This window comes from Streptomyces sp. NPDC052020, assembly GCF_040680575.1.
GTDB lineage: Bacteria > Actinomycetota > Actinomycetes > Streptomycetales > Streptomycetaceae > Streptomyces.
This window is the reverse complement of the sequence record NZ_JBFAWY010000016.1, coordinates 110,820-166,710: the sequence shown is the minus strand read 5'-3', so window position 1 is coordinate 166,710 and position 55,891 is coordinate 110,820. Positions and strand designations below refer to the sequence as shown.

Genomic DNA, 55,891 nt, shown 5'->3' with positions numbered 1-55,891 from the left:
GAGGGCTGGGGGATGACGGCGGAGATCGACGCGCACGAGGTGTACCCGGCGATGATCGCGGCGGAGGAGGCCGTCGCCCTGGGCCGCCAGGTCGTCGGCGACCTCTACGGGCAGGCCGCCTGGTTCACCGCCGAGCACCCGATCATGGCGTCGGAGGACTTCTCCCGCGTCACCGCCGTCGTTCCCGGCGTCCAGCTCGGCCTGTCCGCCCGCCCGGCGGACGTGGACGAGGCGGCGGCGCCGTTCAACCACTCGCCGTACTCGGTCTTCGACGACGCCGCCCTGCCCCGGGGCGCGGCCGTGCTCGCGGAGATGGCGGCACGGCGGCTGGCGGCGGGCTGACCGGCCGGCGCGCCGCCTCGCGGCACGCGTGACGGGGCCGGTTATGCAGCGCTCCGGACCGGAGCGCTCCGCGGGCCCGCTCGTCCCCGAGGTTGCCGGCCGCTCGTTGGCGAAGGCGGCCGGCGGGCAGGAGGCCCGGGATTCGGCGGACGCCCGGATACGCCGCGCCGTCCGCGTCCGGTGCGTAACCCTCCCCGCCTGGAACGCGTTCCATAGATTCAGAGGGTATCGATCCGGTGCGAAGACTGATGAGAAGAACCGTTCTCGCCTGACAGAGGTCGGGTGAAGGGTGGTTCCGCGGCTGGAGCAGGACCGGGGACTTGGGGGGAAGGTCCACATGTACCTTGGCGGCACGAATCGCCGGCATCACGGCCGGGGTGACCGAACGCGACCGGCCCGGCTGCCAGGCGTCTTCCCGCTCGTCGGCGCCTTCCTTCTGGCCGCCTGTTCGGGGCAGGGTTCCGGCGGACCGGACGGCGGCGCACCCGGTCCGACGGCGCCGTCCCTGAGGAAGGTCGGCGCGGCGGTCGAGCGGGCCGGCATCCTGCACTGGTCGGGGTCGTGGCGGCTGTACCACCAGGATGTGCACGGCGGCCCCGCTGACGACCCGTCGACCGACGTGACCGCCGACCTGCGCGCCATGGGCAGAGGTGACGTGTTCGGCACCCTCACCGCCGACGGGCACGACGCTCAGGTCATGCTGGTCTCGGGCACCACCCTGTTCGTCAAGGCCGGCCGTGCGACGCTGCGGACCATGGGCGACGAGAGCGCCGAAGCCCACGCCGGTCGCTGGACGGAGATCCGCCGGCCGGACGGCACTTCGGAGGTGCTGGGGCTGGAGCCCAGCCGGCTCGCCCCCTCAGTCCTGGCACCACGCTCGCCACCTCGGCCGGCGGCACCGCCGGCACACCGTCGCCGGAACCGTCCTTTGCCACGAGGCGGTTCCCCCGCCCGCCCGGAGTTCCCGCCGACGCCGCGCCCGTCCCCGTGGCCGAGGACGAGACCACCGGCCCCGGCACCTACTGGCTCACGGCCCGGCAACCGCACCGACTGCTCGGATATTCGGGTCTCGGCGTCCGGCACGACAGCGCGGCCGACCCCTACGACACGATGCCGGACTCGACGGCGGCGAAGCTGTCGGTGCGCCCGGAGGGCGCACCGGCCGCCCGCGACGCCTACACGGCGATGCGGTCGGCGATCCGTTCCCTGCCCTCCACGGTGCCCGTCGAGTTCTCGGCCGGCGACAAGGTCTCGGAGAAGACCGGCGGCGCCGAGTGCGGGGTGCTGTGCCACACCGCCGTCGTGGACATCGCCCTGACGAACCGCATGGCGGAGGAGTCCGTCACCGCTCGGTACGAGATCGAGCTGAAGGCCCCGAATCCCGACGTCCACCATTTCTGGGACATGGACCTCGGCTCGTGCACCGTACGGTTGCCGGCCGCCCGGCCCGGCACCACGGTCCGCGGCGCCTGCACCGTGGCGGGGGCCGCGCTGCGGAAGGCGGTGGACGAGGCGACGGACGAGCACGGATTCGTGCATCTGCGTCTCAAGACCGAGGCGACCCGCACACGGTTCTACGTCACCGGACCCAGCCACTCCGAGGACCTGCTGAAGGAGCTCGACTCCCACACCGGCCATGTCCTCGGAACCGGCTGACACGACCGGCACAGTGCCGGGCCGACGGCACACCCCGTCCCGGACGGGATGTGCGCACAGAGATCGACACGTACGGCACGACCTCGGGGGAGGTACCCATGACATCCGCCGCGGACAGCGACGAACCGGTCGGTGAGCCGCCCGACGACGACCGGGCGAGGGTACGGCGGACACCGCCGGGCGGGCCGGAAACCGGCCCCCGCCCGTACGTACGGTTCATGACCGCGATCGGAGGCATCGGGATCGTGGCCGCGGCCGTCGCCGTGGCACTCGGAGCATCCACCGATCCGGTGCTCCCGCTGCCGGAGGAACTGCCGACCCTGCCGGGGCCGGCGGGCCTGCCGAGCGGGTTTCCGACCACGCCGCCCACCCTTCCGCCCGCCGAGCGCCCGACCGGTCCGCCGGCCGGCGGACCGGGCAGGTCGCCGACGGACCGTCCTCCCGGGGGTGGGCCGAGTTCCCCCACCGGATTTCCCGGTCTGCCCAGCATGCCCGCGTTCTCGCTTCCGCCACTGGGAGATGGCTCATGACCGCAGAAGCCGGTGTCGTCCCGCCGCCGCCCGCGCGTCCGCCCGCACCCCCGCGCGGTACGACGGGGGCGATCCTCATCGCCGCCGGCCTGTCGGTGGCGTACGGCCTCGGGCAGATCATGTTCTGGACGGCCCCCGATGTGCGCTCGCCGTCCGCCTGGCTGGTGCTGTATCTGCGGCCCGAGCCGGCGGCGTTCCAGGTGACACGGGTACTGCTGCTGACCGGCTGGGCTGTCGCCGCGCTGCTCGGCGGCCGGCTGCTCGCCCTGCGGCGGACGGCCCGCGTGGCCCCCGCGCGCACCGTCCGGGCCTGCCGGTGGGGCATCCTCGGCGCGCTGCTGTTGCCGTTCACCGCGATGCCGCTGGCCGTCTTCCTCGGCAACCCCGGGCGGCTGCTGCTCTGTCTGCTCCCCACGGGGGTCGCGCTGCTGCTCGTCCACCGGATCCAGCTGTTCCGGCGCCTGCCCGGGCCGCTGCTGCTGGCCGGCTTCGGCTGGGGCGCGCTGATCGGCGGCGGCTTCGGGCTCGTCATGATCACGTGGTTCCAGCGGTACGCGCCGGGCCATTTCCTGTCCTGGCAGGACTGGCAGCATCCCCAGGACAGTGCCCGCACCCTGTTCACCCTGCTGTGCCTGAACGGGGCCCTGGTGGCGGAGTGCGGCAAGGCCGCGGGGGTGGCCGTGCTGTTCCTGCTCTTCCGCCGCCACTTCGACGGAGTGGTCTCGGGGGTGGTGCTCGGTGCCGCCATCGGCCTCGGCTTCAACCTGACCGAGACCGTCCACTACCTGGGGTTGATCAATCCCGACCATCACCCCACTCAGTTCTGGGATCGCCAGGTCGTGGGACTGCCGGCCGCGCATGTGGCGTTCACGGCGCTCGCCGGGGCCGGGATCGGCGCGGCCCGGTGGCTGACCGGGCGGCGGGACCGGCTGCTGGCCGTCGGAGGCGGGCTGACCGCCGCGGTCGGCGGGCACTTCGAGACGGACTCGGTGCTCATCCAGCTCGACGCCCGCAGAGCGGACTGGTTCGCGGGCGACGAGACACTGAGCCTGCTGATGGGCGTTCCGCTGATGACCGCGATCACGTCGGGAGTCTTCGTCCTGCTGTACGTGCTTGTCCTGCGCCGCGGCCTGCGGGCGCAGGCGGCCGGGACGGAGGCCGCCCTGCGGGCGGAGGCGGCGGACGGCCACGGCGCCGTCACCGAGCCGGAAATCGGCCTGCTCCTCGACCCGCGCCGGCGTCTGCTGCTGGAACTGCGGGTGTGGCGCCGGGACGGCACAGCGGGCCTGCGGCACCTGCTCCGCTTCCAGCAGGCGCAACTCGACCTCGCGACCCAGCGCTGGCACCGCACCCGCCCGGGCGCGGACGCCCACATCCCGCCGGAACGGCACATCAGGCAGCGCGTGATGGAGTTGAAGGGAAAGCCGGTGACCATGACCAAGGGGACCGAGGAGGCATCATGACATCGGCTTCGCACATCGGCCGCAGCTTGTCCGCGCTTGTCTCGGCCGCAGTACTGCTGGTTCTCGCCTCCCCCTCCCCCGCCTCCGCCCAGTGCGCGGCGCCCACGTACCACGGCGGCATGCCGGTACGTGTCGGAGCCTGCCCGGAGACGGTCGCGGGCGGCGCCTCGCTGGCGGTGTGGGCGGTCGTCATCGGCGCCGCGGTCCTGTGGGTCTGGCGCGCGCTGCTGCGGTCGCGCCCGGAAGTGGAGGAGGATCTCGCCTTGATCGACGACGTGTTCCAGGAGGGCGAGCGCCGGCACGGGGGAGCGGACACGTGAGCCGCCGCCCCGCTACCCGCCTCCGGTGGCCGCGCGCCTTGCCGGCCCTGCTGCTGGCGCTGCTGGCCGCCGTCGCGGCGGCGCCGACCAGCGCGGCCGACGACGAACGCCCGCCCGGCTCGGCGCAGGGCACGGACCTCTCCCAGCGGTACCCCGGCAATCCCCTGCTGAGCCCGCCGCTGCTGCCGGTCGAGAAGCTGCGCCTGGCGCTCAGTGAGGTGATGCGCAAGGCCAAGGCAGACCCGGAGTCGGCCTGGGACCACCGGCGCAACGGGGCCGTCGAATACTTCAACCCCCTGCTGCTGACCGACCAGCAGATCGTGAAGCTCCTGGGAGAGACCAGCACCTTGTCCTTCAGCGGCGGACAGGCGTGGCTGGCGTCGACCGTCGACGTCGACCAGATGAAGGACTTCCTGAAGCCCGCGGTCGTCGAGGAGTTGGCGGAACACGACGTAGAGCGCCTGATCGCCGTCAGCGCGCTGAACAACCCGAAGCGGCTGCACTCCGAGCAGATGATCCAGAGGGTCCGGAAGCGGCTGCACATCGCCGACGCCGCCCGCGTCTACGGCGGCTCCGAGCGCCAGCAGTGCGGAGCCAGGTGCGCCGCACTGTACCCGCGGGACATGCCCACCGGCTTCGGGCGCCCCTACGGCCTCACCGTGTGGGAGACCGCCCAGTTGCCCAAGCACGTCGCGCGTGCGCGGAAGGAAGCGGCTCCCGCGGGCCCCAAGGCGCAGGACCGGGCCGAGAAGCGGGTGCGCGACCAGTTCAAGGAGCTGGAAAGGACCCGGAACGACGCGACGAGGAAGCATCTGCAACTGGACCTCGAACATGTGCGCACGGTGTCGAAGAACTGGGAGAAGCACGTCCTCGACCATCCCCTGTTCTCCGCCGCCGGGCCTGGCTGCCCGCTGCCGGGCGCCCGGGCGCGGCGTCCGCCCGCGTCCCGCGACGACGCGGACTCGCCGGCACTGGTCCTCGCGGCGGCGGCCGAGGCGGGCGGCCCGTGTGACGAGGACGGGGGCACGGCGGGCACCCCCGGTACCACGGGCAGCACCGGTCTGGGCGCCACCCTCACCACCCCCGGCCTGGACAACGGCGGTATCGACTTCTCCAGCATGGAGCTGCGCTACCTCGCCGACCCCGGCGACGGCAGCGGTCTCCAGTACTCGTTCAGTGCCGGACTGGACCCCTTGAGGGGCGACGTCCGTCAGTCCGCCGGTGTGTGGGCCGCCACCCAGAGCTCGGACGCCTTCTTCGTGTGGCTGGCTCTCCCCCCTTCCGATTTCTGGGTCAACCTCAACCCCGACGAGCCCGACCGCGTCGTCGACGACCGGCTGGGCCGCACGGACGCCGGACGTGTCCTGCTGAAGGCCGATCTGCGGCTGAAGAAGACCGTGGGCGAGCTCATCCACCCGCGCACGGCGCTGGGCAAACGGTTCTGGGACGGCGTTCAGGGCGCGTGCATGTCGTCCCGCACCTGGATCGTCCCCTCCCCCGCGTCGGTCTACCAGGACGGCGACAAGCTGTACATCCTGGACGCGCCGCTCGACGTCAAGATGGAGACGGACTACGTGGCGGGCCTCGGGGAAGCCGCCAGGACCCCCAGCTGCCCACGCCAGGACCAGGTCACCGAGGACCACAACGAGGACCTGTACCGCACCCTGGTCCTGCCCAGGCTCAAGGAGGCCGTCAACACCGCTCCCGAGTACGCCGACCTGCGCCGCGTCTATCTCGCCCGGGTCGCCGCCGAGTGGTACCGCGAGCTGAGCCGCTCGAAGGACACCACGTACCGCGGGCTCATCGACTCGGGTGACGTCACCGACTGGCGGATCAGGGACGGCTGGAAGCCGAGGGACACCTTCGACGAGTACGTCAGGTCGTACACGAAGGGCGAGTTCAAGGTCACCGACCGGACGACCACCGGCGGCACGACCTACGTCCGGAGCTACGTCTTCGGCGGCGTCGACTTCACCAGCGTTCCCGTCCGCAAGGTCTCCGGCGACAGCTTCGGCGCGGAGTTCGGCACCCTCCCCCGGGACGTGGGCCGCTCCCTGCGCGCTCCGATCGTCACCGGTGCCGACGGCACGGTGTGGCTCGGCGCCCCCACACCCCGGCAGGCGTCCGGGCTCGGGCCGCCGGAGGGACCCCTCTCGGCGGGCGCCTGGGTGGTCCGTCTGCTCCCGGTGCTGCTCGTCCCCCTGGCCGTGCTCCTGTGGCGCCGGCGGCGCCTGAACACCGCGCCCTCGGTGAGCCCTCTGCGGCGCGCGGCGGTCGGCAGGTCCCGGAGACGGTAGCCACCCGGTGGAGTCCCGTTCACTGATCGGACGCGCGGGGCCCTGTCGTCGCTGGTCAGCGGGCCGTCACTCGATGAGGCGGTTTCGGCTTCCCGTCCGAGTGAGATCGACGGCCCTCCCCCGCGGGGTCCGAGAGGCTGTGCACTGCACCGCCGGGACCGCCCGGCGCTCGATCCTCGAGAAGGAGCGTTCATGTCGCTTCGCCGTTCCCTCGCAGCCGCCATCAGCGCCGTCGTTCTGGGCCTCTGCCTGCCGGTCGCCACCGCTTCCGGTGCCGCGGCCGACCCCTGCGGGTTCTACGAGACCGGATCCGACGCCTTCTACAACCACTGCACGAGCGACGGCTCCCGCGTGGTCATCAAGGTGGAGGTCGGGGGCCCCAACTACGAGCGGTGCGTGGGGCCGGGTCGTACCTGGCTCGGTTCCGCCAGCAAGATCGACGGTGCGTTCTACGCCGGGCGTACCTGCTGACGACCGAGCGGGACCCTGCCCGCGGGAGCAAGGCGGTCCTGCGGCCCCATGGCGGACGGGCCCGCGAAGCCAAGCACCCGTGACAGGACCTGCCCGCAGGCCCCGGCCGGGACACCGTCGTGTCCGTACGTCGTCACGAGCACGTCGACGACCGGCGGTGGAGCCGGCCGGGGCCGCGGCCGTGCCTGGCGGGCTCAGCGGGGGAATCGGCCTCTGTGTCCGCTGCGCACAGGCAGGTTCTGACCTCGGATTCGATGTTGCGTTTCCGTGAGCGGCGGGCGGCCGAGGCGAATCTGGCCGCCCACGGGTATGTGGCGGAGGACGCCCGCGACGCTCCCGAACGGCCGGGGAAGGATCGCGTCTTCCTCGCACGTCGTCCGGAGGCCGGCCCGGCCTGAGGTCCGGTGCGGGGCCCTTGGCGGGCGACCGGGCCCCGGTCGTCGTCGGTGCCCGGCGCAGGGCCCGGTGCCGACCCGGCGCCCTCCCCCACCGGGAACCGGTGCGGAGCCACGAGCCGGCCGGGGACGGTCAGATGAGGCTCGGCGGGGCCCAGTCGGCATGCCGCAGGATGGTGCGGACGGTCGCGTGGGAGGGAGCCAACCGCAGGGCGGTGTTGCGCACCGCCACGGCCACGGGGTGACTGAGCTGCTGGCCCATGCGGCCGGCCTGGCGGGCGGCGCGGGCGACGTACTGGCTGCGTGGGCGGCGCTCCGTGTCGTAACGGGCCAGTGCCGCCCCGACGGTGCGTTCGGTGGCGAGTGCGCTGGCGAGGGTGACCGCGTCCTCCAGGGCCTGGCAGGCTCCCTGGCCGAGGTGCGGGGTCATGGCGTGTGCCGCGTCGCCGAGCAGGGCGATCCGGCCCGCGGCGAAGGCGGGCAAGGGTGTCACCAGTTCGTGGATGTCGTGGTGCAGAACGCTGTCGGGCCGGGTCGCGTCCAGCAGCGCGGGAATCGGGTCATGCCAGGCCGCGAAGCGGCGGCGCAGCACGGCGAGGGCGTTCTCATGCCGCACTCCGGGCGGCGCGTTGAGCACGGCGTGCCACTCCGCCCGGCCGTCGGTGAACGCGATGTGCCCGAACTCCGCTCCCTTGCCCCAGGTCAACTCGAAATCGGTGGCCAACTCGACCGGGTGCTCGGTGATGGCGCGCAGCACCGTCGACCCGCTGTAGACAGGGCCGGGATGACGGGGGAACAGCTGGGCGCGCAGGCGGCTGCCCACACCGTCGGCAGCCACGACCAGATCCGCTTCCAGAGCGCCGTCCTCGAGGGACACCCGCACCCGGCCGGGATCGGTGCGGAGTTCGGCGGTGGTCACCTCGGCCCCGGTGACCAGGCACCCGGGCGGCAGCGCCGCACGCAGGAGCCGGTGCAGCACGGCCCGGGGGATGCCGACGATCGGCGTGCCCAGCTCCCGCTCCAGCGCGGCCCCGTCCATCCGGGCCAGCCAGCCGCCGTCGGGGACGCGGGTGCCCCCGGTGTACTGGGGACGCGCGGCTGCGCGCACCTCCGCTCCGACGCCGAGGACGTCCAGGGCGCGGATGCCGTTGGCGTGCAGGGAGATTCCCGCGCCCGCATCGGCGAGGACCGGGGAACGCTCGACGACCGTCACCTCCCAGCCGATCCGGCACAGGCCGATCGCGGCGGCCAGCCCTCCGATGCCTCCGCCCACCACTACAGCGCTGTTGCTCATACCGGTCCCCCTCTGTCGCTCCACCGAGGCTTCTACAGATGTAGAAGGAGAGTACTCCGGGCCTCTACAGGTGTAGAAAGGGGGGATGCCCGCCGACCGACGCACCCTCCTCGCCGACGCAGCCATCGACGTCCTCTCCGAGACCGGGATGCGAGGACTCACCCATCGCGCGGTGGACCGGGCGGCGAATCTGCCGCCCGGCACCACCTCCGCCTACTACCGCACCCGACAGGCACTGCTCACCGCCCTGGTTCGGCGTCTGGTCGCACGCGACCAGGAAGAACTCCAGGCCGCCGGGGAGCGGACACCCGTGCCGCGGACCACCGGGGAACTGGTGGCCTGGATCGCCGCCTTCGTCGGCCAGCGGCTCACCGGGGAGGGGCGGCGACGCTCCCTCGCGCGCTACGCCTGCGCCATCGAGAGCGTGCACCACCCGGAACTGCGCGAGATCCTCGTGCCTCGGGAGAACGCCGCACGGCAAGCCGTGCGCGACTTCCTGGCCGCGCACGGCGTCGTGGACGCCGAGGAGCGGACGGTCACCTTGCTGACCTGTGTGGACGGCCTCGTCTTCGACCGTCTGGTCGCCGGTGGAAGGGTCTCGGAGCAGGAGATCCACGGGCTGGTGGCAGCGGCACTGCGGTGACACACCCGTACGGCTCCGCGTTCGGCAGGAACGATCAGGGCGGCGGGATCGCTTCCGCTGCCGGGCCACGCGGGTACAACTCTTGGGCGGCGACCTCGATTTCATCGCCTCGCCCCCGCGACCACGGCCCGCTGACCGAGACCACCCCGGGCCCAAGGTCAAGGTTGCGGCGCCGAGTCGGACGACCGTTTCTTGATCACAATTTGACTCGACCCCTCGTTTACTGTTTTCTGCGCATGCACGGTCCGCATGACCTGGGGGGTCAACCACATGAACCGCATCAGCCGCTCCGTCGCTTCCGCGCTCGTCGCGGGCGGCCTCGCTCTCGGACTCGGCGCCTGTTCCGACGTCGCCGACGAGGCCGCCAAGCAGGTCCAGGAAGAGGTGGACAAGGAAGTCGACAAGCAGATCAGCGAGGAGTACCAGGTCACGTACGAGGTGACCGGCGAGAAGGTGGACTCCATCGAGTACAACGCGGGTGGTGGCGATGCGAGCAACCCCAAGCTGGAGTCGGTGAAGAACCCCACGCTGCCGTGGAAGAAGACGGTGACGCTGCGCGGCATCGAGGCGCCTAGCGTCATGCCGCTGGCGGTGGACCTCGGTGACGCCGCCGGAAAGGTCTCCTGCAAGATCGTGTACAAGGACAAGACCCTCGTCGAGAAGTCCGGCACGGGTGCGGTCTCGGCCGCCGGCTGCGTCGCCGTCTCTCCGATCGTCGGCTGAGAAGCGAGCGGAGGGCACGCGGGAGCCTTCGTCGAAGCGGGCGCGCCTCGCCGGTCGCACGCTCGCCTCGGACGCGTCCCCTCACCGGAGCGCCGGCCGGCGGGGCCGGCGCCTCGTCGGCGTACGGTCGGCGGTGTCCGGACCACCGAACCGTCCCGTCACCTGTGCGTCTGCGACCGGAAAGCCTCGGCGTGCGCCGTCAGCCGGCGTGCGGAGGCCAGTTGAGGATCCGCTTGGGCCTCGGCGACGCGTAGGTGCGCACCTTGGACGTGGACAGGCCGAGGCGGACGAGGGACTCGGCGATCGTCACGGCGGCGGTCACCCCGTCGACGACGGGGACCCCGGTCCGCTCGACCACGCGTTCGGCAAGGCCCGACATGCCGCCGCAGCCCAGGCAGATGACCTCGGCCCGGTCCTCCCGCACCGCCCGCGCGGCCTGTTCGGCGATGGCGTCCACGGCGGCCTTCTCGTCCCGTTCCAGTTCCAGGACGGGCAGTCCGCTGGCGCGGACGGAGGCGCAGCGGGCACTCAGACCGGCCACGTGAAGGCGTTCCTCGATCAACGGGACCGTGCGGTCGAGGGTGGTGACGACGGAGTAGGCGCGGCCGAGGAACTGGGCGGTGCTCGCGGCCGCCTCGGTGATGTCGACGACCGGAACGTCGAGCAGTTCCTGCAGCCCTTCCCTGCCGTGTTCGCCGTACCCCGCCTGGATGACGGCGTCGAATGGCCCCGGGTGGGTGCGGACGGCCTCCATCACGGCGACGGCGGCGAGGTAGCTCTCGTAGTTTCCCTCGACGGACTCCGCGCCGAAGGGCGGGGTCAGGGGAACGATCTCGGTTCCCGGTGACGCGGCGTCGGCCGCCTGTTCGCCGATCGAATGAGTCATGGACGGCGTGGTGTTGACGTTGACGACGAGGATACGCATCGGTCTGCTTTCTGCTGGACTGGGTCATTCCGCGGCGACGGCGATGGCCTCGCCGTCCACGTCCCGCATGGGGGCGGTGCGGTCGGCGATGACCGTGTACAACGCGGCGGCCAGGAGGGCGCCGATGAACCAGGAGAAGCCGGCCGCGGCGTGGAAGACGGGCACGAGAGCGACGACGACGGCGAGCGCCGCGCTGGGCACGAAGGCGGCGACGGCTCGCGGGTTGTAGCCGCGCCGGTAGTGGTACTCCCCCTGCGCGTGGTCGGTGTAGAGGTCGAGGACGTTCACACGGGACTTCCGCAGCAGCCAGTAGTCCGCCATGATCACGCCGAAGAGGGGCCCGAGCAGGGCGCCGAGCCCGCCGAGGAAGTAGTTGACCACGACGGGGCTGTTGTACAGGTTCCAGGGCGTGATGACGAGGCCGAGGACCGCGCTCACCAGGCCGGCGCGGCGGAAGTCGAGCCGGCGCGGGAAGAGGTCGACCAGGGCGTAGATCGGTGCCACGAAGTTGGCCAGCAGGTTCACGGCCACCGTCAGCGCGATGAGCGCCAGGGAGGCCGTGGCCAGCAGAGCCATGTGGGGGATGGTCCGGACGATGTCCGTGGGGCTGGTGATGACCTGGCCATCGAGCTTGAACTGGGCCCCGCTGAGGACCGCCACGATGACGGCGAAGAAGAGCATGTTCACCGGGATGCCGATCACGTTGCCGCGGACGATGGAGGCGCGGCTCCGGGCGGAGCGGGTGAAGTCGCAGAAGTTCAGGACGAACGTCCCGTAGATCACGACCCACAGCGCGGCGGCTTGCAGGATCTGGAGCCACATCTCGCCGCCGGTGAACGGGTCGTCGACGGACAGGGAGATCGAGCCGTCCGCGCGGTAGAACATCCAGGCGGCGAGGGCGCACATGGTGATCAGGGTGGTGGGTGCGGCGAAGGCCATGTACCGCCGGATCATCTGCATGCCGTAGCTGACGATGAGGACTTGCAGGCCCCACAGCGTCATGAAGGTGATCCAGCCGAGCGTCGACTGGCCGAGCAGGGAGTTGGCGTCCAGACGGCTCAGTTCCGGGAACATCGCCACGAGGAGGGTGCTCAGCACGGAGGCGGCCAGGTAGGTCTGGATACCGAACCAGGCGATGGCCACGATGCCCCGGACACCCGCCGGCACCTTCGCCCCGTTGACGCCGAACGCGATTCGGCTCATTACGGGAAAGGGGACTCCTGTTTTGTATCCCATGAAGCCGGACAGGGTCAGCAGGAGGAACAGCAGGACCGACGCGAGCGCGAAGGCCGCCAGGATGCCCCATACGTTCAGCCCCAGTGCGAAGAGGCCGATGGCGAACGCGTAGTTTCCGAGGCTGTGCACGTCGTTGGCCCACAGCGTGAAGACGTTGTAGGCGCCCCAGCGGCGCCCCTCTTTCTTCGTCGGGGCGAGATCGTACGTGTACAGACCAGAACTGGCGGAGGTGCTGGTTTCTACGGACGACCGGTCATCCACGGCAGTCATAGGGGCTCCGGGAGGGGGAGGCGGGAACTTCAGAGATTTCCACTGAATGGAAGTTAACTTCCGCTGAAGAGAACGTAGTTTTCGCCGACAACACCGTCAAGGGGCCCGTCGAGAAGAGTTGGTGAAGCCGCCTAAAGCGCTTCTGAGCTGCGGAAGGTTCATGACGGCACCCTCGGTGCCGGGTGATCACGCAGAGCGGCGCGCGCCGTCGGCCGGACGGTGACCAACCAAGCGCTGGACGGGTAGGGGGCGCATTACCCGTTACACGGGGCGCGCCCTTCTGAACAAGGCGCGAGAACGTACGCATCGGGCGGCTGGGAAACCCGGGGATGTGGTCAGCCGGTCTCCGCCGGGCCTCCGGAAAGCAGGAATCATTCCCTGACCGCAGGGATACCGATTCCCCGATTCCGACACGAAAGGCGCCCCGATTTTCTGTTTTCCGGTTTTCCGGGCTCCGGGCTCCGGGCTCCGGACTCCGGGGGATCTATCGCATTACCGTCACCGCGCTCCGGACACGGAGATCGACAGACCGGCCAGCGCCGCGGCGCGGGTTCGCCCGCCTCCTTGGCCGGGATGGTATACCAAACGGGTGGCGAGGTGAAGAGTCCCCGCAGGCGCGTCGGAACACCCGGGGGCACCCGGCCGCTGTGCGCGATGGGTCACTCCAGGCGCACGCCGCGGCCGGGGGGCCGCCAGGTAGTGGAGGGGGCGCCTCCCGCGGTGCTACGCCCGGTCTTGCTGCCGGTGCCTCATCACCGCCCTGCGGCTGGTCGCCAGGTGCTTCCGTACCAGCGCTTCGACACCGTCCACGTCGCGTTCCGCGATGGCCTGGTACAGGGCTTCGTGTTCCAGCGCGATGCCCAGCAGATCGTCATGCTGGCTCAGGAGCCACCGCATCCGGCTGCGCAGAACCCGTTCGAGCTCGCTCAGGAGCTCGTTGGCCGCCAGAGACGTGACCGTCTGGTGGAAGTCGGCTGCCGCGCGGCGGGCCCCCACCGCGTCTCCGGCGCGGGCCGCTGCCAGCTCCGCGTCGAGGTCGGCACGCAGCTTCTCCAGACCGGCGCGTGTGTGCCGCTGCGCGGCGAGACGGAAGGACAGACTCTCCAGGGCCGACCGGACTTCGTCGAGATCCGCGACGTCGGTGGGGGTGAACTCCCGCACCACCGCCCAAGTGCGGGGCCGGGGAGTCACCAGCCCTTCGGCCACCAGCGTCTTCAGGGCGTCCCGGACGGGAAGCCGGCTCACCCCCAGGTGCTCGGCAAGCTCTCGCTCGACCAGCCGGCTGCCCGGTCGGCGCACTCCGTCGAGAATCTCGTCGCGCAACCGGCGCGTCACCCGCTCCGACTCGGGGATGAAGTCCCCAGACGCAGTCATCGTCGTCCTTCTCTCGTCCAGACCCGCAGCACGTTCGGGGGCGCGGCACCGTCGCGCTGCTGGAGTCCCCGGCACAGTGACCTTAGCGAACGCCTCTTGGCACCGGCCGACGGCCGGCGGACGCCCGCGGCGGCCGCCGGTCCGGCGGGCCCGGGCGGCGAGCGGTCCGCCCCCGGATACTCCGGCCGTGGCGGGCCGGGACGGGAGACCTCCGTGCACCGGCATGACACGGTGGTGTGCCTCGCGGGAGTGTCCTCCTTCGCGGCTCCGCGCTGTGACCCTTCCCGGAGCGGTTCACGACGGCGGCGTCCTCGGTCACCGGGCCCGCGGACCGGGGCGAGCAGGGAGCCGAGCAGGGAGCCGCCCTGGGTCACCGGGTCACCCGCCGGGGCGGTGCCGGTGCCGGACCGGCCAGGGGACGGGACTGACAGGCCAGGGGACGGGACTGACAGGCAGTGGCCGGGCATTCCCCTGCTGATGCCCGGTATCCCCGGTATCGGTATGCCATCTTGGTGCGGTGCTGCGGGCGGGGTGGCCCGCACCAGGCGGGCAGTGTTCGGGGTCATCCGATCGGATGACGGACCCGTCAGCCGTTCCGCGCTTCGGAACGAGCCGGTTCGCCGACGTGGCCGCGGGGTGCGGGGGCGGAGGCTGGAGGCACAGCGCACCGAGCGCTGCGCCTCCGACGCGAGATCCGCGACAGACGCGGCAGTCCCGACCGAGGCAACAGACGCGAGACAACAGGGAGTTGCCCGCCCATGCAGCACAAGGCCAAGAAGTTCTCCACCCGAGCCAAGGCCGTCACCTCCGCCGCGGCCGTCGCGGCGGTCGCGGCGGTCGCGGCGGTCGGCGCCGGCGTCTTCGGCGCGGTCTCCGCCTCCGCCGACACCCAGGCCGCCCCGGCCGTGTCCCCGGTCGCGCTCAAGGCCAAGACCACGGCCATCAGTAACCACCTCACCGTGGACGCCGCCACCGACGCCGCCCGGGCCGCGCTGGACGCCGCCGAGAAGGAGGGGCAGCGGGTGACGGTCGCGGTCGTGGACCGCAACGGCAACACGGTCGTGACCCTGCGCGGTGACGGTGCCGGCCCGCAGTCCTACGAGTCCGCCATCAGGAAGGCGTACACCTCCGTCTCCTGGAACGCGCTCACGTCGGAGCTGGCCGGGCGGCTGAAGAACGCCCCGAATCTCAAGGACATCCCGAACACGCTGTTCCTCGCGGGCGGTGCCCCGGTGGTGTACGGCAACGCGCCGATCGCGGGCATCGGCGTCGCCGGTGCCCCGTCCGGCGACCTGGACGAGAAGTTCGCCCGGGCCGGGGTCGCGGCGCTCGCCGACGGCCGCTGACACCACCACGACGAGCACACGTGTCACCGCCGCTCTCGCCCGGGCGGCGGTCCAGGCACCGGAGGTCGCGGAGGCCCGGTCACACACGAAGGAGGAGCGCGCGGGCAGCGCGCGGGAAGGCCGGACGATGACGAGCAACAGACGCTTCACGGCGGGAGTCCTGGCAGCGCTGGCCGCCGTGCCCGCCCTGGCCGGATGCGCGCCCGGCGACGCCGCCCCGGCCGCGCCCCCGTCCGCCTGGTCCACTGCGCCGGCCGCGCCGTCCCCGCGGGCCACGGACACCGCGGGACGGTCCGCGGGTGTGCGCCTCGCCCCCGGAGGGACCTTGGTGGTCACGGACTTCGGCGCCGACACGGTCACCTTCGTCGACCCCTCCCGGCGCGGTGACGCGGCCGGCCTCGGCTCGGTCGAGGTCGGTACCGCGCCGTACGGGATCGCGGTGGGCGACGGCGGCACGGCTTGGGTGGCGACGGCCGAGGGCGTCGCCGTCGTCGACACCCGCGCCCGCGAGCGCACCGCGCTGATCCCGTACGCGACGGACACGGGCCCGGTGACGACCGGCGAGTACCGGGGCGGTGGCATGGGCATCGCGCTGTCCCCGGACGGCGACCGGGTGTATGTCGGGGTGAACGTCCCCGGGGACCGGGGCAGACTGGAGGTCATCGACGCCGGGGAACGGAAGGTGACCGGGACGGTGCCCGTCGGGCGCCGCCCCTTCGACGTCGACGTCTCCGGCGACGGACGCCACGTCTACGTCACCGGTCACGACTCCTTCGACGTCACGGTCGTCGACACCGCCGACTGGACGGCCCGTCGCGTCGAGGTGGCCCCCTACGGCACCGAGGGCGGCCTCGGTTCCTGGCTCAAGCCGCACTACGCCGCCGTACGTCCCTCCGACGGCGCGCTCCTGGTCCCGTTCGAGGGCGAGCGTCTGGCGGTGGTCGACCCCGGTACCGGCCGGGTCCGCGTCGAGCGCATGACCGCCGGCACCCACCAGCACGGGGTGGCGATGGGCCGGGACGGCACGCTGTACGTGGTCGGCACGGGGCCGATCGACCCGTCCGAGGACGACGGTCCGTCCCTCACCGTCCGCTCCCCCGACGGGCGGGAACGGCTCATCCCGCTCCAGGGGCCCCACGAGTCCGTCGTCCTGTCGTCCGACGGGCGGACCGCCTATGTCTCGGGCGGCTTCACCCGCGACGGTTACTGGAACGGCCTCAGCGTCGTCGATCTGGACACCGGTGAGGTGGCGCGGCTGTCCGTGGGCGACCGCCCGCTGGGCGTGGCGCTGCTGTGACCTCCTGCCGGGAACAACGGGAGGCGAGGCCGCCCCGAGTGCGTGAACTGCCGCACTGCGGCGGCATATCGCCTCCCGCGACCTGTACCGCGAGCGACGGCGCTGACCTGCCCCACCCGCCTCGCCGTAGGCCCGTGCCTCCGCGGAGGCACGGGCCTACGGCTCGTGATCGATCCGGTACGGCAGGCGGGCCTGTCTTCGAACGGCGCGGAGACGCCGGCCCGCTCAGGGACCCGGGGGCGCCGGGGTGGGCCTGGGGAGGCGCCCCCGGTGCCGATGCCCGGTGCCGGCACCCGCGGCGTGGTGCTCGAGGATCAGAAGTGCGTTCCGCCGTCGACGCGGATCTCGGTGCCGGTGATGAACTCTCCGTCCCGCGAGGCCAGCATCGCCACCACCCCGGCCACGGCCTCCGGACCGGCGAAACCGTCCCCGAGCGCGGGAGACAGCTTGGCGAACAGGCTCCAGTCGGTGTCCTCGGGCAGACCGGGGCCCTGGCTCTGCCTGCTCTCCCCGGAGCCGTCCGTCATCCCGGAGGAGATCGACCCGGGCTGCACGGCGGTGAAGCGGATGCCCTGCTTGCTGTACTCGGCTGCCAGCGCGTGCGTCATGGACTGGATGCCGCCCTTGCTCGCCGCGTACGCCGCCATGTACGGGTGGGCGAACATCGCCGAGGTCGAGCTGAAGTTGACGACGGCGGGGGCGGTGCCGCGCAGGAGCGCCGGTATCGCCTCGCGGATCATCAGGAACGTACCGGTCAGGTTGACCGAGATCACCCGGGTGAAGTCGGCGAGCGACGTCTCGTGGGTGTGCGAGGACCGCAGGATGCCGGCCGCGTTGACCAGGACGTCCAGACCGCCGAGGGTTTCGAGGGCGGAGGCGACGGCCCGGCGGACCGAGGTCTCGTCGGCGATGTCCACGACCACCGTGCTCAGGCGCTCGGCGTCGGCACCCGCCCGGGCGGCGGTGTCCTTCAGCCCCGCCTCGCTGACGTCGGCGGCGACGACGCGCGCGCCCTCCGCCAGCATGCGCAGCACGGTGGCCTGGCCGATACCCGAGCCGCCGCCGGTGATCAGCGCGCGGCGGCCTTCGTAGCGGTTCATTTCGTCTCCCTGGTGGTGCGTGATCGGCCCGGCCGTGGCAGCGGGCGCGGCGACCGGTGGGTCGCTCAGCCTTCACGGTACGCCTAGATGGCACGTTTTGCCATTGAGGCATCGTGTGCCGCACCTCTCCCTAGCCACGTAGGCTTCTCGCATGAGTCAGCCCAGCGGGCCCCGCCCCACCGCCTCGCCCTCCCTGACAGAGCGCCGCAAGGCCGCGACTCAGCTCGACATCGCGCGGGCCGCGGCGGAGCTGTTCGCCGAGAAGGGACCAGACGGCACGACCGCCGAGGAGATCGCGGGCCGGGCCGGTGTCGCGTTGCGCACCTTCTACCGGTACTTCCGCGGCAAGCAGGACGCGGTAGGGCCGCTGCTGTCGTCCGGCGGGGACCGCTGGCGCGCGCTGCTCGCCGAGGCCGGTCCGGGCACCGGCCTGTCGCAGGCTCTGGAGTCGGCGGCCGTCGCCTCCCTGTCCACGCCGGACGACGCGGCGAACGAGGGACTGCGATGGACGCGGGGACTGCTGCGGGCGGCTCAGGACGATCCGGCCCTGCGGGCGGTGTGGTACCGGGTCAACCAGGAGTCCGAGGAGAGACTGCGGCCGGTGGTGGCCCGCCTGGCGGGACCGGACGCCGATCCGCTGGAGGTCCGGCTGGTCGCCGCGGCGGCGACCGACGCGATCCGGGTGGCTCTGGAGACGTGGGCGACCACGGATTCGGAGGCCACCGGTGAGGACTCCCCCGCCCCGCTGGTGGTGCGATGCCTGCGCGAACTGACGGGTGGTCTGCGCCTGGTGACCCACGGCCGCTGAAACCTGCCACCGCCGCGTTCCCGCCGACGGCGGATGCGCCGGGCCGCGCCGGTGCCGGATACGCCGTGCCGTACCGGCACGGCCCGTCGGGGCCAGATACCCGACGGGTTCGGGGCTGGTGGTCGGTCCGCCGGAGCCGAGGTACGTCAAGCGTCGGCGCCCGCACGCCTCGCCGCCCGCCGACGCGTCAACACGCCGGCTCGCCGAGCCGGACAGGCTCGCCCCTCACACCGCCCTGACGAGGCGGTTGGCGAAGGTCGACATCGTATACGTACCGACGCCCAGGACGACTTCCAGTGCGTTGCGCTCGGTGTATCCGTGTACCAGCAGGGCCTTGAGCGTGTCATCGTCCACGGCACCGGCGGCGGACAGGACGCCGAGCGTGAACCTCCGGATCGCTTCGAGCCGCCAGGGGCATCCGGACGCGCGTCCGGCGCACGGTTTCGCCTTGCAGGCGATCGGGCGTGACGGGGCCGCCGCCAGCGACATCGCCCGCCGCCTGGGAATCTCCAACAGGCGGCGGGCAAGACCGTCGACCCTCTGGTTGCCCTCGGTTACGCCGAACGTCCCGATGACCCCGCCGACGCCCGACGCAGGCCTGTGCGGCTGACCACGCGAGGGCTTGAGCTGCTGACCCGCTCAGCCGCGATCTTCGACCGACTGCGTGCGGATTGGGCCGCTGCCCTGGGCGAGGAACGGCTGCGCGCAGTCGAGGACGACCTGTGCGCCGTGGCAGCGCCTGGAACCTTCCGGCTCGATGCGGCAGGGCGGATCGGTGGGATGAACGGAGCAGGCCCCGGAAACCGGCACGGCGCGACGACGCTCCCCCACGGCCGCCGCGCCGGGGAACGTCGTCGTCTCCAACGTGTCTGCCCTGCCTCGCAGCGGCCTACCGGCCGACCTTTCTCGCCCGGACAGCGGGCGCTGTGATGGCCGGGTCGCTCACCGGGCCCGGCGCGGGCAGCCGCGGACGTCGGGCCGCTCTCCGCCGGGCGAGGCAGCCGGGAGATGCTGGACGCCATGTCCGGGGTGCAGCCGGAGATGGCGGCCACCGACGCTCGATCACGCCAACCGATGGCGCACCGCCCTGGTCAGACGGTAGGGGAGAGTTGTTCGCGCACCCATGCAGGATCGGGGTTGGTGTGCGGCCGGCCCGCCACGACGACAGTCGGCACGGTCTCATCGCCCTCGTTGGCTGCCCTCACCGCTGCCGCTCCAGCCGGGTCACGCCAGATGTTGACCCAGTGCAACTGGCGGGTGCTGCGGCCCAGCCGGACGCGCAGTCGCAGGCAGTACTTGCAGCCCGGCCGCCAGTAGACGACCGGCCGTCCGTCGATCGCGCTGCGGCGTCTCGCCTCCAGCGCACCGATCGACCTCGGGAAGACCACAGACGAGTTCACGCCTGCGAGCAGCCCGAACACCAGCAGGAACACGGCGGCCTCGCCGGGGCTGCCTCCGAGGACCAGCGCAGTGGCGACGGCTGAGCCACAGAACACAAGCAGCATCGGCAACATCCAGGCGCGCATCATGGTCACGCAGACTACCCGTGAGGTGAAGTACTCCTCGAACGAAGCCGCTCACCCGGCCATTCGCCAACCGCCGCCGCTTCGGCTAGCGACGCCGGCGGCCGCGCAGGGCGGCGAGCAGCATCGGAAGGGCGTGCCGCAGTTCGCGGTCCCCGTAGGTACCGGTGTGGGTCCCGGGGTAGATGTGTGTGGTGACCGGCGCTCTCAGGGACTTGAGTCGATCGCTCAGCACCCGGGCCTCTTCCGCGCAGACGGCTTCGGTGATGGAGACGACGTCGTCGTCCGCGAGCGCGACCCATTTCTCGGTGCCCGGGATGTGCGGCTCGGGGTCCTCGCCGTCGAGAGGCCCCGGGGTTCCGTCGCCTGAGGCGAGGTAGACGGGCGTGTGGCGCAGGCCCACGGCGTGGCGGAAGGGGTCCCAGTCCAGCCATACCTGCCACTGCTCCCACGGGTCCCCGAAGATCGCGTAGCCGTCCACTCCCACGAACTTCGCGCCGGACAGCCACATCTCGGGGTGCCGGATGGGGTGCACCGGGGCCCCGAACGTGGCCACCGCGCCGAACAGACCGGGGATCCGGGCGGTGAGTCCCAGGGCACCGAAGCCACCCTGGGACTCGCCGGCCGCCGCCCTGCGTGTACCGGCGCCATAGTCTCGCTCCACCAGGGGCATGACCTCGCGCAGGAAGTAGGTGCGCACCCTGGGCGGGCCTTGCTTTCCGTGGTTCCACCAGTCCGTCCAGAACCCGAACAGCGGCATGCCGGGTATGACGACCAGGACATCGAGCAGCTCGGGCAACTCCTGCACACGGAACATCGTCGTCCACGTGGTGTGGTCGCCGTCGCCGCCCGCCAGCAGGTAGAGGGTGGGCCAGCGGTCCCCGGGTCGGCGTCGCTCCCAGCCGCGGGGAGTGAGCAGGGCCACGCGGCTGGGACCGCCCAGAGCCGGGGAATCGACGGTCAGCTCGATGAGCCGCTCGCCCACCCGTCGTTCTGCAAGGACGCGGCTGGTGGCCCTGGCGGGGGCTGCTCCCAGTAGTGATGTTCCGCTGGCGGTCAGCAGGGCCGCACCGGTGAGCACCGCACGGCGGCGTGCGGGTGAGCCCGGCGTACCCACATCTATCGACCAAAGGCCACCGGATCTTTACTGAACTCCTCCGCGAGGTCCGGACCGGAGCCGTCCAGACCGCTCTCGACGGAGATCTGGCCGTGGTGACCATGGACCTCGCAGGTGCCGGGAGTGCGGGCAGGAGGAACAGTGGCCGCTCCCGGCGCCGTCGGTCGCGGCGACGGGCACGGTCAGATCGCGGTACGTGCACGAGAAGGTGCTGGTGCTCAGAGCGTTGCGGGGGTGGGACACCCGGGTGCTCCTTGCCGGTGGGTCTGCGATGGCGGCAAGAGCAGGCCGAGCGCACGTCGTCGGGGACGGCTCCCGCGCCCCGGCCCGCCCGTGACACGGCTAATCACCGTGGGGGCGGTGCGGGTCAGGCCGGGAGCCCATTCGTGGTCGACGGCGACGGGGCCGCAGGCTGACCACGGCTTCTTCTGGGCGAGCCACCGTGTTCCGGTGGCTCATAGCGCGCCGGCAGCGGTACTGGCTCCGCGCGGTCGTGGAAGCGGCGGCTCAGACGCCGAACTCCGCGGGCGATACGCCCAGGGCGGCGCAGGCGTCGCGGACGGCCGCCTGCTCGGAGGACTCGAAGTGCCCGTCGGCTCCGGCGACGACGATGCCGGTCTGGACGACCGCACGTGCCTCAACGGGCTTCTTGCCCGCCTTGGCGATCTCCCGCAGCGCCTCGGCCCTTCCCGTGGCGAAGTCGGCCAGAATCCGGTCGACGTGCTGGTTGAACCGCTGCCGGAGCTGGTCGGCCGGGAAGTTCTGCAGAACCTCGTTGGAGACGATGAGCTCCTCCACCCGCTGCCGCTCCGCCGGCTCCACCGACCCGTCCGCCGTGGCGACCAGGGCGCACATCGCCATGCTGGCGTCCCGGTAGGCACCGCTCTTGAGTTCGGTGCGGGCGGAGGCCAGTTGGGATTTCAGCACTCCGATCAGCTGCGCTTTTGAGCCTCCGGAGGCCGTGCCCCGGCCGTGTCCGCCGCCCAGTCCCGGTCCCGGTCCGGCGGAACCGTGCCCGCTCCCCGCTCGGGCGCTCTGGGCCTGCTGAAGGTTTTTGGCCTGGTCCTTGAGCCGGTCCCACATCGCCACTCGTGCCACCTCTGCTTCTGCCGCAGTCCGTCCGGACTTGGTCGTCGTCCCGCTTTTTCCGCGGTCCCTCCCGTGAACGACCGTCACCGCGCCATGGTTCCCCCGACCAGGAGAGGGAACGGACGCCGTGTCCCGCACGCCCCCGCCCCGCCCCGGCACCCGCCTGCCCTGCCAGGTACACGGTGACACCGTGGTACCGGGCGTCAGCCGGTCGTACGCCACCCGGACGGCCGGGATCTACGGACGTTACGGCTACGGCCCGGCGACGCTCGGCGACCGGCTCCGCTGCGGCCGGCGCGCCCTGCGCTTCCGCCCGGACACGGACTTCGGGGACGGTACCGTCCGGCTGTGCCACGCCGACCGGGCCCGCCCGCACCTGGGGGGACACCGTGATCTGCGAACCCACGGCCGCCCCGGCCGATCTGCGCCTGGGCGCGGCGGAACTCGGTGCGGCCTTCCTGGGCGGCACCGCCCTGACCACGTTGCCGGCCGCGGGACGTGTGGAGGGACTGCGGCCGGGTGCCCTCTCCCGCGCCTCGGCGGCCTTCCGCGGCGACCGCGAACCCTGGTACCCGGGCGGCTGGGCCTTCCCGCTCTCCTGATCAGCCCCTTCGCCGCCGACGGACCTCGCCGGGGCGCCGCCTGCCTGCGCGGCGGCACGTCACGGCAGCGTCCGCTCCGGCGGCACGGTCATACCGGGGGTGTCGCCGCAGGAGTCGTCCGCCGGATCACGTCCGTGTGTCACCCCCGGGCACGGTCCGGCGGAGGCCGCTGGGCGCGGTGGGGAGGGTCAGGCGACCGGGAACCGGGCGACGTACTCGTCGAAGGGCTCGATGCCGGCCTCCGCCCGCAGTTCGTCCACGCGCTCGGGCTCTTCGCAGGGCCACGGAACGGGCAGCCCGTCCTTCACACCGGCGATCTGTGTCCCGTAGATCTGCTTGACCAGCGTCCGGTCCCGCAGGAAGGCCAGCTCGCGGGGGCGGGCCCTGCCTGCCGACACCGCCTCCCGCATCAGGTGGAGGGCTCGGCGCTGGATGTCGAGCTGACGGTCGGCGTGCTGGGCGATGAGCCACGCCGCGCGTGCGGCCTCCTCGCCGACGAGTTCCGCCGTCGGCCAGCCGTACTCGGCCATGATCTCGCCGAGCCGGTCACCGTGCCGAGCCGTCAGCCGGCGCCATGCCAGTTGCTCGGCGGGGTCCTCGCTGTTCGCCCGGACCGCGGACCGGTGGTCGGCCGCAGCCATCTCCGTCAGCTCCACCGCCAGGGCGGCGACGTCGTACACCACGGTGAACTCCCGTTCATGCCACGCGGGTTGCTCTTGCGAGCCACAACCCTAAAGCCGCATACCGGATGTAGAGATCATTCCGGAGAACGGTGACAGTCACCGCCGCGCGCCGGGATAATGGATCTACTCCCCACCCGGTGCGGTACCCGTGCGGATGCCGGCGTCACAGCGCGCCTCGATCCCGTAGGCGGTCGATGCCGACCCGGTGTCGGCGGAGCGCGGGACCATCGTCACGGGCAACGGTGCGCGGCGGCCCGGAACGCCGTCGGGGTCATGCCCGTCGCGGCGCGGAAGGCGCGGGTGAACTCGGCCGGGCGCGGGTGGCCCCAGCGGGCGCCGATCGCGCTGACAGGAGTGCCGCGCAGGGCGGGGTCCGCCAGGTCCCGGCGGCAGCGGGCGATGCGTTCACGGCGGATGACCTCTCCGACCGTGCTGCCGTGGGCCTGGAAGAGGCGGTGCAGGGTGCGCGTGGAGACGCAGTGCGCCGCGGCCACGGCCGCCGGCCCCAGGCGGGGGTCGTGCAGATGGCGGCAGATGAACGCCAGGATCTCGTGGTACAGGGCCGCCTCCCGCGTCTGCCGGGGCAGCGCCGAGGTCTGCTCGGCGTGCCGGGCGACGACGGCGACCGCGAGGTCCATCGCCATGATGCCGAGCCGGGCGCGGTCGTCGTCGGTGAGATCCGCCGCCGAGTCGGCGAGCGCGCTCAGTGTCCGGTGGAAGACGCGTCCCATGCCGGCCGCCCGGGTGAGGACGGTGCCGCACAGCGATGCGACCACCTTGTCCGGCAGGGGCATCAGCCGCTTGGGGAACTGCAACAGCAGCGATCCGGAGCGCGCCTGTTCCGCGCCGACCGACGCCTCGAAGGGGCGGGAACTGTCGTACAGGACGATGTCGCCGGGCCCGGCCAGCGCGTCACGTCCGGCCTGGTCGATGCCCTGGCGCCCCGAGGTGATCACCGCGAGCTGGTACAGCTCCGGGTCCGACCGGCGGATCAGCCGCGGCGACCGGTAGGAGAGCAGCGGGGCGTACGACAGTTCCGACAGCTGGGCCGCGCCCAGGTCCACTGCACGGATGCGGGCGCCGAACCGCTCGGGCTCGGGGAACCTGAACCGCGTGGTGACCAGGGCCAGTGACGTCGTCTCCGCCCAGGCGGCGGTCCGTTCGGCGGGTGGCAGACAGGTCGTGTCCAAAACGGTCATCATCGCGGTTTCCCCCTGAGTGTGCGTGTCGATCGTGGTCGCCACCAGTCTGGGCGTCGTGATATGCGTGACAAAAGCGCCGTATACGCCAAAACATCCCCCAGCGGCGATCCAGTCTGGCGCCGACGGGCAACGTCTTGGCGCGCTCCGCTAAGGCCTGCTGGCCCCGTTCCGCGCAGACTGGTCACCGCGTGCATGACCCGCACGCGACGCGGGCGCCCGTCCCGGATGGGCACCCGCACTGTCCGAAAACAGCTCACTCAGGGGGAAACGCCGTGCGAATGCGCACTCGAATCGCTCCGCTCACGCTCACCGCCGCCCTGCTCGCCGGTGCCGCGGCCACCGTGACGACCACCTCGGCCGGTGCCGCGGAACCGCAGCGGGCCGCCTCGATCCAGGCGGACTGTTACGCCTCGGCGAGGAACTACACCAGCGCGCCGGGGAGCGGCAGCAGCAACGCCCACTGGCCCGGCACGGGGACCTGGGCCTACACCACCAGCAACTGCGCCGACATCAACCTGAAGGTGAACGCCACCCGCGAGGTACGGACCTGCTTCAAGGCCACCGGCTCGTGCAACGCCTGGCGGACGGCCAGGGCCGGCCAGTGGGCGCTGGCGGCCACGGACGTGAGGGACGGCTCGGGCTTCTACATCCAGTTCAAGGGGACGGCCCGCAGCACCGGCCTGATCGCCTACTGATGCCCCGCGGCATCTGACAGCAGGCCGGTGGCCGGGATCCTGCCCGGCCACCGGCCTCGGCGTTCCCCCGCCGGCGGGGAACCGGTGCTGTCCGGCAGCCGTACCGCGCGCCCGCGGACGGCTGGTGGGACGGCCACGTACGCGGCCGCCGAATCGGCACACGGCTCGCTCTCTGGGATGGGAAACTCGACGCGGCCCATCGGCGGAGTGCGTTCATCCGTACGGGCCGGGCATTCGACGCGTACGCGGACAGGGGGTGGCCGGTGAGCCACGACGTGGAGGGCACGGGGAGCGGCTTCGGCTTCCAGGAGGGCGCCGAGGATCTCCGGAACCGGGCGCGCGAGCTGTATGACGTGGTCGGACGGCTGGACGGGATCGCCGACCTGCTGCGCCGCGCCCTGCCCCGGGTGACCGATCCGCGCGACGACGCCGACTTCCGCGCGGCCGTGCGGGAGCTGGCGAGCGGTCTGGACGAGACGGCCGTCCACCGGCTCGGCATGTTGGTGAGCGAGCTGTGGTTCCACCGGGACCCGCCGGCCGCGCCCGCGCCCGGGCCCGCACCGGCCGCCCCCAGGCCCGCGGGCAGCTCCGGCTCCCAGCCGGCACCCTCGCCGGAGGAAGCCCTTGCGGGCAGGGACCGTTCGCCGTGGCTCCAGCCGGAAACCCTCCAGTCCGTGGTGGACGTCGCCGGCTACCTGGCCACGGCCGCGATCGGCGGCATCGTCGGCAACAAGAGCGACCTGCTCGCCGGCAAGCTCATCGAGGCGGCCCGCGCGCGCTGGCGGGCCCGGCGTTCCGCAGCGGACGCCTCGCTCACCGAGGACGAGGCGGTCGATGTCGCCCGGGCGGCCGCCCACATCCAGGGATTCGCGGCCGAGACGCTGCGTGTCCTCACGGCGGAGCAGCAGGCAAACGGCTCCTGGATCGTGCGGCTTCACGCGTCCGGTGAGACGCTGCGCGTCACGGTGCCCGCCGGGGATCCCGCTCAGGCACGGATTCTCTTCGAGGCGCTCTGACCCGCAGGCCGCGTCTCCGGTACGACGCCGCCGCGGCTCCGGTACGACGCCGCCGCGGCTCCGGTACGACATTCGCCACCCGGCAGCGGCGCCCGCCTGCGGGCAGAGCCGGCCGCTGCCGCTCGGTCGCGGGCCGTGCGGGGTTTCGGGCCACGGGGAGTTCCGGAGCGGATGGGGTCCCGGAGAACCCACCAGCGTGGTCCGCGGGCGGCCCTCACCGGTTGGGTTCGCCGTCGTGCTCGTTGTCGGCGAGCGGCCTTGGAGCCGTGGCAGGGCGGCGGGGCCTGGCCCGGCGCGCTCGTGCGCCGGGCCGGCGCAGTCAGCGGTTCATGGCCGCCCAGAACTCCTCGAAGGACATCTGGCCGTCCCCGTCGGTGTCGAGCGCGTCGATCAGTTCCCGGGCCTGGGCCCCGGTGATCTCGGAACCCTCCAGTTCCGCCACGACCTTCCGGTACTCGTCCGCGGTGACCAGGCCGTCCCCGTCCACGTCGTAGCGCTCGAAGACCTTCCGCGCCGCCGTCTCCACGATGTCCGCCATGTGCTCCGTCCTTCTGCGATCTTCACTGACGGGCCCACACTATCCACCCGCCCCGGGAGGGACGCGGGCGCTGCCTGGCCTCCGGACGGGCCCCGGCCCCCGTGGTCGTCCGGCGCCTTCGCTCAGGGCGCGGCCGTCAGCCGGCCTCCCGGAGACGCCGCAGAAGCGTCCGCAGGATCCGGCGGGCCCGCGTCCACAGCACGGCGCCGCCGGTGCCCGGTACGACGTGGCGCACGGCTCCCGGAATCCGGGACGTGAGGCTGAGCCCCTGGTCCGGGGAGTGGCCGAAGTCCTCCGCGCCGTACCAGACGTCCACGGGGACGTCGACGGCCGAGAGGTCGATGTCCCACCGTCCCATGGCGAGGACGGCGTCGCGGGCGTATCCCCCGGCGCCCTGCGCGAAGGCTTCGTCGAGCGCCGTACGGTACGCGGCGGCGAACCGTGCCTCCCGGTACACGGCCAGGTCCACGTCCGGGCTGCCGGCCATGACCATGTCCCACATGGCCTGCGGGGTGAAGCCCGCGAACACCTTCTCGGCCGCGTCCGGGTCGGTCCGGGTCAGCTCCGCCAGGCGCCGCAGCTCCGGCGGCAGCGCCGCGGCGAAGTGCGGGGCCGCGACCTCGTCGGCGCCCGCCACCACCGCCAGGGCCCCCACCACGCCGGACGCGGCGCAGGCCAGGGCGAACGGGGCGCCCTGGGAGTTGCCGACCATCGCCGGTGTGCCCAGGCTCCGGCGCTCCGCGAACCGGCGGATGTCCTCGGCGAAGCCGGCGAAGGTGCGCCCCGGTGCGGGGGTCGAGACGCCGAGTCCCGGCCGGTCCAGGGAGATCAGCCGTATCCCGAGATCCGCCAGGGCCTCCGCGCCGAAACCGAGGTGCCGGCTGGTGGCGGCTCCCGGGCAGAACAGGACCGGGATGCCGTCCGGCGGGCCCCACTCCGCCCAGCCCAGGCTTCTGCCGTCGGGCAGGAGGTGTTCGCCGGTGCGTGCGGGAGGGATCACAACGGTTTCCATGCCGGTCATGATGCCGTCGGCGGCGCGCGCCGTGCTCGTGGGCTCGCACGGCCCCCGAGAGTCCGCACGGCCCCCGATAGACCGTCACGGGCCTCCGGCGGCCGGGGGGACCGGGGTGCGGCTGCTCGCCGGTGCCGGCCGGCCGGCCGCGGACGAAGTGCCGCCGGCCGGTCAAGACGACGACGATGACCGGCAGGGCGGGCGGCGGTCGCCGGGCCGGAGCCTGCCCTCCCCTGTGACGGCCACAGCGGCGATGGCGCGTCGCGCCGGGCGCGGTGAGGTTTCCGTAACGACCCGTTCACGGCAGGCGGGACTTCCGAGTAATAAGCGCTTCCTACGGTGTCCCGCCATGGGCGCGGAACTGTATACGCCGCCGGTCACGCTCGCCGCCGAAGGCGCCGCACCGGCGAATCGCGCGCGGCGGAGCGAACGCGCGCGGCGGCGGCGCACCGGTGCGCCGCGGCCGCGGGCCCGCGGCGGCGCCACGACGGAGGCGCCCGCCCGGCGCTGATCCCCCGTCACCCGCGCGGCGCGCCCGCCGCTCCCCACCCCTGCCGACGACGCCAAGGGGACCTTCATCCGGTACCGCACCCGCACCCCGGCACCCACCCCAGGAGGCGTGACATGAGCACGACCGAGTCACGGCCGGCGGCACCCGTCGCCCAGGCCACGACCGACCAGGCGGCCGAGGAGACGCTGGAGGACTACACCCTCCGCTTCGCTCCGCGCAGCTACCGCCGCTGGAGTCCGATGGTCGTGGCGACCACCGCGCTCGGCGGCATCGCCTACATGGCCGACTTCTCCATCGGGGCGGGCATCGGACTGGCCCACGGCACCGGCAACGCGCTGATCGCGATCGCCGTCGCCGCCGCCGTCATCTTCATCACCGGCTTCCCGCTCTCCTACTACGGCGCCCGGTACAACATCGACCTCGACCTGATCACCCGCGGATCCGGCTTCGGTTACTACGGATCGGTCCTCACCAGCGTCATCTTCGCCAGTTTCACGTTCATCTTCTTCGCCCTGGAGGGGGCGATCATGGCCCAGGGCCTCGAACTCGGCCTGGGTCTGCCCCTCTGGCTGGGCTACGCCCTGTCCACCCTCATGGTGATCCCGCTGGTCGTGTACGGCATGAAAGCCCTCAGCAAGCTCCAGGTGTGGACCACGCCGCTGTGGCTGCTGCTGATGATCGCCCCGCTGGTCCATCTGATCGCCACCGACCCGGGCACCGTCGACCGCTTCCTCTCCTACGCGGGCACCGACGGCGAGGGCGGCGTGAGCACCGCCTCCGTCCTCCTCGGCGCGGGCGTGTGCCTGTCGCTCATCGCGCAGATCGGCGAGCAGATCGACTACCTGCGGTTCATGCCGCCCAAGACGGAGGCGAACAAGCGGAGCTGGTGGACGGCCGTGGTCATGGCCGGTCCGGGCTGGGTGGTGCTCGGCGCCCTGAAGCAGGCCATCGGCGTCTTCCTGGCCGTCTACATCCTGGCCGAGGCCGGGCCGGCCGCGGCACCCGAGCCGATCCGGCAGTTCCAGGGCGCCTTCGACGCGATGATGCCGTCCTGGATGGTGGTGCCGCTGGCCGTGGCTCTCGTCGTGATCAGCCAGATCAAGATCAATGTGACCAACGCGTACTCCGGCTCTCTCGCCTGGACCAACTCCTGCACGCGGGTGACCCGGCGCTACCCCGGCCGCATGGTGTTCGTCGTGGTCAATCTGGCCATCGCGCTCACTCTGATGGAGGCCGACATGTTCAGCGTCCTCAACAGCGTCCTCGGGTTCTACTCGAACTGCGCCATCGCCTGGGTGGTCACCGTCGCCACCGACATCCTGGTCAACAAGTACGTCCTGAAGCTCTCCCCGCACGCGCCCGAGTTCCGCCGGGGCATGCTGTACGCCGTCAACCCGGTCGGCGTGGTGTCCTTCGTCGCCGCCTCGGGTCTGTCCATCGCCATGTACTTCCACCTGCTCGGTGACGCCCTCCAGCCGTACTCCCCCGTGGCCGCGGCCCTGATCGCCTTCGTCCTCACCCCGCTGATGGCGATCGTCACCAAGGGCCGGTACTACCTGCGCCGCGACGACGACGGCATCGCCGAGCCGCTGCTGGACGCGGACGGCAACCCCAGCGCCCTCACCTACGACTGCCACGTCTGCCGCCGGTCCTACGAGCGCCCCGACCTCACCGCCTGCGTGGCGCACGACGCGGTGGTGTGCTCCCTGTGCCTGAGCACGGACAAGGCCGGCGTCCACGTCCTGCCGGCTCCCGCGTAGCCCACACGACCGGGGTGGGCGGGCCGGCGGCACGGACACCCGCTCGGCCCGCCCCGGCGCATGCCCGTCCAGGACGTGCGCGGGATCGACATGCTGCCGGACGGCCCGGCTAGCACACTGGGGCCATGGGCGACCACCATCCGCCGGAGACAGTGACGCGCCGGCTTCCGCTCACCCCCCGCAGCGCCGCGTCGGCTCGGCGGTTCGTACGAGCCGCCTTGCCCGGCGTCCCCCCGGAGCTGGCCGACACGACCGAACTCCTGGCCGGCGAGCTGGTCACCAACGCCGTCCTGCACGCGCGCACCGAGGTGGACGTGGCGGTCTCCGTCCGCGACGGCAGGATCCGGGTGGCGGTCAGTGACGAACGGCCACACCTCGGCCCGGTTCCCCACCCCTGGTCCCCCTGTGCCGGTGCCGGGCAGGGCCTGGCCCTGGTGGAGCTCCTGGCGTCCCGCCACGGCGTCGACACCGACGAGCGGCGCAAGACGGTGTGGTTCGAACTCTCGCCCGACGGACCTTCGCCGTCGCCGTCCGGCTGGCGGTCCGGGAAGGCGCCGCGTGCCGCGGACGGGACGGTCACGCTGGCCGACGTGCCCGACGCCCTGTACACGGCGTCCTTGCAGCACCGCCACGCCCTGATGCGCGAACTCGCGCTCGCCGCGCCCGCCGGCGACGGCGGTGACGGCGGCATCGGTGTGCGCCCAAAGGACCTCGCCGCCGCCCACGACGTCAACAACGCGCTCAGCGCCTGGGTGGCCGACGCCATGGACGAGCAGCCGTCCGAGGCGGGCATCCGCTCGCTGTCGCTGCGGGTGCCCTCGGACGCGGTCGCGGCGGTGCGCACCCTGCGTGACGTGCTCGGCCTGGCCGAGGAGGCCGCGCGGGAGGAACGCCTCCTCGCCCTGCCCGCCCTGCCGCGCTGTCTCCTCTTCCAGGAGTGGCTGTTCGACCAGATCACCGGACAGCTCGCCGGCGGTCATCCGACCGCCTGGACGGTCGTGCCCCGCGATCCGGGCACCAGCTCCTCGGAACTGGTGCCGTGGGAACCCGGCCATGTGCGGGCCGGCCGGGTACCGACCATCGCCGCCGACGAGGACAACCGGATCATCGCGGCGAACGGGCCCGCGGCCGACCTCCTCGGCTGGGACACGGACGAGCTCGTCGGGCGGAAGATCACCACCCTGATCCCCGAGCACCTGCGCCGGCGCCACACCGCTGCCTTCTCCTCGCTGCTGCTCACCGGCCGGACCCGCATCGTGGGCAGGAACGTGCCGCTGCCGGCCCTGCACCGGCACGGACACGTCGTCCCCGTCCGCCTGCTCATCCAGACCCAGGAGACGGCCGACGGCCGCACCGTCTTCGTGGCCCAGCTCATTCCCCGGGCGACCGCGGCCGCCGAGGCGCCGGCCGCCCCGGGCGCGAGCGGCCAGTCGGCAGCCCAGCACCCCGACGAGAGGAAGGCGCCGACGCCGACGGAGCGCCGCGCGAGGACGAGCGGTACGGAAGCGGGCATGTCCCCCGTGGAACGGCTCTCCCTGCTGGCGGACGTGGCGGCGGCGCTGAGCGACACCCTGTATCTCGACGCCGGTCTGCGGCACGTCGCACGGCTGCTCACGCGGCGGCTGGCGGACTGGTGCGCGGTGGACCTGTTCACCGACGCCTCCCAGGTCGAACGGGTCTGTCTCGTCCAGCACGATGCCGGCGCGGCGCACCCGGCGGAGTACGAGGGCCCGCTGCCGCCGGTCTCCGAGACCGCGCGCGGCCCGCTGGCGCGTGCGCTGCGCGGCGCGGGGCCGCTGCTGCTCACCGAGGCTCCCCCGGCGAACCAGACCGAGAACGCGCTGGACGCCCACCACCTGGCGCTGTTGCGGCGGCTCGGCACCGGCAGCGCCGTGGTCGCTCCGCTCCGGGCCCGCCAGGAGATCTTCGGCGCGCTGACCCTGGCCCGTTCCCGGGAGCGGCGGCCGTTCACGGAGGAGGATCTGTCCCTGATCGAGGACCTGGTCCGCGGCATCGCCCTGGGAATCGACAACGCGCGCCTGTACCAGGCGACCCGGAACATCGCCGAACGCCTCCAGCGCTCGCTGCTGCCCGCGCTGCCCCACGTCGACAACCTGCAACTCGCCGCCCGGTACGCCGCCTCCTCCACCACCGCGCAGGTCGGCGGTGACTGGTACGACAGCTTCGTCCTCCCCAGCGGGGGCACCGCCGTGGTCATCGGCGACGTCACCGGTCACAACCTCGACGCGGCCATCGCCATGAGCCAGCTGCGCAGCATGCTGCGCGGCATCGCGGTCGACCGCCAGGAGCCGCCCGAGATGGTGCTGCGCCGTCTGGACCTGGCCAACCACAGCCTGTACCGGGAGGCGACCGCCACCTGCCTCTACGGGCTCGTCAAGTGCTCCGGCGACGGCGCGTGGGAGCTGACGCACTCGTCCGCCGGCCATCTGCCCCCGCTGCTGACCACCCGCGAGGGGGCCACCCGGTACCTGGAGGGAGGCGCGGGCCTGCTGCTCGGCATGGACCCGGAGATGCCCCGGCGCACGGCCCGGGACCCGCTGCCCGCCGGCTCGACCCTGCTCCTGTACACCGACGGCCTCATCGAGCGCCGTGACGAGTCCCTCGACGACGCCCTGGCCCGGCTGCGCCGGCACACCGCCGCCCTGGCCCGCGCGTCCCTGGACACCTTCTGCGACGAGCTCCTGATCAGGCTGGGCGCCGACAGCGCCGACGACATCGCGGTCCTCGCGCTCCGCCCCGCATCACCGCGCTGACCCGGCCGGCGCGGACCCGCTCCCCCCCGGGCGCGAACGCCCTCTGCCACGGCCGGCGAGACCGGGGCGCGGTCCGGTGGCGTCCCGCGCCGGACGCGCCGGCGGTGCCCGCCCTCACGCCCGTCCGCCTCCCTCGGCCGCCGTGCCCCGCTCGGCGGCCGGCGCCAGGCCGCGGCGGCCCGTGGCGAGGGCGCCGCCAGCACGTCACAGCCGCTCGGGGGGCGACTCCCCCGCGGTCATGTGTTCCAGCACTTCGACCAGCTCCTGACAGGCCCGCTCCACCGAGCGCCGGGTGTTGCGCTGCTCGGTGATCACGGCCGACAGCAGGAGGGCGGTCAGCGCCATCGTCCCGTTGAACGCCTGGAGCTTCACCATGACCTCGACGTCACTCAGGCGTTCGAACGAGCCGACCCGGTCCGTGGCGGCGACGGTGGCCGCGACGGAGGCGGCCAGGGCACACAGCATGCTGCCCGGGAGCTGGAAACTCAGGGCCGCCCACACCAGCAGGGGATACACCAGGAACAGCAGGCTCATGGAGCTGTGCGTGGCCAGCGGCACCAGCGCGCAGGCGATCAGGGCGAGCACCGCGGCCTGCGCCCAGCGCACCCCCCGGGACGGCAGACGCGCCCGGGGCAGCAAGAGCAGCAGCGGGGTGAGGATGACGACTCCCATGGCGTCGCCCACCCACCAGGCCAGCCAGACGGGCCAGAAGCCGTGCGCGGCCAGCTTGCCCGTCAGCACCAGGGAGCCGGCCCCGATGGTCGCGCTGACCAGCATGCCGGTCAGCGCGCCCAGGAAGACCAGGGCGAAACCGTCGCGCAGCCGGCTGAGGTCGGTGCGGAAGCCCACCCTGCGCAGCATGAGGCAGGCGCACACGGGTGCGGCGGTGTTCCCGAACAGGGTGGCGACGACGGCGGGCTCCACGGGGGCGATGGACATGATCACCAGCAGAGCGCCGAGCGTGATGCCGGGGACGCAGCGCATCCCGAAGAGCAGCAGGCAGGCCACCGCGACGCCGGTGGGCGGCCAGATGGGGGTGACGACCGCCTCCTCCACGGTGAGCTGCCGCACCAGCCCCAGCCGCCCCGCCGCGTAGTAGCAGCCGGCGACGGCCAGAGTCTGCGCGGCGAGGGCGACTGGCCGGGGCCAAGCACGGATACCCACCACAGCAGCCATCAGACACCGGCGCCGCCGGGTCGGCGAGGCGGGGCCGGGCCGGGACCCGCCCTATGGCTGAACGTCCCGCCCGTCGTGTCCCACGACCATGACCGCGGCGTCGTCCTCGTGCCCCACCCGCTCGGCGTTCTTGATCACGGCGGCGGCCAGCGACGTCGCCTCCATGCCCGCGACCGCCGCGATGCCGGCCAGCCGTACGACCTGGTCGAGCCCTTCGTCGACGTTCATCGACGGGCCCTCCACCACTCCGTCGGTGAGCAGGACGAACACGCCGCCCGTGGTGAGCCGGTACCGGGTCACCGGGTATTCCGCCCCCTCCAGGACGCCAAGCGGCGGCCCTCCCTCGTCCTCGGAGACGCCGGACTTGCCGTCGGCGGTCGCCCACACGCAGGGGACGTGCCCGGCCCGTGCGCTCTCCAGTGATCCGGTGGACGGGTTCAGCCGCATGAAGGTGCAGGTGGCGAAGAGGTCGGCGCCCAGCGACAGCAGGAGGTCGTTGGTACGGGCGAGCAGTTCCCCCGGCTCGCTCGTGACGGAGGCGAGCGCCCGCAGCCCGACGCGCACCTGCCCCATGAACGCAGCCGCGTCTATGGTGTGGCCCTGGACGTCCCCGACGGAGAGCCCGATGCAGCCGTCCGGCAGCCTGAAGGCGTCGTACCAGTCGCCGCCCACATTGAGTCCGGAGTAGGCGGGCGAGTACCGCACGGCCAGGTGGATGCCGGGAACGGTGGGCATGTCCGCCGGGAGCATGTCGCGCTGGAGCGCGATGGCCAGTTCCACCCGGGACCGCTGCAGCTCCGCCAGCCGGCGCGCCTGGGCGGTCAGCGACCCGAGCCTGGCCAGCAGCTCGTCGCCGTCGTCCGTCGGGCGCTTGCGGGACATCGAACGCTCCGGGGGCCGGAAGCCCTTTCTGTGACATATCCATGCATGAGACTTTTGTCTGATCATAGCGGCACGACGGCGGGGGTCAGCGGGGAAGCGCCCCCGGAGACCGGCCCCACGCCAGCGCGTAGCGGCACGACGGCCGGTCTCCGCGCCACTGACCCGAGCCCTGTGCTATCGTGGATGACGTTGCAGTTGTGGTACCCATACTTTGTGCGCCTGACGGGATGTAACCATCAGGCGCATTCTTGTTTTCCGGAGCACTCCGGGTGGGGACATTGTTGCGGCCGGGTTTCGCAGGTGCGGAACCGCGATCACTTCCCCACGCAGAGGAGAAAGACATGGCTACCGGAACCGTCAAGTGGTTCAACTCGGAAAAGGGCTTCGGCTTCATCCAGCAGGACGGCGGCGGCGCCGACGTCTTCGCCCACTACTCGAACATCGCCACCTCCGGCTTCCGTGAGCTCCAGGAGGGCCAGCGGGTCTCCTTCGACGTCACGCAGGGCCAGAAGGGCCCGCAGGCGGAGAACATCGTCCCGGCCTGATCCGGCGTTCACCAGGGCGGACCGTTTCACGGCCGCCCGGCGGCAGGGCCCGCGCCTTCCCGGCGCGGGCCCTGCCGCGTTCGCGCGCCCCGGGGCGGGCTCAGCAGCCGCCGCAGTTGTAGTAGAGGACGTCCCAGTGATTGCCCTCGTCCGCGTAGATGTTGCCGGATCCGGAGCGCCACTGCGGAGCTCCGTCACCGCGGACGCCTATGTAGGTGAAATTGTTCTTGATGTAATTCCCGAGACAGGTGTACTTGCTGTAGTCGAGCTTGTAGCCGTTCCAGTGCGAGTACGTTCCCGAGGCGTGGCCGGTCTCGGTGCCGCCGGTGATGTTCAGGGCGCATCCGCTGGCCCGCTTGAGCGTCTGGGCGCCCTGCGCGGTCGCCAGGTTGAGCTGCTCGAAGGACGTACAGGTCGGGGTGTTGCGGTCGGAGCAGTTACCGGAGGACGACCAGGTGATGCCGGCCTCCCGGAACATCGAGGTGGCGGTGGCATGGCTGATCTTGGTGACGGCGAACGCGTCGCCGGCGCCGCCGACCACGAGGGCGCCGGGAGCGATGACGAGAGCGAGAGCGGTCAGGATCGATCTGATCCGCCCGCCTTGCGGAACCGTCCGGGTCTTCATGACGGAAACCTCCCTGCGATGAGCCGGACACGTCTTGGGGCGACCGTGCAGGTGGTGCAGGGAGAGAGTGCCCGATGCCCGGGTACGTCTTCCAGGGGGCGAAACGGACGTCATCGCCGGCGGCGCCCTCGCGCGTGTTCCGCGCCGTCCGCGTCCCGCCCCCAGACGGCACCCGGTCCGCTCCCCCGGGCCCGCGTCACCCTCGCGCCACTGTGCACAGTTGGCCGGAAAACGTTCCCCCGTGCGTGGTGATCATCCGCAGGGGGAATGTTCCACGATCGGCCCCACCCCCCATCGCGCGCCCCGGCCGTCGGAAAGCGCACGTCATGCCTGCTGACGGGACGTCAATTCTCTTAGCACATAGATGAGTCGCAGCGATGCCTTCACGACGAAATAGGGTCCCTCGCAGTCTCAGCGCCCCGTCAGATCACGTCGCTCGTCTGGGTGGCTAGCATGTGCCAGTACTGGCCCGGAAGATCGCCATCCTCTTGGTGGTCCTTCTCCGGCCTCCGGCCGTCCCCCCCGGCGGCCGGCCGTTTCTCCTGTTCTCAAGGACCGAGGGACCACGAATGTCAGTGCCCCCACCGCCCAGTCAGCACCGGTCGGCGAAGGCGCGCCCCGCCTCGCCGGCCCTGCCGGTGATCGTGCTGGTGGTGAGCGCCGCGGCGGCCGGGGCCGCGGTCGCGGCGGCGCCCGCCGCGGCCCGGACCTGGTCGCTGGTCTCCGCTCTGGCCGCCTGGCTCTGCGTCGCCGTCACCGTCGCCGTCAGCGCCCTGCTGATCCGGCGGTCCCGGCGTGCCGCCGCCGCCCGGGACTCCGAACTCGCCCGGCTCAAGGCGCAGATGGCACAGCAGTCGGCGGAAGCCGCGCATCTGGTGAACGTCACCCTGCCGGCCGCGGCGAAGCGGCTGCGGGAGGGAGCGAGCGCCGACGACACCCTCGCGGGCGTGACACCGCCCTCCGAGCCCTCGCTCCGCCAGGTCCTGGACTCCTTCACCCGCCTCCTGGAGGAGGCCGTCCGGGACGCGGCGGCGCTCGACGCCGAACGGCGCCATGCACGGCAGGAGCTGGAGCGGGCCGCGGGCCAGCTGGAGCGGCTCACCCACGAGACCCTGCCCATGGCCGTGTCGAGGCTGCGGGAGGGCAGCTCCGCCGACACCGTCCTCGCCGAGCTCGAATGGCCGGACATCCCCCTGCTGCGGATCCCCGCCGAATCGTTCGTCCGGGAGCTGGCCCGCAGCGAACGGCGCGCCGCCGCCGCGCAGGGCGCCTCGGCGAAAGCCCTCAGCCGCGTGCAGGCGAAGGCGGTCAGCATGCTCGCCGACCTGCGGGAGATGCAGGAGCGGCACGGCGAGGAGGTCTTCGGCGACCTGCTCAGGCTGGACCACAGCACCTCGCAGCTGGGCCTCATGACGGACCGGCTGGCGCTGCTCATGGGCGGCCGTTCCAGCCGGGCGTGGAACAAGCCGATCGTGATGGAGAGCATCCTGCGGGGCGCCGTCGGCCGGATCGCCGCGTACCAGCGGGTGCGCCTGCACTGCGCCACGAACGCCGCCGTCTCCGGTTTCGCGGCCGAGGGCGTCATGCATCTGCTCGCCGAGCTGATGGACAACGCCGCCAACTTCTCGCCGCCCATCGACGAGGTCCATGTGTACGTCGAGGAGCGCAGCGCCGGCATCGTCGTCACCATCGAGGACAGCGGCCTGAAAATGGCCGACGCCGCGATGCGCCACGCCGAGGAGGCGGTGGCCGGACGCATGACGGACCTCGCCTCCCTCCAGGGCACACGCCTGGGCCTCGCCGTGGTCGGGCGGCTGGCCGTCAAGTACGGCATCGGCGTCAGCTACCGGCCGTCGTCGCGCGGCGGCACCGGTGTGGTCGTCCTGCTGCCCCCGCAACTGCTCGCCCAGCAGCGCGGCCCCGCGCCGCAGGAGGCCCCGCGGCGGCCGGACGTCGCCGCGGCGCCCACCCCCGGGCCCGTACCGGCCGAGCTGCCCGGCTCCCCCGCCCCGTCCGGCACCACGCCGCCGCTCGGGATACGGGCGGACCTTCCCGAGCAGACCACGCACGAGCGTCCGCAGACCGCCACCCCGAACGGTCTGCCCGTCCGGACGCCCGGCCGGACCATGGCGGAGGCGGAACGCGAACGCGAGCAGCGCCGGGCCGCCCCCGCGCCGGACGGCACCCGGACGGCCGAGCGCCCCGGGGCGCGCGACGCGGGGTCGCGCTTCGGCGCCTTCCACCGCGGCCGCCGGTCCGGGAGCCGTACGGCCGGGCCCGAGGCCCGGCCCGAGGCGGAGCCGCCGTCCGCCCCGTAGGCCACCGTCCTTCGTACGGCGCGGGGCCCTGGAGCCCACCTTCCCCCTTGAGTACGTCAGATTGGAGGAACGGGCCGGTGACCGGGCAGCCGGGCACCACCGTCCCATCACCCACCATGCAGACCACCGACAACAGCCTCACCTGGCTCCTGCAAAATCTCCTGGAGCGCACGCCCGGCACCCGCCACGCCCTGGTCCTGTCCCGGGACGGCCTGAAACTGTGCTGGACCGAACACCTGACGCTGGACCAGGCCGACCAGCTCGCAGCGATCTGCTCGGGCATCCAGGCCCTCGCCCAGGGCGCGTCCGTCGAGTTCGGCGACGGCACCGGCGGCGTCCGCCACTCCATGACCGAGTTCCACGGGGGCCTGCTGTTCATCGTGGAGGCCGGCGAGGGGGCGCACCTGGCCGTCGTCGCCGAGGAGAACGCCGACCCGGGCGTGGTGGGCCACCAGATGACCGAGCTGGTCGAGCAGATCGGCGAGCATCTGCGGGCCGAGCCCCGCAAGCCCGTCCACGGGAGTGCCTCGTCGTGATGCGCAAGCCCGTGGACACCGGTGACCCCGACCGGCTCTACACGGTCACGGGCGGACGCAGCCGTGCCGACGACGCCTTCGACCTGGTCACCCTGGTGGTCAGTGAGTGCGAGCCCGCCGCCGGAATGCAGTCGGAGCACGCGCGGATCCTCGACCTGTGCCGGCATCCGACGGCCGTGGTGGAGATCGCGGCTGAACTGAGGCTGCCGATCACGGTGGTGCGGATCCTGCTCGGCGACCTCCTCGCCATGGGCCGCATCACCGCCCGCCACCCGCGCGCGGCGCAGTCCGTCGCCTCGCTCCCCGACTCCGCCCTTCTCAAGGAGGTGCTCCATGGGCTCCGCAACCTCTGAGCTGCCCGTCCGCCGCACGCCCCTGGCCGATGCCGCGGAAACCGGTCTGAAGATAGTCATCGTGGGCGGGTTCGGAGTCGGCAAGACCACCCTGGTCCGCTCGGTCAGCGAGATACGGCCGCTCAACACCGAAGAGGTGATGACGCAGGCCGGGGTCGGCGTCGACGAGACCCGCGGAGTGGCGGCGAAGACCACCACGACCGTGGCGTTCGACTTCGGGCGGATCAGCCTCAACGAGCGTATGGTGCTCTACTTGTTCGGCGCGCCCGGCCAGGAGCGTTTCTGGTTCCTGTGGGACCGGCTGTTCTCCGGCACGCTGGGCGCGGTCGTCCTGGTGGACACCCGCCGGATGGACGACTCGTGGTACGCGATAGACCGGCTGGAACACCACAAGACGCCGTTCGTCGTGGCCGTCAACCGGTTCGACGACGACACCCACCGCTACTCCCTGGACGAGATCCGCCAGGCGCTCGCCCTGCCCGCGCACGTGCCGATGATCGACTGCGACGCTCGGGTGCGGCAGTCCGGGAAGGACGTGCTGATCACTCTCGTGAACCACCTCTACGAACGGGCCATGGCCCAGGAGGCGACCCTGTGACCGACACCGGATCCTCCGCCGCCGGCGCCGCCCCGGCGGGCTGCCCGGCGCACACCGGCGCGGTGCGCCTGGGCGGGCTGGAGTACCAGCAGACCCCCTCCCAGCTCTACCGCGCGCTGCGCCGGGAGCACGGTGCGGTCGCGCCCGTGCTCCTCGACGGGGACATCCCGGCGTGGCTGGTCCTCGGCTACTCCGAGCTCACCTATGTGACCAGCCACGACGAGCTGTTCGCGCGTGACTCGCGGCGCTGGAACCAGTGGGAGAACATCCCCGCGGACTGGCCGCTGCTGCCGTTCGTCGGCTACCAGCCGTCGGTGCTGTTCACCGAGGGCGAGGAGCACCGCCGGCGGGCCGGGGTGATCACGCAGGCGCTGGAGGGCGTCGACCAGTTCGAACTGGCCCGCGACTGCGAGCAGATCGCCGACCGGCTCATCGCCTCGTTCGCCGGGAGCGGTGAGGCGGAGCTGATGAGCGCCTACGCGCACGCCCTGCCGATGCGCGCGGTGGTCCAGATGTGCGGGATGCCGCACTCCGGGACGGACACCCAGCAGCTCGTGGACGATCTGCGGATCTCCCTGGACGCGGCGGAGGGCGACGACCCGGTGGCCGCCTACGCGCGGGTCGCGGAGCGGATCCACCAGCTGGTGAAGGAGAAGCGGGAGCGTCCCGGCCCGGACATCACCTCGCGGATGCTGCTGCATCCGGCGGGGCTGGCCGACGAGGAGATCGTGCAGGACCTGATCTCCGTGATCGCCGCCGCCCAGCAGCCCACGGCCAACTGGATCTGCAACACGCTGCGGCTGCTGCTCACCGACGAGCGGTTCGCGCTGAACGTCTCCGGCGGCCGGCTCAGCGTCGGAGAGGCGCTGAACGAGGTGCTGTGGCTGGACACTCCGACGCAGAACTTCATCGGCCGCTGGGCCGTGCGCGACACCCAGCTCGGCGGGCGGCTGATCCGGGCGGGCGACTGCCTGGTGCTGGGGCTGGCCGCGGCCAACACCGACCCGCAGATCTGGCCGGAGTCGCACGTCGGCGCGGAGAACTCCGCGCACCTGTCGTTCAGCAACGGGGAGCACCGCTGCCCCTACCCCGCCCCGCTGCTGGCCGACGTCATGGCCCGTACGGCGGTGGAGACGCTGCTGGAACGGCTGCCCGACCTGGTCCTCGCGGTGGAGCCGGAGCGGCTGACCTGGCGTCCGTCGATCTGGATGCGCGGCCTGACCTCGCTGCCGGTGCGGTTCACTCCCGTGGTGCAGTGACCTGCCGGGCCGCGTGCCGGGCCGCGCGGCCCGGCACGCGGCCGGTTCAGGGGGCGACGGGGGTGAACCGTACGGGCAGGGACTGCGGTCCGCGCGTGAAGACGCCCTGCTCGGCGGGTTCGAAGCCGTCGGCGAGCCGTAGGTCGGGCATGGCGTCCAGCAGCTGGCCGACGCCGATCTCGACCTCGGCCTTGGCCAGCAGGGCACCCACGCAGAAGTGCCGGCCGAGCGCGAAGGCGAGGTGGCCGGCGGCGGCGGAGAACGCGGTCGTGGTGGTCAGGTCCTCACGGAAGATGTCGAACCGGTCGGGGTCGCGGTACCGGTTCTCGTCCCGGTTGGCCGCGCCGATCAGGCAGGTGACGGTGGCCCCGGCGGGGATGGTGCCGCCGCTGAGGGCGACCTCGGTGGCGGACTGCCGCATGATCATGTGGACGGGGGGCGTGTAGCGGAGCGTCTCGGCGAAGGCACGGGCGATCAGGCCGCGGTCCTCCCGTACGGCCGCCAGCTGCTCGGGGTGGCGCAGCAGGTTGGCGAAGATGCCGGCGATCGCCTTGTCGGTGGTCTCGCCGCCCGCCGCGAGCAGCAGACTGCAAAAGGACTTGATGTCCTCGTCGCTCATCCGCACCCCGTCCACCTCGGCGGCGCACAGCGTCGACAGCAGGTCGTCGCCCGGCTTCTCGCGGCGTTCCCGGATGATGGGGATCATGTACTCGGCGAACTCCACGCGGGTCCGCTCGCCCGCGGCCGCCACCTCCGGGTCGCCCGACAGGTTGCCGAGGAAGGCGATGACCGACGTGTACCACCGGTGGAACCTCGCGTGGTCGGCCTTGTCCAGGCCCAGCATGTCCGCGATGACGTTGACCGGGAAGCGGGTGGCGTAGTCGGTCACCAGGTCGGCGGAGCCGGTGTGCCGGAACGCGTCGATCAGCTCACGGGAGTTGCGCTCGATGACGGGCAGGAACTTCTCCTGTAGGTCGCTGCCGCGGAAGGCGGGGGCGACCAGTGCGCGCCGCACGGCGTGTTCCCGGCCACTGAGCTGGAGGATCGTCTTCCCGTGGACGGGTTCTATCTGCCAGTCGTAGTTGTCGGTGGTGAACTCGCCGTTTTTGTCCTTGAAGACGCGCTCCACGTCCTCGTAACGCGAGATGATGTAGCTCTGGGTGGCCTCGTGCCAGATGAGGGGCGCGGTGTCGCGCATCACGCGATAGGCGGGGTAGGGGTCCGCGGCGAACTCGGGAGAGAGGATGTCGGGGACCTGCTGCGCGGTGGACATGGAGCTCCCTGTGGTCTGTTGCGGGGTACCGCACAAGGTTATGGATCACCCCCTTGGCCGGAACAGGCGCCTGCTGGCCGACTGGTGACCGAGGGGCGGCAGTTGGCCGAAAACCGCCCCTCGGTGGGAGGTCCGGACGGCGCTATGGCTTGATTCCCACCCCGGCCCACAGGCTCACTTCGGCGTCCGTGGGCTGCTCCGTCGTGTCCGCCCCGGCCGGATCGGGACGCCAGCGGTGGCCGACCTCGATGCCCGGCTCCAGCAGGTCGAGCCCGTCGAAGAAGCGGGCCACCTCCGCCTTGGAGCGCAGTTGCATACCGGTTCCGGAGCGGATGTAGATCTCCTTGATCCGGGCCACGGTCTCCGGGTCGAAGTCGGGCGTGCCATGGCTGAGGGCCAGGGCGCTGCCGGGGGGCAGGTCCGCGAGCAGGCGGGCGACGATGCCGTACGGGTCCGCGGCGTCGGTGACGAAGTGCAGGACGGCGTTGAGGGACAGGGCCACCGGGCGGCTCAGGTCCAGGACACCGGTGGCGGTGACCCGGTCGAGCAGGGTGCCGGGATCGGTGACGTCGGCCTCGACGTACGCGGTGCGGCCCTCGGGGGTGTTGCGCATGAGGCGCTCGGCGTACTTCAGGACCAGCGGGTCGTTGTCGACGTACACGACCCTCGCCCGTGGCAGGACCGACTGGGCCACCTGGTGGAGGTTGGGCTCGGTGGGGATGCCGGTGCCGATGTCGAGCCACTGGCCGATGCCGTGTTCCTGGGCCAGGACCCGGGTGGCCCGGTGCATGAAGGCGCGGTTCTCGCGGGCGCACACGAAGACGCCGGGCCAGGTGAAGGCGACCGTCTCGGCGGCCTGTTCATCGACCTCGAAGTGGTCCTTGCCGCCGAGGTAGTAGTCGTACATGCGGGCCGAGTGGGGCTTGCCGGTGTCGATGTCCCGCAGGGCGTCGTCGGTCATTCTGTCCTCTGTCGTCGGCACGTGGACGGTTCGGGGTGATGCTGCTCGTGTGCTTTGCTCAGGGGGCCGGGTGAGCGGTGGTCAGATGGTCCGCCAGTCCCTTCTTGACGCCGGTGACGAAGGCGGTCATCTCCTCCGCCGTGTAGATCAGGGCGGGACCGGCGGGGTCGGTGGACTGACGGAAGGCCACCCGCCCGTCGGCGAGCCTCTTGACTTCCACGCACTGCCCGCCGTTGGGGCCGCTCCAGGGGCGTTCCCAGCCCTGCTCCCCGAGCTGCGAGGCGGGCATGCCGCTGTACGCGCCGCCAGGGGCGGTGGTCATGAGTACTCCTTGCGCATCCGGTGCAACAGCGCCTTGCTGGTCTCGTCGGAGGTGCGCAGCGACATCCGGCTGTGCGCCTCGAGGTGGGCGGCCACGTCGGATCGCTGGTCCAGGTACACGGAGGCGGAGAGGATCTCGCTGTAGACGATGTCCGGCAGTTCCGGCTCGGCGAAGCGGAAGCAGGTGAACGGGGCGCCGGCTCCGGCGTGGGGTCCGGCCGCGAAGGGCACGACGTCGACGCTGACGTGGTCCAGCTCGATGGCCTCCAGCAGCCGGTCGATCTGCTCGCGCATCACCTCCGGGCCGCCCACCGGCCGGTGCAGTACGGCCTCCTCCATCACCACCCACAGCGTGGGCGGGTCGGGTTTGTCCAGCAATCGCTGGCGGCGCAGGCGCATTTCGACCCGCCGCTCCAGGTCGGCCTCGCTGTCGCCGGGGAAGCCGGCCCGCAGCACGGCGCGGGCGTATTGCGGGGTCTGGAGCAGCCCCGTGACGTACTGGGGTTCGTAGGCGCGCAGCACCGTGGCGTCGGTCTCCAGGCTCACGTAGGCGGTGAACCAGGAGGGCACGACATCCCGGTAGGCGTGCCACCAGCCGGGCTGGTTGGCCTGCTCGGCCAGGGCGAGGAACTCGTCGGTCTCGCGGCGCCCGACGCCGTAGGTCTGCAACAGCTTCTCGACGTAGACGATCCTCAGCGCGACCTCCGCCTTCTCCAGGCGGCGGATGGTGAGCGGTTTCACGCGCAGTGCCCTGGCGGCGTCCTCCAGGGACACGCCGGCGTCGCAGCGCAGTTCCTTCAGCCGCTTGCCCAGGATCATACGGAGAACGGTGGGCGCGGGAGCGCCGCCCGACCGGGGCTCGCTCACGGGCTCACCTCCTGATGCTCACGGGACCGAGACTGCCAGGGGGTTGATGGTGACATACACACGCGCGGATACCGACTCGCTGAAATTATCAAAGAGTTGGCCGCAGCGTGAATGGCCCGGAACATGATCACTCACGTCAGCACGCCGCGCAGCGGACCGTCCGGGAACTGTTCCCCGACGGCTTCCATGACCTGTCGACCACCACCTTCCTGTTCTTCGTCGTCGAGGTACCGCCGTCGGCGGCGGGCTCGGACGGCTGGGGCTGTCCGAGGGCGCGCAGGGCATCCCGAGCAGGCCGCCGCGCATGCCCGCCGCGGTGGCGGGTACGACCCCTCCCGTACGGGAGGTAATGAAAGAGGCCGAAGAGCGAGGGGTGTCGGAAGTGATTCGCAAGTTGCAGGCGGTCGCGTTGGACTGCGCCGATCCGGTACGGCTCGCCGAGTTCTACGCGGACCTGCTCGGCGGCCGGGTGGTCGCGGACTCGGAGGATCCCGACTGGGTCGAGGTGCACGGGTTCGAGGGGACGCCGCTGGCCTGCCAGCGGGTGGACGGCTACCGGCCGCCCGAATGGCCCGGCCAGGAGCGCCCGCAGCAGCTCCACCTGGACTTCGACGTGGACGATCTCGACGGAGAGGAGAAGCGGGCGCTCGCCCTCGGTGCGACCGTGCTGGAACGGACGGACCAGCTCCGTCCGGAGGCCAACTGGCGGATCTACGCGGACCCGGCCGGCCATCCGTTCTGCCTCTGCCTGCACTGAGTCCATCGGGCCCGCTGTCCTGGCTCACGGCCGACGCCTTCCGCGGCGGCGTCGCCGGCGCCGCGATCCGGCCCCGGTCCCGTCCACGGTCCGCCGGACAGGCTCCCACCGGGCGAGTGCCCGGGCCCGGCCCGCGGGCATCAGCGCTCCGCGGAACCCGCCTGGTCTCTTCGCGCGTTGTTGTACAGGCGCATCAGGTGTTTGGCCACGGGGCACCGCGCCGCGTCGGCATGGCACTGGCGGCACGTCCGCATATGGTGCTCGTATGCCGTGCGAGCTTCTTCCAGGGCATCGTTGTGCGAAGGCATGGACTCTCCGGGTGAGACGTGGGTCGACTGAGCCTCTGATGTAGTTGCATGGCCCACCCGGTAGACAAGATGATCATGTTACTGGCGGTACTGGAAAGTCGCGCCGAGCCGGCCTCCAGCGCACCGGCCCTCGCGTCGCCCGCGCCGCCCCGGGCACCGGTGGCGGGGGCACGGGCGGGCCGCACGCGCCCGCGTCCGCACGGTCCCCGGCGAGCCGGGCCCCGGCCCCGCGTCCCGGGCCACCGGACACCCACCGAAGCGAACAAGCGCTGGACGCTCGAACATCCCGGAGACAATCGCCAGGCCGCGCCACCTCTTCCGGCGCATAGAAATATCCACCAGCATGAGGGGCCCTGAACGGGCGGCTCTCTCCCGTACGGCCCCTCGGGGCTGTCGGGTCACGTCCGTGCGTGGACCCGTTCCGGCGAAGCCGATCGTGCTGGGGGTAGGACATGCAGCGCTGCGTGGGGAAACAGGCCATCGAGTGGCTCGCCGCGGCCGCCACCGACCCCGGCCGGTGCAAACGGGAGTGGGACCAGGGCATGGGAACGGCACTGCTGCCGGCGGGGCGGTTCTGGGACGTGCTCAGCGTGCCCGAACGTCTGGGGATGTGCGCCCTGGACCTGCTCCGGCGCGACCTGCTGGAGGCGCCCGCGCCGACCCTGGTGGACTGCGCGGCCGGCCGAGTCGGGTTCTTCCTGCCGCCCGATCCGGGCAGCGAATGGACCGGGTCCGGGGTGCGCCGCGTCGGCCGGGGATCGTGGGTGGCGGTCCCGCCGCCCTACCGGGCCGCCGGGCGCCTGGGCTGGCTGGTCCCGCCCGACGGGACGGGCGTCCTGCACGACCCCGGCGCGGTCGAACTGGCCCTGCGCGAGGCCACCGGTCTCCTGGCCGTCCTGGCGCCCGTCAGCCGTCAGTAGAAGCCGCGGGAAGCGGCGGCACTCGCTGCCGGGGCCCGGACACCGCCGCGCGCCGGATCCCCCTGAGGCCGTGTGGAGCGGTACCCGGGGGGCGAACGGGGTCACGGTCGGGCGTGGCGCCCCCGGGCGGGCGGGGCCGGTCACGGCCAGGGGATCTCCGTGGAGGCGAGATACGCGATCCCCCGCTCCCGCCAGAGCCGGCCGTGGCGGGCCAGGCGGGTCCGGTGGTCCGCCCACTCCGCCGGCCGGCCCGTCCACGCGGTCTCCGCCACGGACGCCAGACGCGGCAGCAGCAAGGTGGTCAGGTCGTCGAACCCTCCGAGCGACTCCCCGAAGAGGGTCGCCTCGACTCCGGCGATCCACTCGTCGCCGATCCCGTGGGAGGCCGGGTCCCACAGGGCGGTGTGCCGTATCCCGCGCGGCCGGTAGGTGGCGAACCCGAGGCGGGCGGCCTGCGCGGCCTGGTGGGGCGGCGCCGCCTCCGGGGGGTAGGGGCGGTCCAGGTAGAGGTGGGACTGCGGGGACAGCAGCAGGCGTCCGCCTCCCTCGACGACACGGGCGGCGTCGTGGTCGGCGGGGGCGAAGAAGCGCTTGAGGGCCCGGCCGAACTCCAGGGTGTGGCCCGCCGCGAGCAGTTCGGGCCGGCGGGCGAGCTCCTCCTCCGTGTCGGGCAGGTCCATCATCGGCACGTCCACCCAGAACTGGGCGATGTCGTCCGCGGTGATCCCGGCGCGGGAGGACTCCTGCCAGGCCAGCGGCCGCTTCCCCGACGCCCGCACCAGGGCGCGCAGTTCGCGAACCGCGAGGGCGAAGCTGCCCGCGGTCATCCCGACGGCCTCGTCGCCGCCGATGTGGACGAAGGGGCCGGTGGTCAGCCGGCACACCTCGGCGAGGATCGCGGCGACGGCCTCCCGGGTGGGCGGGTCGGCGAGGTCGAGGGGAGGGACGAACGGGAAGCGGCCCGCCAGTCCGTCCGGCACGGGCGCGGGCGGCAGTCCGGGCAGCGCCGCGCGCAGGGCGGCGCAGTGGCCCGGCAGGTCGATCTCGGGGACGAGCGTCACGAAGCGTTCGGCCGCGTACTCCTGCAAGCCGCGGTAGTCCTCGGTGGTGTAGAAGCGGCGCGGCGCGCCGTCGTCCCCCGCGGCGGTGAGCTGCGGGACGGCGGGCAGGTGCAGGCGCCAGCCCTCGTTGTCCGTCAGATGCAGGTGGAGCACGTTCAGCTTGTAGAGAGCCAGCAGGTCGATGACGCGGCGCAGTTCGTCCGGGGTGAGGTAGCCGCGCGCCGGGTCGACCATCAGGCCGCGCCACGCGTAGTGCGGGGCGTCGGTCAGCTCCTGGCACGGGATCGGGCCGGCGGCCGCGGTGAGCAGCTGGACGGCCGTGGTGGCGGCCCGGAACACCCCCTCGGGTGTGGCGGCCCGGCAGGTGATGCCGCGCCCGGTGACCGCGAGGCGGTATGACTCGTCCACCGGGTGCGGCAGGCCGCGCGGGCTGACGCCCACGGGCACGGGGTACGGCGCCGGCGGTGTCTCGTCGAGAGCGAGGTCGAGGGCGGCACAGCCGGCGGCGCCCTCGCCGGTCGCGCCGGGCGGCAGCAGGCGGTCGCCCAGGTGGGGCTCCAGCAGCGCCCGTACCGTGCGGGCGACCGGGGCGAGCCGGCGGTCGGCGGCGCGGATCCGCCAGGGGCCGGTGACGGGCAGTTCCCCGCCGGTCTCGGCCGTCGTCTGCCGCGCGGGCCGGGGAATGGCGGCGTTCATGGTCTCCTCCAGCGGGCCGAAACGGGACCGGTTCCCGGCCCGTGCGCGCGCCGGGAACCGGAGGCCTGGCGTCCTCGTCAGGGTGGCGCCGGGCCTCCGGGCGGCCTGCGGCCTCCGCGGCGGCGGCCTCACCGCCGCCTCTTCCTGCCGGACCGGGGCCGCCTGTACGCTAACACGAAAACCGATCAATGAACGCTTTTCGTGGAGCCGGGGCGGCCGTACCCGCCGTCCCGGCTCCCCCGCGGAAGGAGCAGCCCCCTATGACGCCTTCGACCGAGCCCGGCCTCGTGCTGCCGGACGGCTTCCTCATGGGGGCATCCACCTCCGCCCACCAGGTCGAGGGGAACAACGTCTCCAGCGACTGGTGGGCCCTGGAGAACCGCCCGGGCAGCTTCGTCGCCGAGCGCAGCGGGGACGCGGCCGACAGCTTCCACCGCTGGCCCGAGGACATGGACCTGCTGAGCGAACTCGGCTTCAACGCCTACCGGTTCAGCGTCGAGTGGGCCCGTATCGAACCCGAGCGCGGCCAGGTGTCCCGGGCGGCCGTCGCGCACTACCGCGCCATGGTGAGCGGGGCTCTGGAGCGGGGCCTGACCCCCGTGGTCACGCTGCACCACTTCACCTCACCGCGCTGGTTCAGCGAGCTCGGCGGCTGGGCCTCGCCGGACGCGGCCGAGCTGTTCGCGGCCTACGCGCGGACGGCCACCGAGATCCTGCGCGAGGGCGTCCGCCACGTCGCCACCATCAACGAGCCCAACATGGTCGCGCTGATGCACACCCTGGTCCGCCGGGCCGGCCGCGGCTCCGGCGGCGGCACCGCCGGCTCCCCCGCCGGCGGCCACCAGGACGGCGCTGCGGCCTTCGACCCCGCCGGCGTCGAGCCGGACGCCGAGGTGACCCGGGCGCTGATCCGGGCCCATCGGGCCGCCTCCGCCGCCCTGCGGGAGGCGGGGCTCGGACTGCGGGTGGGGTGGACCGTGGCCAACCAGGTCTACCAGGCCGAGCCGGGAGCCGAGGAGGTGGCCGCCGCGTACGCCCGGCCGCGCGAGGACGTCTTCCTGGAGGCGGCCCGCGAGGACGACTGGATCGGCGTGCAGGCGTACACCCGCCACCTGATCGGCCCCGACGGCCCGCTCCCCGTGCCGGAGGGCGCCGCCACCACCCTGACCGGGTGGGAGGTCTACCCCGAGGCCCTGGGCGAGGCGGTACGGCACACGGCCGGCGTGGTCGGCCCGCACGTCCCCGTGCTGGTCACCGAGAACGGCATCGCCACCGCCGACGACGGCCTGCGCGTCACGTACACGGCGGCCGCGCTGGCGAGCCTGGCGGCGGCCATGCGGGACGGCGTGGACGTACGCGGCTATCTGCACTGGAGCGCCCTGGACAACTACGAGTGGGGTTCCTACCGGCCGAGGTTCGGGCTGATCGCGGTGGACCCGCACACCTTCGCGCGCACGCCCAAGGAGTCCGCTCGCTGGCTGGGCTCCCTGGCCCGCGCCGGACGCATCCCCGAGGACCCGGCCGCCGTACCCGCCGGTGTGTTTCCCGCGGGTTAGGCTGACCGGCATGGCGAAACGGGGCCCGTACGAAAAGGGCGAGGCGAAGCGCGGCGAGATCCTGCACGCGGCGCTGGAGATCTTCGCGGCCGAGGGGTACCGGGGCACCTCGCTGCGCAAGGTGGCCGCTCGGTGCAATCTGAGCCTGCCCGGCCTGATGCACTACTTCGGCTCCAAGGAGGACCTGCTCACCCAGGTGCTGCGGATGCGTGACGAGACCGCCCGGGAGCGGCAGGACGGGCGCACCAGTCCCGAGAGCTACCGGGAGATCATCCGGGAGGGCGCCAAGACCCCCGGTCTGGTGGAGCTGTTCGTGTCCATGGCCGCGGCCGCGAGCGACCCCGGCCACCCGGCGCACGAGCATTTCTCGCAGCGTTATCCGGTGCTGCGGGAACGGGTCGCCGCGTTCGTCCGCAAGCGGATGGACGAGGGACGGATGACGTCCGTGATCCCTCCCGACCGGCTGGCGGTGCTGCTGCTGGCGGTGGCCGACGGCATCCAGTTGCAGTGGCTCATCGACCGGTCGGTGGACATGGAGCAGCCCATCGACGACATCATGCGGCTCCTCGACCCGGCGCGGGAGGACTGACGAGCGCGGGCCGTCCCGGCCGAGGTCTTCGCGCCGTCCGCCGGGGTCGGCCGCCGGGGTCGGCCGCCGGGCGGGTGCCCGGTCTGCCGGGGGGACCTGGCCGGCGTCCGGCGGCCTGGGCCCGGAAGCGGCCGGGAAGGCCCGGGGGACGGGGGCCGGCAGGCCTCCGTCCCCCTGCGCGTGACCCCCGCGTGGGCGCCGCCCGCGTCGTACGGCGGGCGGTTCCGCTCCGCACGCGGCGTCAGGCCGCCGCGGGGATGCCCGCCGCCTGCTGGACGGCCGCCGTCCAGGCCGTCCAGCGCGGGTCGGGTCCCGCCGAGGGCTCCCAGGACATCGCCGTGCAGACATAGCCGACCGCGAGGCCGCTGTCCGGATGGGCCATGCCGAGTTGTCCGCCCGCTCCGGCGTGGCCGAAGGAGCCCTCGCCGAGCAGGGGTTCACCCGGGCGGGGCAGCTCGAAGCCGAGCCCGAAGCGCGACCGGCCGGGCCCGTCGAGCCGGTCCAGGGGCGCGGGCGGGGGCAGGTGATCGGTGTGCGGGGCGCGGGCCCGGTCGACGGTGGCCGCGGACAGCAGCCGTGTGCCGTCCACCGGTCCGATGAGTGCCGCGTAGAGGCGGGACAGGGAGCGTGCGTTGCCGATGCCGCCCGCGGCGGGAAACTCGGCGGCCCTGCCCGCGCGGGTGCCGAACGCCTCGGTGGCGACGGCCAGTTCGGCCGCCGATGCGCGCAGCGCGGTGGCCAGGCGGTCGCCGGGGGCGAGGCCGAGGCCGCCGACCGCCGCCGCGACCTGCCCGGCCGTGGGCGCGGGCCGGACGGCGAACTGCGGGACGAAGCGGTGTTCCTCCCGCCGCGGAAGCCCGATCCACAGGTCCAGCCCCAGCGGACCGGCCACCTCCCGGGCGAGGAACGCGCCGACGCTCACGCCCGACACCCGGCGCACGACCTCGCCGACGAGGTGGCCGTAGGTGAGGGCGTGGTAAAGGAAGGCCGTTCCCGGTTCCCACACCGGCCGCATCGCCGCGAGGGCGGTGACGCGGGCGTCCCAGTCGAGAAGGCCGGGCCCGGTGACGCCCGCGGCCTCGTCGCCGAAGGCCGGCAGCCCCGCCCGGTGGGCGAGCAGGTCGGCCACGGTCGTGCCCTGCTTGCCCGCCGCCGCGAACTGCGGCCAGTACCGCGCGACGGGCGCGTCCAGCTCCCATTGGCCGCGCTCGGCCAGGAGATGGGCGCAGACGGCCACGGCGCCCTTCGAGACGGACATCAGCACGCCGACCGAATCCGGCCCGAACGCCGGTCCGCCCGCCGTGGCCGTGCCCGGGGACCACAGGTCCACGACCAGCCGGCCGTGCTGGTGGACGGCCAGCTGGGCGGCGCCGGGGTCGCCCGCCTGCCCCCGTGCGAAGGCTTCCCGGACCCCTTCCCAGCCGGGCCGCACCCTCCCGGCCACCGTCGCGACCGCGGCCGTCACGCGTCTGTCCCCCGCTCCTCGCCCGCGGCCTCGACGAGCGCGGTCAGTTCGGCCACCCCCTCGGGCGGTACGGGGCTCTGCGGGAACTCGGAGATCACGTCGAGCGGTATCCCCGCGAGGAACTTGCGCATCACCGGATCGTCCATGGCACCCGGCCCCGCGCCCTCGGGCCTGGCGCGGGCGAACCTCTCCGTGAGCAGCGGCCCGCCCACGGGGTGCCGCATCCATTCCGCGAGCGTGTTGCGTCCGCTCAGGCGCAGCCGCGAGGGGTCACCGGCGACGGTCACCTCCGCCGACAGCCGGATGTCCCGTGAGGAGGAGCCCGCCTCGATGCGGTAGACACCGCCCTCGATCCGCCAGCCGGCCTCGCGCGGGCTGTAGTACGCGAGGGCGTCCCGCGCCAGGTCCACCACCACCTCGCGGCTCTCGCCGGGGGCGAGGGTCACGGAGGCGAAGCCGCGCAGCTCCCTCGGCGGCCGGGCGACCGCGGAACCGGCCGGGCCGCCGCTGTAGATCTGGACGATCTCGCGTCCCTCGCGGTCCCCGGTGTTGGTGACGGTCAGCGCCACGGTGAGCGCCGCGCCGCCCTCGCCCCGGGCGGCCACGCGCAGGCCGGAGTAGTCGAACGTGGTGTACGACAGCCCGTGGCCGAAGGGGAAGGCGACCCGCGAGCGGCGGGCGTCGTAGCCGCGGTATCCGACGAAGACGCCTTCGCCGTACCGGACCCGGCCCTCCTCTCCGGGGAAGGAGAGGAAGCTGGGCGTGTCCTCCAGGCGCAGGGGGATGGTCTCGGCCAGCTTGCCGGACGGATTGACCGCTCCGAACAGCACCCGGGCGAGCGCGCCGCCGCCGGCCTGGCCGAGCAGCCAGCCCTCGACCAGGGCGGGCACCGTCTCGTGCCAGGGGGCGGTCCGCACCACGCCGCCGTTGGAGAGCACCACGCAGACGCGGGGGTTGGCGGACCGGACGCGTTCCAGCAGGCGGAGCTGGACGGCCGGCAGGTCGATGTGGTCGCGGTCGAACCCCTCGGACTCGTCCTGGGCGGGGAGCCCGAGGAACAGCACCACGGTGTCGCTCGCGGCGGCGAGCCGGACGGCCTCGTCGGCCAGCGCGTCCTCCGGGGAAGACGCCGCCTCCGCGTCCCGCGGTGTGCCGCCCGGGAGCGGGTAGCCGGGGGCGAAGTCCACCCGGGCGCCGGTGGACAGCTCGCGCAGGAGGTCCAGCGGTGTGTCGAGGCGGGTCGGTGTCACCTGGGAACTGCCGGCGCCCTGGTAGCGCGGGGTGCGGGCCAGTTCGCCGATGACCGCCACGGTGCCGTGGTCGGGGTCGAGGGGCAGCAGCCCGGCGTCGTTCTTGAGGAGTACGACGCACCGGTCCGCGGCCTGCCCGGCGAGACGGTGGTGCTCCTCGGTGCGGACCGGCCGTTCGGCGGGCGTGCCGCTCGCCGCCCGCCGGGCGAAGCGGACGAGCCGGTCCACGGCGGTGTCGAGCACCGACTCGTCGAGGACGCCGGCGGTCACCGCGGCCACGACCTCCCGGTCGGTGCGCCCTCCCGTGCCCGGCATTTGCAGGTCCAGTCCGGCGCGCAGCGCGGCGACCCGGTCGCGCACGGCGCCCCAGTCGGACATGACGAGGCCGTCGAAGCCCCACTCGGTGCGCAGGATGTCGGTGAGCAGGCGGGTGTTCTCCGAGACGGGGACGCCGTTGACGGCGTTGTAGGAGGACATGACGGACCAGGGGCGGTCCCGGCGCACGATGCGTTCGAAGGCCCGCAGGTAGATCTCGCGCAGCGGACGCTCGTCGACGTCGGCGCTGACGCGCATGCGGTCGGTCTCCTGGTTGTTGGCCGCGTAGTGCTTGAGCGCCGCTCCGACGCCCGCCTCTTGCAGGCCGCGGACCATGGCCCCGCCGAGTTCGGCCGTCAGGAGCGGGTCTTCGGAGAAGTACTCGAAGTTGCGCCCGCACAGCGGCGACCGCTTGATGTTGATGCCGGGTCCGAGCACGACGCGTACGCCGTGGGCGCCGGCCTCCGCGGCGATGGCGCCGGCGACCCGGCGGGCGAGCTCCGGGTCCCAGCTGCTGCCGAGCGCCACGGCGGGCGGGAAACAGGTGGCGGGCGCGGCGCTGTGCAGGTCGACCTGGCCGCCGTCCCCGGTCTCCTTCGGCAGCCGCAGTCCGTGCGGCCCGTCCGACAGGGTGACCGCGGGGACGCCGGCGGAGGGAACGGCCGTGGTGACGAAGTCGCCGGCCCCGCTGGTCAGTGACGCCTTGTCGGCGAGGGAGAGCCGGGCCGGCGCCGGGTCACCGGCCGGGGCGGGCGGGGGCTGCTGGGTCATGCGGCGCACCTATCGGGTCTCGGGGGCGGAGGGGTCCGGCCCGACGCCGCGCACCAGGGACGCGGGCCAACGGCTGACAGCCTGTCAGCGGCGGTCGGGCGGGTGCGGGCGTATCGCGTCGGCGGCCGGGTGATCCAAAAACCATACGTTGATCGGTTTTCACTGTCAAGAGTTATTACCTTTCGGTAACCACCCCGGAACACCGGGCGATTCGCCTCCGCGCGACCTATTGACGACCAGAAACCGATCAACTTACGGTTTTCGCGCTCGAGCCGCGCCGCTCCGGGACGGCTCCTGTCCCGCCGCCAGATCTCCTTCCGCCCGCCGACGAAACGAGGAACCGTCATGGTCCCAGCCGGTCGATCCCCCGCCCCGCCACCGGGAAGAGGCGCGCTCGGCACCACCGTCGCGGCCGGGTCCCGTCCCCGCCGCCTGACGGCGCGTACGGGTGTCGCGACCGCGGCGGCCGTCGCCGTCCTGGCCGGGACCGCCGCGACCGCGGCCGCGGACCCCGCGCCACGGCGGTCCGCCGCGCACACCGCCGAGGACGTGCGCTACGTCGCGCTCGGCGACTCCTTCAGCTCCGGCCCCGGCATCCCCGAGCAGACCGACTCCGTCTGCGGGCGCTCGTCGAGCAACTATCCGTCCCTGGTGGCCCGCGCGGTCGGCGCGACGACGTTCACCGATGTGACCTGCGCGGGGGCCGATACCACCCACATGACGAGCGGGCAGGACGCGGCCCCGCCCCAGCTCGACGCGCTGCGCCCCGACACCACCCTGGTCACCCTGGGCGTCGGCGGCAACGACCTCGATCTGGTCGGTGTCATCACCCGCTGTGTGCTCCTGGGGTACCTGGCGCCGCAGGGCTCGCCCTGCAAGCAGAGCTACACCCTCTTCGGCACCGACGAGATCGGCTCGCGCATCAACGCCACGGCGCCGCGGATCGAGGCGGTCCTGAAGGAGATCCACGCGCGGTCCCCGCAGGCGACCGTGCTCCTGGTGGGGTACCCGGCGCTCTTCCCCGACGACGGCACCGCGTGCCGGGAGACGGTCGCGCTCGCGACGGGCGACTTCCCCTGGATCCGGGACAAGGAGAAACAGCTCAACTCGATGCTCGCGCAGCAGGCCGGCGCGCACGGCGCCACCTACGTCGACGCCTACACGCCGTCGGTCGGGCACGACGTGTGCAAGCCCGCGGGCGTGCGCTGGATCGAGCCCGAGGACACCGCGGAGGCCGCCGGGTTCCACCCCAACGCGGCCGGGCACCGGAGTACCGCCGATGCAGTGCTCGCCTCCCTCAGCCGCTGACGCCGGGCTTCCCCGCGCCGCCGTCGGGGTCGAGTCCGAGGCGGCGCAGGAAGTCGCGCACCAGCTCCTCCATCGCCACCGCCTCCGGCTCCAGCAGCCACTGCGTCTGAAGGCCGTCCATCAGCGCCAGCACCTGTGCGGCCATGACCGCCGGATCGCCCCCGGCCGC

The 55,891-nt window shown here is 72.7% G+C and carries 49 protein-coding genes and 4 pseudogenes (2 of these 53 only partly in view); 29 read left to right on the top strand and 24 right to left on the bottom strand.

Annotation, left to right across the window (positions count from 1 at the left end; genetic code table 11):
* From AB0L74_RS19145 to AB0L74_RS19115, 7 genes and pseudogenes are all read left to right on the top strand, one after another.
* On the top strand, nt 1-342 hold the 3' portion of the coding sequence (locus tag AB0L74_RS19145) for a M20 family metallopeptidase (RefSeq protein ID WP_365653125.1). 879 nt of this gene lie to the left of the window's left edge; 342 of the gene's 1,221 nt are visible here — the last part of the coding sequence; its start codon lies off the left edge, out of view; it ends in the stop codon at nt 340-342.
* 987 nt (nt 343-1,329) lie between these two features.
* On the top strand, nt 1,330-1,998 hold the full coding sequence (locus AB0L74_RS19140) for a hypothetical protein (RefSeq protein WP_365653122.1): 669 nt from the start codon (nt 1,330-1,332) through the stop codon (nt 1,996-1,998).
* 526 nt (nt 1,999-2,524) lie between these two features.
* The gene (locus AB0L74_RS19135; protein ID WP_365653119.1) at nt 2,525-3,991 is read left to right on the top strand and encodes a PrsW family glutamic-type intramembrane protease; all 1,467 of its coding nucleotides are present in this window, start codon (nt 2,525-2,527) and stop codon (nt 3,989-3,991) included.
* On the top strand, nt 3,988-4,311 hold the full coding sequence (locus AB0L74_RS19130) for a hypothetical protein (RefSeq protein WP_365653116.1): 324 nt from the start codon (nt 3,988-3,990) through the stop codon (nt 4,309-4,311). The genes AB0L74_RS19135 and AB0L74_RS19130 overlap by 4 nt, the downstream gene beginning before the upstream one ends.
* Nucleotides 4,308-6,608, top strand: a complete 2,301-nt coding sequence (locus tag AB0L74_RS19125) for a hypothetical protein (protein ID WP_365653113.1) — start codon at nt 4,308-4,310, stop codon at nt 6,606-6,608. Before AB0L74_RS19130 ends, AB0L74_RS19125 begins: the two co-directional genes overlap by 4 nt.
* Nucleotides 6,609-6,800: 192 nt before the next feature.
* Complete coding sequence (locus AB0L74_RS19120) at nt 6,801-7,079, top strand: DUF6355 family natural product biosynthesis protein (RefSeq protein ID WP_365653110.1); 279 nt, start codon at nt 6,801-6,803, stop codon at nt 7,077-7,079.
* Nucleotides 7,080-7,294: 215 nt separating this feature from the next.
* Nucleotides 7,295-7,477, top strand: a pseudogene (locus tag AB0L74_RS19115) (SAM-dependent methyltransferase); the annotation flags it as partial.
* 130 nt (nt 7,478-7,607) lie between these two features.
* On the opposite strand, the gene AB0L74_RS19110 reads toward AB0L74_RS19115, so the two are convergent.
* The gene (locus tag AB0L74_RS19110; protein WP_365653107.1) at nt 7,608-8,768 is read right to left on the bottom strand and encodes an FAD-dependent monooxygenase; all 1,161 of its coding nucleotides are present in this window, start codon (nt 8,766-8,768) and stop codon (nt 7,608-7,610) included.
* Between the two features lie 85 nt (nt 8,769-8,853).
* Here AB0L74_RS19110 and AB0L74_RS19105 point away from each other — a divergent pair, with 85 nt between their 5' ends.
* Nucleotides 8,854-9,411, top strand: a complete 558-nt coding sequence (locus AB0L74_RS19105; RefSeq protein ID WP_365653103.1) for a TetR family transcriptional regulator C-terminal domain-containing protein — start codon at nt 8,854-8,856, stop codon at nt 9,409-9,411.
* 270 nt (nt 9,412-9,681) lie between these two features.
* Nucleotides 9,682-10,134, top strand: coding sequence for an MmpS family transport accessory protein (locus tag AB0L74_RS19100; protein WP_365653196.1), 453 nt, complete (start codon nt 9,682-9,684; stop codon nt 10,132-10,134).
* 199 nt (nt 10,135-10,333) lie between these two features.
* Here the strand turns inward: AB0L74_RS19100 and AB0L74_RS19095 are convergent, their stop codons facing one another.
* From AB0L74_RS19095 to AB0L74_RS19085, 3 genes are all read right to left on the bottom strand, one after another.
* A complete protein-coding gene (locus AB0L74_RS19095; protein ID WP_365653100.1) occupies nt 10,334-11,059 on the bottom strand; it encodes an aspartate/glutamate racemase family protein in 726 nt (241 codons plus the stop codon).
* Between the two features lie 24 nt (nt 11,060-11,083).
* Nucleotides 11,084-12,565: an NCS1 family nucleobase:cation symporter-1 gene (locus AB0L74_RS19090; RefSeq protein WP_365653096.1), complete on the bottom strand. Its 1,482-nt coding sequence runs from the start codon at nt 12,563-12,565 to the stop codon at nt 11,084-11,086.
* A 723-nt stretch (nt 12,566-13,288) separates the two neighbouring features.
* Complete coding sequence (locus AB0L74_RS19085) at nt 13,289-13,939, bottom strand: GntR family transcriptional regulator (RefSeq protein WP_365653092.1); 651 nt, start codon at nt 13,937-13,939, stop codon at nt 13,289-13,291.
* A 758-nt stretch (nt 13,940-14,697) separates the two neighbouring features.
* Between AB0L74_RS19085 and AB0L74_RS19080 the strand changes: the two genes are divergently transcribed.
* Nucleotides 14,698-15,285, top strand: coding sequence for a heme-binding protein (locus AB0L74_RS19080; protein ID WP_365653089.1), 588 nt, complete (start codon nt 14,698-14,700; stop codon nt 15,283-15,285).
* Between the two features lie 127 nt (nt 15,286-15,412).
* Nucleotides 15,413-16,582, top strand: coding sequence for a YncE family protein (locus tag AB0L74_RS19075; protein ID WP_365653086.1), 1,170 nt, complete (start codon nt 15,413-15,415; stop codon nt 16,580-16,582).
* A gap of 314 nt (nt 16,583-16,896) precedes the next feature.
* Here AB0L74_RS19075 and AB0L74_RS19070 read toward each other — a convergent pair whose 3' ends face one another.
* Nucleotides 16,897-17,682 (bottom strand): SDR family NAD(P)-dependent oxidoreductase, encoded by a 786-nt coding sequence (locus AB0L74_RS19070; protein ID WP_365653083.1) that lies wholly within the window; start codon nt 17,680-17,682, stop codon nt 16,897-16,899.
* A gap of 151 nt (nt 17,683-17,833) precedes the next feature.
* On the opposite strand from AB0L74_RS19070, the gene AB0L74_RS19065 reads away from it, so the two are divergent.
* Nucleotides 17,834-18,490 (top strand): TetR family transcriptional regulator, encoded by a 657-nt coding sequence (locus AB0L74_RS19065; RefSeq protein ID WP_365653080.1) that lies wholly within the window; start codon nt 17,834-17,836, stop codon nt 18,488-18,490.
* 225 nt (nt 18,491-18,715) lie between these two features.
* Here AB0L74_RS19065 and AB0L74_RS19060 read toward each other — a convergent pair.
* Nucleotides 18,716-18,898 (bottom strand): annotated as a pseudogene (locus AB0L74_RS19060) (carboxymuconolactone decarboxylase family protein); the annotation flags it as partial.
* Here AB0L74_RS19060 and AB0L74_RS19055 point away from each other — a divergent pair.
* Nucleotides 18,894-19,270 (top strand): annotated as a pseudogene (locus AB0L74_RS19055) (MarR family winged helix-turn-helix transcriptional regulator); the annotation flags it as partial. The pseudogenes AB0L74_RS19060 and AB0L74_RS19055 sit on opposite strands and share 5 nt — an antisense overlap.
* Before the next feature lie 311 nt (nt 19,271-19,581).
* Here the strand turns inward: AB0L74_RS19055 and AB0L74_RS19050 are convergent.
* The 3 genes from AB0L74_RS19050 to AB0L74_RS19040 all read right to left on the bottom strand — a co-directional run bounded on the left by AB0L74_RS19050 (nt 19,582) and on the right by AB0L74_RS19040 (nt 22,219).
* A complete protein-coding gene (locus AB0L74_RS19050; protein WP_365653193.1) occupies nt 19,582-20,019 on the bottom strand; it encodes a glutaredoxin domain-containing protein in 438 nt (145 codons plus the stop codon).
* 82 nt (nt 20,020-20,101) lie between these two features.
* On the bottom strand, nt 20,102-20,998 hold the full coding sequence (locus tag AB0L74_RS19045) for an alpha/beta hydrolase-fold protein (RefSeq protein ID WP_365653076.1): 897 nt from the start codon (nt 20,996-20,998) through the stop codon (nt 20,102-20,104).
* A 639-nt stretch (nt 20,999-21,637) separates the two neighbouring features.
* Nucleotides 21,638-22,219, bottom strand: a complete 582-nt coding sequence (locus AB0L74_RS19040) for a TerB family tellurite resistance protein (protein WP_365653190.1) — start codon at nt 22,217-22,219, stop codon at nt 21,638-21,640.
* 395 nt (nt 22,220-22,614) lie between these two features.
* Between AB0L74_RS19040 and AB0L74_RS19035 the strand changes: the two are divergent.
* Nucleotides 22,615-22,821 (top strand): annotated as a pseudogene (locus AB0L74_RS19035) (sterol carrier protein domain-containing protein); the annotation flags it as partial.
* Nucleotides 22,822-23,009: 188 nt separating this feature from the next.
* On the opposite strand, the gene AB0L74_RS19030 reads toward AB0L74_RS19035, so the two are convergent.
* Both AB0L74_RS19030 and AB0L74_RS19025 read right to left on the bottom strand, forming a co-directional pair.
* Nucleotides 23,010-23,504, bottom strand: a complete 495-nt coding sequence (locus AB0L74_RS19030; RefSeq protein WP_365653073.1) for a DUF6624 domain-containing protein — start codon at nt 23,502-23,504, stop codon at nt 23,010-23,012.
* Between the two features lie 230 nt (nt 23,505-23,734).
* Complete coding sequence (locus AB0L74_RS19025; protein WP_365653187.1) at nt 23,735-24,703, bottom strand: helix-turn-helix domain-containing protein; 969 nt, start codon at nt 24,701-24,703, stop codon at nt 23,735-23,737.
* 281 nt (nt 24,704-24,984) lie between these two features.
* On the opposite strand from AB0L74_RS19025, the gene AB0L74_RS19020 reads away from it, so the two are divergent.
* Both AB0L74_RS19020 and AB0L74_RS19015 read left to right on the top strand, forming a co-directional pair.
* Nucleotides 24,985-25,401, top strand: a complete 417-nt coding sequence (locus tag AB0L74_RS19020; RefSeq protein ID WP_365653070.1) for a hypothetical protein — start codon at nt 24,985-24,987, stop codon at nt 25,399-25,401.
* Nucleotides 25,402-25,664: 263 nt separating this feature from the next.
* A complete protein-coding gene (locus AB0L74_RS19015) occupies nt 25,665-26,417 on the top strand; it encodes a hypothetical protein (protein WP_365653067.1) in 753 nt (250 codons plus the stop codon).
* Between the two features lie 319 nt (nt 26,418-26,736).
* Here the strand turns inward: AB0L74_RS19015 and AB0L74_RS19010 are convergent, their stop codons facing one another.
* Entirely contained in the window at nt 26,737-26,955 is a 219-nt protein-coding gene (locus AB0L74_RS19010) for an EF-hand domain-containing protein (RefSeq protein ID WP_365653064.1), read from the bottom strand.
* 136 nt (nt 26,956-27,091) lie between these two features.
* Nucleotides 27,092-27,967, bottom strand: a complete 876-nt coding sequence (locus AB0L74_RS19005) for an alpha/beta fold hydrolase (protein WP_365653061.1) — start codon at nt 27,965-27,967, stop codon at nt 27,092-27,094.
* A 624-nt stretch (nt 27,968-28,591) separates the two neighbouring features.
* On the opposite strand from AB0L74_RS19005, the gene AB0L74_RS19000 reads away from it, so the two are divergent.
* Nucleotides 28,592-30,238 (top strand): allantoin permease, encoded by a 1,647-nt coding sequence (locus AB0L74_RS19000; protein WP_365653058.1) that lies wholly within the window; start codon nt 28,592-28,594, stop codon nt 30,236-30,238.
* A gap of 125 nt (nt 30,239-30,363) precedes the next feature.
* Complete coding sequence (locus AB0L74_RS18995; protein WP_365653054.1) at nt 30,364-33,012, top strand: SpoIIE family protein phosphatase; 2,649 nt, start codon at nt 30,364-30,366, stop codon at nt 33,010-33,012.
* 204 nt (nt 33,013-33,216) lie between these two features.
* On the opposite strand, the gene AB0L74_RS18990 is transcribed toward AB0L74_RS18995, so the two are convergent.
* Entirely contained in the window at nt 33,217-34,188 is a 972-nt protein-coding gene (locus AB0L74_RS18990; RefSeq protein WP_365653052.1) for an MASE1 domain-containing protein, read from the bottom strand.
* A gap of 51 nt (nt 34,189-34,239) precedes the next feature.
* On the bottom strand, nt 34,240-35,070 hold the full coding sequence (locus AB0L74_RS18985; RefSeq protein WP_365653049.1) for a PP2C family protein-serine/threonine phosphatase: 831 nt from the start codon (nt 35,068-35,070) through the stop codon (nt 34,240-34,242).
* A gap of 341 nt (nt 35,071-35,411) precedes the next feature.
* Here AB0L74_RS18985 and AB0L74_RS18980 point away from each other — a divergent pair, with 341 nt between their 5' ends.
* A complete protein-coding gene (locus AB0L74_RS18980) occupies nt 35,412-35,615 on the top strand; it encodes a cold-shock protein (RefSeq protein WP_365653046.1) in 204 nt (67 codons plus the stop codon).
* Nucleotides 35,616-35,715: 100 nt separating this feature from the next.
* On the opposite strand, the gene AB0L74_RS18975 is transcribed toward AB0L74_RS18980, so the two are convergent.
* Nucleotides 35,716-36,240 (bottom strand): hypothetical protein, encoded by a 525-nt coding sequence (locus tag AB0L74_RS18975; RefSeq protein ID WP_365653043.1) that lies wholly within the window; start codon nt 36,238-36,240, stop codon nt 35,716-35,718.
* 569 nt (nt 36,241-36,809) lie between these two features.
* Between AB0L74_RS18975 and AB0L74_RS18970 the strand changes: the two genes are divergently transcribed.
* From AB0L74_RS18970 to AB0L74_RS18950, 5 genes are all read left to right on the top strand, one after another.
* The gene (locus AB0L74_RS18970) at nt 36,810-38,558 is read left to right on the top strand and encodes an ATP-binding protein (protein ID WP_365653040.1); all 1,749 of its coding nucleotides are present in this window, start codon (nt 36,810-36,812) and stop codon (nt 38,556-38,558) included.
* A 77-nt stretch (nt 38,559-38,635) separates the two neighbouring features.
* The gene (locus AB0L74_RS18965) at nt 38,636-39,094 is read left to right on the top strand and encodes a roadblock/LC7 domain-containing protein (RefSeq protein WP_029385036.1); all 459 of its coding nucleotides are present in this window, start codon (nt 38,636-38,638) and stop codon (nt 39,092-39,094) included.
* On the top strand, nt 39,091-39,447 hold the full coding sequence (locus AB0L74_RS18960; protein WP_365653035.1) for a DUF742 domain-containing protein: 357 nt from the start codon (nt 39,091-39,093) through the stop codon (nt 39,445-39,447). Before AB0L74_RS18965 ends, AB0L74_RS18960 begins: the two co-directional genes overlap by 4 nt.
* Nucleotides 39,428-40,045: an ATP/GTP-binding protein gene (locus AB0L74_RS18955; protein WP_365653033.1), complete on the top strand. Its 618-nt coding sequence runs from the start codon at nt 39,428-39,430 to the stop codon at nt 40,043-40,045. Before AB0L74_RS18960 ends, AB0L74_RS18955 begins: the two co-directional genes overlap by 20 nt.
* On the top strand, nt 40,042-41,304 hold the full coding sequence (locus tag AB0L74_RS18950) for a cytochrome P450 (protein WP_365653030.1): 1,263 nt from the start codon (nt 40,042-40,044) through the stop codon (nt 41,302-41,304). The genes AB0L74_RS18955 and AB0L74_RS18950 overlap by 4 nt, the downstream gene beginning before the upstream one ends.
* Nucleotides 41,305-41,350: 46 nt before the next feature.
* Here the strand turns inward: AB0L74_RS18950 and AB0L74_RS18945 are convergent, their stop codons facing one another.
* The 4 genes from AB0L74_RS18945 to AB0L74_RS18930 form a co-directional block, all read right to left on the bottom strand.
* The gene (locus AB0L74_RS18945; protein WP_365653027.1) at nt 41,351-42,577 is read right to left on the bottom strand and encodes a cytochrome P450; all 1,227 of its coding nucleotides are present in this window, start codon (nt 42,575-42,577) and stop codon (nt 41,351-41,353) included.
* Between the two features lie 142 nt (nt 42,578-42,719).
* Complete coding sequence (locus tag AB0L74_RS18940; RefSeq protein ID WP_365653024.1) at nt 42,720-43,538, bottom strand: SAM-dependent methyltransferase; 819 nt, start codon at nt 43,536-43,538, stop codon at nt 42,720-42,722.
* A gap of 58 nt (nt 43,539-43,596) precedes the next feature.
* Complete coding sequence (locus AB0L74_RS18935; RefSeq protein ID WP_365653021.1) at nt 43,597-43,860, bottom strand: DUF397 domain-containing protein; 264 nt, start codon at nt 43,858-43,860, stop codon at nt 43,597-43,599.
* Nucleotides 43,857-44,726, bottom strand: a complete 870-nt coding sequence (locus tag AB0L74_RS18930; protein ID WP_365653018.1) for a helix-turn-helix transcriptional regulator — start codon at nt 44,724-44,726, stop codon at nt 43,857-43,859. Before AB0L74_RS18930 ends, AB0L74_RS18935 begins: the two co-directional genes overlap by 4 nt.
* A gap of 382 nt (nt 44,727-45,108) precedes the next feature.
* Here AB0L74_RS18930 and AB0L74_RS18925 point away from each other — a divergent pair, with 382 nt between their 5' ends.
* Together AB0L74_RS18925 and AB0L74_RS18920 are read left to right on the top strand one after the other, a co-directional pair.
* Nucleotides 45,109-45,483 (top strand): VOC family protein, encoded by a 375-nt coding sequence (locus AB0L74_RS18925; protein ID WP_365653184.1) that lies wholly within the window; start codon nt 45,109-45,111, stop codon nt 45,481-45,483.
* 760 nt (nt 45,484-46,243) lie between these two features.
* Nucleotides 46,244-46,711 (top strand): hypothetical protein, encoded by a 468-nt coding sequence (locus AB0L74_RS18920; protein WP_365653015.1) that lies wholly within the window; start codon nt 46,244-46,246, stop codon nt 46,709-46,711.
* 140 nt (nt 46,712-46,851) lie between these two features.
* Here the strand turns inward: AB0L74_RS18920 and AB0L74_RS18915 are convergent, their stop codons facing one another.
* Nucleotides 46,852-48,468: a family 20 glycosylhydrolase gene (locus AB0L74_RS18915; RefSeq protein WP_365653012.1), complete on the bottom strand. Its 1,617-nt coding sequence runs from the start codon at nt 48,466-48,468 to the stop codon at nt 46,852-46,854.
* A gap of 260 nt (nt 48,469-48,728) precedes the next feature.
* Here AB0L74_RS18915 and AB0L74_RS18910 point away from each other — a divergent pair, with 260 nt between their 5' ends.
* On the top strand, nt 48,729-50,024 hold the full coding sequence (locus tag AB0L74_RS18910) for a family 1 glycosylhydrolase (RefSeq protein ID WP_365653009.1): 1,296 nt from the start codon (nt 48,729-48,731) through the stop codon (nt 50,022-50,024).
* A gap of 10 nt (nt 50,025-50,034) precedes the next feature.
* Nucleotides 50,035-50,613 carry a TetR/AcrR family transcriptional regulator gene (locus AB0L74_RS18905; protein WP_365653006.1) on the top strand — a complete coding sequence of 193 codons (579 nt, stop codon included), beginning with the start codon at nt 50,035-50,037 and terminating at the stop codon, nt 50,611-50,613.
* Nucleotides 50,614-50,854: 241 nt separating this feature from the next.
* On the opposite strand, the gene AB0L74_RS18900 is transcribed toward AB0L74_RS18905, so the two are convergent.
* Complete coding sequence (locus AB0L74_RS18900; RefSeq protein ID WP_365653004.1) at nt 50,855-52,078, bottom strand: serine hydrolase domain-containing protein; 1,224 nt, start codon at nt 52,076-52,078, stop codon at nt 50,855-50,857.
* On the bottom strand, nt 52,075-54,414 hold the full coding sequence (locus AB0L74_RS18895; protein ID WP_365653001.1) for a glycoside hydrolase family 3 C-terminal domain-containing protein: 2,340 nt from the start codon (nt 54,412-54,414) through the stop codon (nt 52,075-52,077). Before AB0L74_RS18895 ends, AB0L74_RS18900 begins: the two co-directional genes overlap by 4 nt.
* A 345-nt stretch (nt 54,415-54,759) precedes the next feature.
* On the opposite strand from AB0L74_RS18895, the gene AB0L74_RS18890 reads away from it, so the two are divergent.
* The gene (locus tag AB0L74_RS18890; RefSeq protein WP_365652998.1) at nt 54,760-55,722 is read left to right on the top strand and encodes an SGNH/GDSL hydrolase family protein; all 963 of its coding nucleotides are present in this window, start codon (nt 54,760-54,762) and stop codon (nt 55,720-55,722) included.
* Here the strand turns inward: AB0L74_RS18890 and AB0L74_RS18885 are convergent.
* Nucleotides 55,712-55,891: the 3' end of a TetR/AcrR family transcriptional regulator gene (locus AB0L74_RS18885; protein WP_365652995.1), read on the bottom strand. Its footprint extends 480 nt past the window's final position; only the last 180 of its 660 coding nucleotides appear in the window; the start codon falls outside the window, past its right edge; it ends in the stop codon at nt 55,712-55,714. The two genes, AB0L74_RS18890 and AB0L74_RS18885, sit on opposite strands and share 11 nt — an antisense overlap.

Bases quoted from the DNA above. Each gene is read 5' to 3' on its own strand.
- AB0L74_RS19065 (WP_365653080.1), top strand. From the start codon at position 17,834: ATGAGTCAGCCCAGCGGGCCCCGCCCCACCGCCTCGCCCTCCCTGACA.
- AB0L74_RS18940 (WP_365653024.1), bottom strand. From the start codon at position 43,538: ATGACCGACGACGCCCTGCGGGACATCGACACCGGCAAGCCCCACTCG.
- AB0L74_RS19090 (WP_365653096.1), bottom strand. From the start codon at position 12,565: ATGACTGCCGTGGATGACCGGTCGTCCGTAGAAACCAGCACCTCCGCC.
- AB0L74_RS18990 (WP_365653052.1), bottom strand. From the start codon at position 34,188: ATGGCTGCTGTGGTGGGTATCCGTGCTTGGCCCCGGCCAGTCGCCCTC.
- AB0L74_RS18935 (WP_365653021.1), bottom strand. From the start codon at position 43,860: ATGACCACCGCCCCTGGCGGCGCGTACAGCGGCATGCCCGCCTCGCAG.
- AB0L74_RS19005 (WP_365653061.1), bottom strand. From the start codon at position 27,967: ATGGAAACCGTTGTGATCCCTCCCGCACGCACCGGCGAACACCTCCTG.
- AB0L74_RS19120 (WP_365653110.1), top strand. From the start codon at position 6,801: ATGTCGCTTCGCCGTTCCCTCGCAGCCGCCATCAGCGCCGTCGTTCTG.
- AB0L74_RS18970 (WP_365653040.1), top strand. From the start codon at position 36,810: ATGTCAGTGCCCCCACCGCCCAGTCAGCACCGGTCGGCGAAGGCGCGC.
- AB0L74_RS18945 (WP_365653027.1), bottom strand. From the start codon at position 42,577: ATGTCCACCGCGCAGCAGGTCCCCGACATCCTCTCTCCCGAGTTCGCC.
- AB0L74_RS19095 (WP_365653100.1), bottom strand. From the start codon at position 11,059: ATGCGTATCCTCGTCGTCAACGTCAACACCACGCCGTCCATGACTCAT.
- AB0L74_RS19130 (WP_365653116.1), top strand. From the start codon at position 3,988: ATGACATCGGCTTCGCACATCGGCCGCAGCTTGTCCGCGCTTGTCTCG.
- AB0L74_RS18980 (WP_365653046.1), top strand. From the start codon at position 35,412: ATGGCTACCGGAACCGTCAAGTGGTTCAACTCGGAAAAGGGCTTCGGC.
- AB0L74_RS18975 (WP_365653043.1), bottom strand. From the start codon at position 36,240: ATGAAGACCCGGACGGTTCCGCAAGGCGGGCGGATCAGATCGATCCTG.
- AB0L74_RS19075 (WP_365653086.1), top strand. From the start codon at position 15,413: ATGACGAGCAACAGACGCTTCACGGCGGGAGTCCTGGCAGCGCTGGCC.
- AB0L74_RS18995 (WP_365653054.1), top strand. From the start codon at position 30,364: ATGGGCGACCACCATCCGCCGGAGACAGTGACGCGCCGGCTTCCGCTC.
- AB0L74_RS18915 (WP_365653012.1), bottom strand. From the start codon at position 48,468: ATGAACGCCGCCATTCCCCGGCCCGCGCGGCAGACGACGGCCGAGACC.
- AB0L74_RS19070 (WP_365653083.1), bottom strand. From the start codon at position 17,682: ATGAACCGCTACGAAGGCCGCCGCGCGCTGATCACCGGCGGCGGCTCG.
- AB0L74_RS18955 (WP_365653033.1), top strand. From the start codon at position 39,428: ATGGGCTCCGCAACCTCTGAGCTGCCCGTCCGCCGCACGCCCCTGGCC.
- AB0L74_RS19080 (WP_365653089.1), top strand. From the start codon at position 14,698: ATGCAGCACAAGGCCAAGAAGTTCTCCACCCGAGCCAAGGCCGTCACC.
- AB0L74_RS19000 (WP_365653058.1), top strand. From the start codon at position 28,592: ATGAGCACGACCGAGTCACGGCCGGCGGCACCCGTCGCCCAGGCCACG.
- AB0L74_RS18910 (WP_365653009.1), top strand. From the start codon at position 48,729: ATGACGCCTTCGACCGAGCCCGGCCTCGTGCTGCCGGACGGCTTCCTC.
- AB0L74_RS18905 (WP_365653006.1), top strand. From the start codon at position 50,035: ATGGCGAAACGGGGCCCGTACGAAAAGGGCGAGGCGAAGCGCGGCGAG.
- AB0L74_RS19010 (WP_365653064.1), bottom strand. From the start codon at position 26,955: ATGGCGGACATCGTGGAGACGGCGGCGCGGAAGGTCTTCGAGCGCTAC.
- AB0L74_RS18895 (WP_365653001.1), bottom strand. From the start codon at position 54,414: ATGACCCAGCAGCCCCCGCCCGCCCCGGCCGGTGACCCGGCGCCGGCC.
- AB0L74_RS19025 (WP_365653187.1), bottom strand. From the start codon at position 24,703: ATGACCGTTTTGGACACGACCTGTCTGCCACCCGCCGAACGGACCGCC.
- AB0L74_RS19105 (WP_365653103.1), top strand. From the start codon at position 8,854: ATGCCCGCCGACCGACGCACCCTCCTCGCCGACGCAGCCATCGACGTC.
- AB0L74_RS18985 (WP_365653049.1), bottom strand. From the start codon at position 35,070: ATGTCCCGCAAGCGCCCGACGGACGACGGCGACGAGCTGCTGGCCAGG.
- AB0L74_RS19110 (WP_365653107.1), bottom strand. From the start codon at position 8,768: ATGAGCAACAGCGCTGTAGTGGTGGGCGGAGGCATCGGAGGGCTGGCC.
- AB0L74_RS19100 (WP_365653196.1), top strand. From the start codon at position 9,682: ATGAACCGCATCAGCCGCTCCGTCGCTTCCGCGCTCGTCGCGGGCGGC.
- AB0L74_RS18920 (WP_365653015.1), top strand. From the start codon at position 46,244: ATGCAGCGCTGCGTGGGGAAACAGGCCATCGAGTGGCTCGCCGCGGCC.
- AB0L74_RS18890 (WP_365652998.1), top strand. From the start codon at position 54,760: ATGGTCCCAGCCGGTCGATCCCCCGCCCCGCCACCGGGAAGAGGCGCG.
- AB0L74_RS19085 (WP_365653092.1), bottom strand. From the start codon at position 13,939: ATGACTGCGTCTGGGGACTTCATCCCCGAGTCGGAGCGGGTGACGCGC.
- AB0L74_RS19050 (WP_365653193.1), bottom strand. From the start codon at position 20,019: ATGATGCGCGCCTGGATGTTGCCGATGCTGCTTGTGTTCTGTGGCTCA.
- AB0L74_RS19020 (WP_365653070.1), top strand. From the start codon at position 24,985: ATGCGCACTCGAATCGCTCCGCTCACGCTCACCGCCGCCCTGCTCGCC.
- AB0L74_RS19135 (WP_365653119.1), top strand. From the start codon at position 2,525: ATGACCGCAGAAGCCGGTGTCGTCCCGCCGCCGCCCGCGCGTCCGCCC.